The 57,671-nt window shown below is 36.8% G+C and carries 56 protein-coding genes, 1 pseudogene and 2 riboswitches (1 of these 59 running past the window's edge); of the genes and pseudogenes, 43 read left to right on the top strand and 14 right to left on the bottom strand.

Translation table 11 applies throughout. The features are described from left to right. Window positions 1–576: 576 nt before the first annotated feature. Window positions 577–1,458, bottom strand: coding sequence for a LysR family transcriptional regulator (locus ACE199_RS08905; RefSeq protein WP_375349659.1), 882 nt, complete (start codon window positions 1,456–1,458; stop codon window positions 577–579). Window positions 1,459–1,589: 131 nt separating this feature from the next. On the opposite strand from ACE199_RS08905, the gene ACE199_RS08910 reads away from it, so the two are divergent. From ACE199_RS08910 to ACE199_RS08920, 3 genes are read left to right on the top strand one after another with little or no spacing between them, the layout of a single operon-like run. Continuing rightward, window positions 1,590–2,291, top strand: coding sequence for a CoA transferase subunit A (locus tag ACE199_RS08910; RefSeq protein WP_375349434.1), 702 nt, complete (start codon window positions 1,590–1,592; stop codon window positions 2,289–2,291). A 29-nt stretch (window positions 2,292–2,320) separates the two neighbouring features. Further along, entirely contained in the window at window positions 2,321–2,974 is a 654-nt protein-coding gene (locus tag ACE199_RS08915) for a 3-oxoacid CoA-transferase subunit B (RefSeq protein ID WP_375349435.1), read from the top strand. Between the two features lie 17 nt (window positions 2,975–2,991). Continuing rightward, a complete protein-coding gene (locus ACE199_RS08920) occupies window positions 2,992–4,179 on the top strand; it encodes an acetyl-CoA C-acetyltransferase (RefSeq protein ID WP_375349436.1) in 1,188 nt (395 codons plus the stop codon). A 226-nt stretch (window positions 4,180–4,405) separates the two neighbouring features. On the opposite strand, the gene ACE199_RS08925 is transcribed toward ACE199_RS08920, so the two are convergent. The 3 genes from ACE199_RS08925 to ACE199_RS08935 form a co-directional block, all read right to left on the bottom strand. Continuing rightward, entirely contained in the window at window positions 4,406–4,825 is a 420-nt protein-coding gene (locus tag ACE199_RS08925; RefSeq protein ID WP_375349437.1) for a hypothetical protein, read from the bottom strand. Between the two features lie 129 nt (window positions 4,826–4,954). Beyond that, the gene (locus tag ACE199_RS08930) at window positions 4,955–5,425 is read right to left on the bottom strand and encodes a low molecular weight protein-tyrosine-phosphatase (protein ID WP_375349438.1); all 471 of its coding nucleotides are present in this window, start codon (window positions 5,423–5,425) and stop codon (window positions 4,955–4,957) included. Further along, window positions 5,422–6,252, bottom strand: a complete 831-nt coding sequence (locus ACE199_RS08935; protein ID WP_375349439.1) for an EcsC family protein — start codon at window positions 6,250–6,252, stop codon at window positions 5,422–5,424. Before ACE199_RS08935 ends, ACE199_RS08930 begins: the two co-directional genes overlap by 4 nt. 137 nt (window positions 6,253–6,389) lie before the next feature. On the opposite strand from ACE199_RS08935, the gene ACE199_RS08940 reads away from it, so the two are divergent. The 4 genes from ACE199_RS08940 (at window position 6,390) to ACE199_RS08955 (ending at window position 12,307) form a co-directional block, all read left to right on the top strand. Next, window positions 6,390–8,702, top strand: coding sequence for a bifunctional metallophosphatase/5'-nucleotidase (locus ACE199_RS08940; RefSeq protein ID WP_375349440.1), 2,313 nt, complete (start codon window positions 6,390–6,392; stop codon window positions 8,700–8,702). Window positions 8,703–8,970: 268 nt separating this feature from the next. Next, entirely contained in the window at window positions 8,971–10,425 is a 1,455-nt protein-coding gene (locus tag ACE199_RS08945) for a circularly permuted type 2 ATP-grasp protein (protein WP_375349441.1), read from the top strand. Further along, window positions 10,418–11,380, top strand: a complete 963-nt coding sequence (locus ACE199_RS08950; protein WP_375349442.1) for an alpha-E domain-containing protein — start codon at window positions 10,418–10,420, stop codon at window positions 11,378–11,380. Before ACE199_RS08945 ends, ACE199_RS08950 begins: the two co-directional genes overlap by 8 nt. A 75-nt stretch (window positions 11,381–11,455) precedes the next feature. Then, the gene (locus ACE199_RS08955) at window positions 11,456–12,307 is read left to right on the top strand and encodes a transglutaminase family protein (RefSeq protein ID WP_375349443.1); all 852 of its coding nucleotides are present in this window, start codon (window positions 11,456–11,458) and stop codon (window positions 12,305–12,307) included. Between the two features lie 146 nt (window positions 12,308–12,453). Further along, window positions 12,454–12,533: riboswitch (cyclic di-GMP riboswitch) on the bottom strand. 289 nt (window positions 12,534–12,822) lie between these two features. Next, window positions 12,823–12,905, bottom strand: a riboswitch (cyclic di-GMP riboswitch). Between the two features lie 163 nt (window positions 12,906–13,068). Here ACE199_RS08955 and ACE199_RS08960 read toward each other — a convergent pair. Both ACE199_RS08960 and ACE199_RS08965 read right to left on the bottom strand, forming a co-directional pair. Continuing rightward, window positions 13,069–13,539 carry an SGNH/GDSL hydrolase family protein gene (locus ACE199_RS08960; protein WP_375349444.1) on the bottom strand — a complete coding sequence of 157 codons (471 nt, stop codon included), beginning with the start codon at window positions 13,537–13,539 and terminating at the stop codon, window positions 13,069–13,071. A 28-nt stretch (window positions 13,540–13,567) separates the two neighbouring features. Beyond that, entirely contained in the window at window positions 13,568–13,747 is a 180-nt protein-coding gene (locus ACE199_RS08965) for a hypothetical protein (protein WP_375349445.1), read from the bottom strand. A gap of 222 nt (window positions 13,748–13,969) precedes the next feature. Here ACE199_RS08965 and ACE199_RS08970 point away from each other — a divergent pair, with 222 nt between their 5' ends. The 23 genes from ACE199_RS08970 to ACE199_RS09080 all read left to right on the top strand — a co-directional run bounded on the left by ACE199_RS08970 (window position 13,970) and on the right by ACE199_RS09080 (window position 37,101). Continuing rightward, window positions 13,970–14,695 carry a YveK family protein gene (locus ACE199_RS08970; RefSeq protein ID WP_375349446.1) on the top strand — a complete coding sequence of 242 codons (726 nt, stop codon included), beginning with the start codon at window positions 13,970–13,972 and terminating at the stop codon, window positions 14,693–14,695. After that, on the top strand, window positions 14,652–15,389 hold the full coding sequence (locus ACE199_RS08975) for a CpsD/CapB family tyrosine-protein kinase (protein WP_375349447.1): 738 nt from the start codon (window positions 14,652–14,654) through the stop codon (window positions 15,387–15,389). Before ACE199_RS08970 ends, ACE199_RS08975 begins: the two co-directional genes overlap by 44 nt. 81 nt (window positions 15,390–15,470) lie before the next feature. Further along, complete coding sequence (locus ACE199_RS08980; protein ID WP_375349448.1) at window positions 15,471–16,238, top strand: tyrosine-protein phosphatase; 768 nt, start codon at window positions 15,471–15,473, stop codon at window positions 16,236–16,238. A gap of 681 nt (window positions 16,239–16,919) precedes the next feature. After that, window positions 16,920–18,746, top strand: a complete 1,827-nt coding sequence (locus ACE199_RS08985) for a polysaccharide biosynthesis protein (protein ID WP_375349449.1) — start codon at window positions 16,920–16,922, stop codon at window positions 18,744–18,746. Between the two features lie 250 nt (window positions 18,747–18,996). Further along, window positions 18,997–20,112 (top strand): DegT/DnrJ/EryC1/StrS family aminotransferase, encoded by a 1,116-nt coding sequence (locus tag ACE199_RS08990; RefSeq protein ID WP_375349450.1) that lies wholly within the window; start codon window positions 18,997–18,999, stop codon window positions 20,110–20,112. After that, window positions 20,112–20,756: a sugar transferase gene (locus ACE199_RS08995; protein ID WP_375349451.1), complete on the top strand. Its 645-nt coding sequence runs from the start codon at window positions 20,112–20,114 to the stop codon at window positions 20,754–20,756. The genes ACE199_RS08990 and ACE199_RS08995 overlap by 1 nt, the downstream gene beginning before the upstream one ends. Beyond that, entirely contained in the window at window positions 20,753–21,370 is a 618-nt protein-coding gene (locus ACE199_RS09000) for an acetyltransferase (protein ID WP_375349452.1), read from the top strand. The genes ACE199_RS08995 and ACE199_RS09000 overlap by 4 nt, the downstream gene beginning before the upstream one ends. A 4-nt stretch (window positions 21,371–21,374) precedes the next feature. Next, window positions 21,375–22,460, top strand: a complete 1,086-nt coding sequence (locus ACE199_RS09005; RefSeq protein ID WP_375349453.1) for a glycosyltransferase family 4 protein — start codon at window positions 21,375–21,377, stop codon at window positions 22,458–22,460. 12 nt (window positions 22,461–22,472) lie between these two features. Further along, window positions 22,473–23,855, top strand: a complete 1,383-nt coding sequence (locus tag ACE199_RS09010; RefSeq protein WP_375349454.1) for a nucleotide sugar dehydrogenase — start codon at window positions 22,473–22,475, stop codon at window positions 23,853–23,855. A gap of 2 nt (window positions 23,856–23,857) precedes the next feature. Then, complete coding sequence (locus ACE199_RS09015) at window positions 23,858–24,847, top strand: SDR family oxidoreductase (RefSeq protein ID WP_375349455.1); 990 nt, start codon at window positions 23,858–23,860, stop codon at window positions 24,845–24,847. Between the two features lie 53 nt (window positions 24,848–24,900). Continuing rightward, entirely contained in the window at window positions 24,901–26,097 is a 1,197-nt protein-coding gene (locus tag ACE199_RS09020) for a glycosyltransferase family 4 protein (protein WP_375349456.1), read from the top strand. Next, the gene (locus tag ACE199_RS09025) at window positions 26,090–27,196 is read left to right on the top strand and encodes a glycosyltransferase (protein WP_375349457.1); all 1,107 of its coding nucleotides are present in this window, start codon (window positions 26,090–26,092) and stop codon (window positions 27,194–27,196) included. The genes ACE199_RS09020 and ACE199_RS09025 overlap by 8 nt, the downstream gene beginning before the upstream one ends. A gap of 19 nt (window positions 27,197–27,215) precedes the next feature. Continuing rightward, window positions 27,216–28,277: an EpsG family protein gene (locus ACE199_RS09030; RefSeq protein WP_375349458.1), complete on the top strand. Its 1,062-nt coding sequence runs from the start codon at window positions 27,216–27,218 to the stop codon at window positions 28,275–28,277. A 10-nt stretch (window positions 28,278–28,287) separates the two neighbouring features. After that, window positions 28,288–29,433 (top strand): glycosyltransferase, encoded by a 1,146-nt coding sequence (locus tag ACE199_RS09035; RefSeq protein ID WP_375349459.1) that lies wholly within the window; start codon window positions 28,288–28,290, stop codon window positions 29,431–29,433. Continuing rightward, a complete protein-coding gene (locus ACE199_RS09040; protein WP_375349460.1) occupies window positions 29,420–30,742 on the top strand; it encodes a flippase in 1,323 nt (440 codons plus the stop codon). Before ACE199_RS09035 ends, ACE199_RS09040 begins: the two co-directional genes overlap by 14 nt. Before the next feature lie 311 nt (window positions 30,743–31,053). Further along, window positions 31,054–32,091 carry a UDP-glucose 4-epimerase GalE gene (gene galE / locus ACE199_RS09045; RefSeq protein ID WP_375349461.1) on the top strand — a complete coding sequence of 346 codons (1,038 nt, stop codon included), beginning with the start codon at window positions 31,054–31,056 and terminating at the stop codon, window positions 32,089–32,091. A 312-nt stretch (window positions 32,092–32,403) separates the two neighbouring features. Further along, window positions 32,404–32,568, top strand: a complete 165-nt coding sequence (locus tag ACE199_RS09050; RefSeq protein ID WP_375349462.1) for a YwzD family small protein — start codon at window positions 32,404–32,406, stop codon at window positions 32,566–32,568. Between the two features lie 193 nt (window positions 32,569–32,761). Then, entirely contained in the window at window positions 32,762–33,370 is a 609-nt protein-coding gene (locus ACE199_RS09055; RefSeq protein ID WP_375349463.1) for a YdcF family protein, read from the top strand. A gap of 253 nt (window positions 33,371–33,623) precedes the next feature. Further along, window positions 33,624–33,773, top strand: coding sequence for a LytR family transcriptional regulator (locus ACE199_RS09060; protein WP_375349464.1), 150 nt, complete (start codon window positions 33,624–33,626; stop codon window positions 33,771–33,773). 264 nt (window positions 33,774–34,037) lie between these two features. After that, the gene (locus ACE199_RS09065; protein WP_375349465.1) at window positions 34,038–35,636 is read left to right on the top strand and encodes a glycoside hydrolase family protein; all 1,599 of its coding nucleotides are present in this window, start codon (window positions 34,038–34,040) and stop codon (window positions 35,634–35,636) included. A gap of 300 nt (window positions 35,637–35,936) precedes the next feature. Further along, complete coding sequence (locus tag ACE199_RS09070; protein ID WP_375349466.1) at window positions 35,937–36,083, top strand: hypothetical protein; 147 nt, start codon at window positions 35,937–35,939, stop codon at window positions 36,081–36,083. Between the two features lie 262 nt (window positions 36,084–36,345). After that, the gene (locus ACE199_RS09075) at window positions 36,346–36,753 is read left to right on the top strand and encodes a transposase (RefSeq protein ID WP_375349467.1); all 408 of its coding nucleotides are present in this window, start codon (window positions 36,346–36,348) and stop codon (window positions 36,751–36,753) included. Between the two features lie 150 nt (window positions 36,754–36,903). Next, window positions 36,904–37,101: a magnesium chelatase domain-containing protein gene (locus ACE199_RS09080; protein WP_375349468.1), complete on the top strand. Its 198-nt coding sequence runs from the start codon at window positions 36,904–36,906 to the stop codon at window positions 37,099–37,101. A 586-nt stretch (window positions 37,102–37,687) separates the two neighbouring features. Here the strand turns inward: ACE199_RS09080 and ACE199_RS09085 are convergent. Both ACE199_RS09085 and ACE199_RS09090 read right to left on the bottom strand, forming a co-directional pair. Beyond that, window positions 37,688–38,230, bottom strand: coding sequence for a hypothetical protein (locus ACE199_RS09085; protein ID WP_375349469.1), 543 nt, complete (start codon window positions 38,228–38,230; stop codon window positions 37,688–37,690). 49 nt (window positions 38,231–38,279) lie between these two features. Then, window positions 38,280–38,459, bottom strand: a complete 180-nt coding sequence (locus ACE199_RS09090; RefSeq protein ID WP_375349470.1) for a hypothetical protein — start codon at window positions 38,457–38,459, stop codon at window positions 38,280–38,282. A 618-nt stretch (window positions 38,460–39,077) separates the two neighbouring features. On the opposite strand from ACE199_RS09090, the pseudogene ACE199_RS09095 reads away from it, so the two are divergent. From ACE199_RS09095 to ACE199_RS09105, 3 genes and pseudogenes are all read left to right on the top strand, one after another. Then, a pseudogene (locus tag ACE199_RS09095) lies at window positions 39,078–39,176 on the top strand (hypothetical protein); the annotation flags it as partial. A gap of 371 nt (window positions 39,177–39,547) precedes the next feature. Then, window positions 39,548–39,691, top strand: a complete 144-nt coding sequence (locus ACE199_RS09100) for a YwzD family small protein (RefSeq protein WP_375349471.1) — start codon at window positions 39,548–39,550, stop codon at window positions 39,689–39,691. Window positions 39,692–39,925: 234 nt separating this feature from the next. Next, on the top strand, window positions 39,926–41,323 hold the full coding sequence (locus ACE199_RS09105; RefSeq protein ID WP_375349472.1) for a M28 family metallopeptidase: 1,398 nt from the start codon (window positions 39,926–39,928) through the stop codon (window positions 41,321–41,323). 42 nt (window positions 41,324–41,365) lie between these two features. Here ACE199_RS09105 and ACE199_RS09110 read toward each other — a convergent pair whose 3' ends face one another. The 3 genes from ACE199_RS09110 to tagU all read right to left on the bottom strand — a co-directional run bounded on the left by ACE199_RS09110 (window position 41,366) and on the right by tagU (window position 43,666). Beyond that, window positions 41,366–41,644: a hypothetical protein gene (locus ACE199_RS09110; protein ID WP_375349473.1), complete on the bottom strand. Its 279-nt coding sequence runs from the start codon at window positions 41,642–41,644 to the stop codon at window positions 41,366–41,368. Window positions 41,645–41,647: 3 nt separating this feature from the next. Then, window positions 41,648–42,358 carry a pirin family protein gene (locus tag ACE199_RS09115; protein WP_375349474.1) on the bottom strand — a complete coding sequence of 237 codons (711 nt, stop codon included), beginning with the start codon at window positions 42,356–42,358 and terminating at the stop codon, window positions 41,648–41,650. Window positions 42,359–42,736: 378 nt separating this feature from the next. Next, the gene (gene tagU, locus ACE199_RS09120; protein ID WP_375349475.1) at window positions 42,737–43,666 is read right to left on the bottom strand and encodes a polyisoprenyl-teichoic acid--peptidoglycan teichoic acid transferase TagU; all 930 of its coding nucleotides are present in this window, start codon (window positions 43,664–43,666) and stop codon (window positions 42,737–42,739) included. Between the two features lie 296 nt (window positions 43,667–43,962). Between tagU and ACE199_RS09125 the strand changes: the two genes are divergently transcribed. From ACE199_RS09125 to ACE199_RS09150, 6 genes are all read left to right on the top strand, one after another. After that, on the top strand, window positions 43,963–44,205 hold the full coding sequence (locus ACE199_RS09125) for a hypothetical protein (protein WP_375349476.1): 243 nt from the start codon (window positions 43,963–43,965) through the stop codon (window positions 44,203–44,205). A 402-nt stretch (window positions 44,206–44,607) separates the two neighbouring features. After that, a complete protein-coding gene (gene galU / locus ACE199_RS09130; RefSeq protein ID WP_375349477.1) occupies window positions 44,608–45,498 on the top strand; it encodes a UTP--glucose-1-phosphate uridylyltransferase GalU in 891 nt (296 codons plus the stop codon). Between the two features lie 423 nt (window positions 45,499–45,921). Continuing rightward, window positions 45,922–46,557: a phosphatase PAP2 family protein gene (locus tag ACE199_RS09135; protein ID WP_375349478.1), complete on the top strand. Its 636-nt coding sequence runs from the start codon at window positions 45,922–45,924 to the stop codon at window positions 46,555–46,557. Window positions 46,558–46,677: 120 nt separating this feature from the next. Beyond that, complete coding sequence (locus ACE199_RS09140) at window positions 46,678–47,217, top strand: transposase (protein WP_375349479.1); 540 nt, start codon at window positions 46,678–46,680, stop codon at window positions 47,215–47,217. A gap of 225 nt (window positions 47,218–47,442) precedes the next feature. Continuing rightward, window positions 47,443–48,672 (top strand): right-handed parallel beta-helix repeat-containing protein, encoded by a 1,230-nt coding sequence (locus ACE199_RS09145; RefSeq protein WP_375349480.1) that lies wholly within the window; start codon window positions 47,443–47,445, stop codon window positions 48,670–48,672. Between the two features lie 221 nt (window positions 48,673–48,893). Further along, window positions 48,894–50,600 carry an NPCBM/NEW2 domain-containing protein gene (locus ACE199_RS09150; RefSeq protein ID WP_375349481.1) on the top strand — a complete coding sequence of 569 codons (1,707 nt, stop codon included), beginning with the start codon at window positions 48,894–48,896 and terminating at the stop codon, window positions 50,598–50,600. A gap of 39 nt (window positions 50,601–50,639) precedes the next feature. On the opposite strand, the gene ACE199_RS09155 is transcribed toward ACE199_RS09150, so the two are convergent. Then, on the bottom strand, window positions 50,640–52,091 hold the full coding sequence (locus tag ACE199_RS09155; RefSeq protein ID WP_375349482.1) for an alkaline phosphatase: 1,452 nt from the start codon (window positions 52,089–52,091) through the stop codon (window positions 50,640–50,642). A gap of 497 nt (window positions 52,092–52,588) precedes the next feature. Between ACE199_RS09155 and secA2 the strand changes: the two genes are divergently transcribed. Further along, window positions 52,589–54,976: an accessory Sec system translocase SecA2 gene (gene secA2, locus ACE199_RS09160; RefSeq protein ID WP_375349483.1), complete on the top strand. Its 2,388-nt coding sequence runs from the start codon at window positions 52,589–52,591 to the stop codon at window positions 54,974–54,976. Then, window positions 54,976–55,866, top strand: coding sequence for an accessory Sec system S-layer assembly protein (locus ACE199_RS09165; RefSeq protein ID WP_375349484.1), 891 nt, complete (start codon window positions 54,976–54,978; stop codon window positions 55,864–55,866). The genes secA2 and ACE199_RS09165 overlap by 1 nt, the downstream gene beginning before the upstream one ends. Window positions 55,867–55,936: 70 nt before the next feature. Here ACE199_RS09165 and ACE199_RS09170 read toward each other — a convergent pair whose 3' ends face one another. Continuing rightward, complete coding sequence (locus ACE199_RS09170; RefSeq protein WP_375349485.1) at window positions 55,937–56,344, bottom strand: hypothetical protein; 408 nt, start codon at window positions 56,342–56,344, stop codon at window positions 55,937–55,939. A gap of 274 nt (window positions 56,345–56,618) precedes the next feature. Here ACE199_RS09170 and ACE199_RS09175 point away from each other — a divergent pair, with 274 nt between their 5' ends. Continuing rightward, the gene (locus tag ACE199_RS09175) at window positions 56,619–56,780 is read left to right on the top strand and encodes a helix-turn-helix domain-containing protein (protein WP_375349486.1); all 162 of its coding nucleotides are present in this window, start codon (window positions 56,619–56,621) and stop codon (window positions 56,778–56,780) included. Continuing rightward, on the top strand, window positions 56,759–57,238 hold the full coding sequence (locus ACE199_RS09180; protein ID WP_375349487.1) for an IS3 family transposase: 480 nt from the start codon (window positions 56,759–56,761) through the stop codon (window positions 57,236–57,238). The genes ACE199_RS09175 and ACE199_RS09180 overlap by 22 nt, the downstream gene beginning before the upstream one ends. Before the next feature lie 38 nt (window positions 57,239–57,276). Here ACE199_RS09180 and ACE199_RS09185 read toward each other — a convergent pair whose 3' ends face one another. Further along, window positions 57,277–57,671, bottom strand: the 3' portion of a protein-coding gene (locus ACE199_RS09185; RefSeq protein ID WP_375349488.1) for an LCP family glycopolymer transferase. Its footprint extends 532 nt past the window's final position; 395 of the gene's 927 nt are visible here — the last part of the coding sequence; its start codon lies beyond the right edge, outside the window — the gene reads right to left on this strand; it ends in the stop codon at window positions 57,277–57,279.

The following is a 57,671-nucleotide window of genomic DNA, read 5'->3' on the forward strand; positions in this document are numbered from 1 at the left end:
AAATGTCCTTCATCGGGGTCATGAGGGACAAAATCGAGAAAACGAGCCAGCGAAATGTCCTTCATCGGGGTCATGAGGGACAAAATCGAGAAAATGAGCCAGCGAAATGTCCTTCATCGGGGTCATGAGGGACAAAATCGAGAAAATGAGCCAGGGAAATGTCCTTCATCGGGGTTATGAGGGACAAAATCAAGGAAATGAGCCAGGGAAATGTCCTTCATCGGGGTCATGAAGGCCAAAATCAAGAAAACGAGCCAGTGAAATGTCCTTCATCAGAGTCATGAAGGTCAAAACCGAGAAATTGAGCCAGCGAAATGTCCTTCATCAGAGTCATGAAGGCCAAAATCAAGAAAATGAGCCAGGAAAATGTCCTTCATCCGGGTCATGAAGGACAAAATCCGGAAATTAGACAAGGAAAGTGTCCTTCATCCGGGGCATGAAGGACAAAACTGAGAAATCCAGCAAGAGAAATGTCCTTCACCAGAGCAATGAAGAACAAACTCCAGCAATCAGACAAGGAAAATATCCCTCATTTTTTAGACAGCCCTTTCCTCCGCGCATCATTATCCTTAAAAATCACTCTTCCTCACCTAACATCTTCAATAACTCTTTTAATGCAAAAGAATGATAGGCACCTTTTTTAGTAATAATCCCGAGCTTCCAAAGGAGAGTGGAGTTTTCTTCAATCGGTATGATTTTGACATTGCTGTTAGTTTGTTTGTCATAAATTAATCTTGGCAGTAACGTGATACCAAGTTTTGATGAGACGAGTCCGACGATTAAATCCCACTGTGAGCTTTGATAAGAGATCGTTGGGGTGAATCCATGGTTTTCACATGCTTGGATAACGTGGTCGTGTAAAGTAAAGTCTTTTGAAAATAAGATGAACCTTTCGTCTCTTAGTTCACTCAAAGAAATAGACTGTTTATGGGCGAGTGGATGATCTTCGTGAAGATATAAAACGAATTCATCTTCAATAAACGGGTGAATATTGAATTTTTTCTCATTAGCTGGCATGACAACGATACCGAGATCCACCTGTCCATCTTCGACAAGCTGGCGAATCAATTTGGCCCCGAGCTCAGTCAGCTCAAGGGATACTTTTGGATATTTTTGATTGAAGAGGCGAGCAATATCAGGGAAAAAAAGCGTGCCAATCAGAGGAGGAATTCCGATTTTAATTGTACCTGCTGTAATATCCATGAGCTCCTCTAAAAGTACATCCAATTCGGACACTGCTGCTAGTACTTTTTGCCCCTGCTGGTATACAATCTGCCCTGCATCTGTCAGTCGTAAATGTCTCGTTGAGCGATCAAACAGTTCAACATGAAGTTCCTCCTCTAATTTCTTTATAGCTTTACTTAAAGAAGGTTGCGTTAAGTAGGAATGGGCAGCAGCTTTTGTAAAACTTTTATGATTAGCGACTTCGATAAATGAGTTTATGTCTCGTAATTCCATCATGTTCTCCTATTTATTCCTTATTTTCATAATCTGTATTCCTTTTATGTATTTTACTTATAGAGAATAGAAATGTAAACTGTAAATAAATAAATTATTCCAAATATTCAAAGTGTTGGAGGGGGAGCCAGATGAAAAACAGCAAAGTAATGAATTCCTTCTTGGAAGCGGTTTCAGATATTAAGGATGGTTCAACGATTATTGTGGGCGGTTTTGGTCTTTCAGGTATTCCGGAGTATTCCATTCAGGCTCTTAAAGAGCAAGGAACAAAGGATTTGACGGTTGTTAGTAATAATTGCGGGGTCGATGACTGGGGACTTGGACTGTTGCTTGCGAATAAGCAAATCAAGAAAATGGTCGCTTCTTATGTTGGAGAAAATAAAATTTTTGAACAGCAGTATTTGAGCGGAGAATTGGAAGTCGAATTGACTCCTCAAGGTACACTTGCAGAGCGAATGCGAGCTGGCGGTGCAGGCATCCCTGGTTTCTATACAGCAACAGGAGTCGGTACACCAATTGAAGAAGGAAAAGAAACGAAGATTTTTGACGGGAAGAAATATCTTTTAGAACGAGGAATTGTAGGGGACTTCGCACTTGTAAAAGCATGGAAAGCAGATAAATTTGGTAACCTCGTGTACCGAAAGACCGCTCGCAACTTTAATCCACTTGCAGCGATGGCGGGAAAAATAACGATTGCAGAAGTAGAGGAAATTGTAGAACCTGGTGAACTAGATCCAGATGAAATCCATACACCAGGCGTTTATGTACAACGTTTATTGATTGGGTCGAATTATGAAAAACGCATTGAACGACGGACGGTTGCAAAAGCTTAAAATTTTTTAAAGGAATGGAGTGTCTGAATATGAGCGATAAACGTTTTGATATTGTAAAAAGAGCAGTTCAGGAAATTAAAGATGGCATGAATGTTAACTTAGGTATTGGCCTGCCGACACTTATTGCAAATGAAATTCCAGATGATTGCGATGTGTTGCTTCAATCGGAAAATGGTCTGCTCGGTATTGGGCCATATCCAGTAGCAGGTGAGGAAGATGCGGATTTAATCAATGCTGGAAAAGAAACAGTGACTGTCGTTCCGGGTTCCTCATTTTTTGACAGCGCAGAGTCATTTGCTATGATTCGCGGAGGCCATATTGACCTTGCTATTCTTGGGGGAATGGAAGTGTCAGAACAAGGGGATTTAGCGAACTGGATGATTCCTGGGAAAATGGTAAAAGGTATGGGCGGCGCGATGGACCTTGTCAACGGAGCAAAACGTGTGGTAGTGATTATGGAGCATGTGAATAAACATGGAGAATCCAAAGTGAAAAAGGCATGTACACTTCCATTGACTGGTCAGCAAGTGGTGAACCGATTAATTACTGATTTGGCTGTTTTTGATTTTACTCCTGAAGGGATGGTTCTAGTCGAAACGCAAGGGAATGTTTCTGTTGAAGAAGTAAGAGCAAATACAGAATCAGAGTTTTCTGTAGCTCCTGAGCTTGTAGCAGTAAACTAAAAAAAGGAGATGATTCTATGTCAAGAACGGTAATTGTAGATGGGGCACGAACACCTTTTGGAAAATTTGGCGGTGCACTTTCATCATTGAGTGCATCAGAGCTTGGCGGAATTGCAATGAAAGAAGCACTTAATCGTGCGGACGTGAAACCGGAAGAAATCGGTGAGGTTATTTTCGGTAATGTCCTGCAGGCTGGGCAGGGGCAAATTCCTTCCCGCCAAGCCGCACGTGCAGCTGGTATTCCATGGGATGTTAAAACGGAAACAATTAATAAAGTATGTGCCTCAGGTCTTCGCAGTGTGACACTTGCTGATCAGATTATTCGTTCAGGTGATGAAGAAGTCATTCTCGCCGGTGGCATGGAATCGATGTCGAACACCCCTTATGCTGTGCCTAAATCCCGCTGGGGGATCCGCATGGGTGACACGCCAATGGTGGATTTGATGATTCATGATGGTCTATCGTGCAGTTTCACCGGTGTACACATGGGGAATTACGGGGACAGCACAGCAACAGAATTCGGGTTGTCACGTGACTTGCAGGATGAGTGGGCTGTCCGAAGTCACAGGCTGGCACTTGAAGCAATAGAAGCTGGGAAGCTTGCAGAAGAAATCGTAGCAGTGGAAGTGCCTCAGAAGAAGGGCAATCCGATTATTGTAGAAAAAGATGAAGCCCCGCGTAAGGAAACTACGAAAGATGTACTAGCAAAATTGCGTCCGGCCTTTAGTAAAGAGGGCACGATTACAGCAGGTAACGCACCTGGTATTAACGATGGTGCTGCTGCGCTTGTACTCATGAGTGATGAACGTGCCAGAAAAGAAAACAAAGATGTTCTCGCTACAGTAATAGCTCATGCAGAGGTTGCGGTAGAGGCTGGAAACTTCCCGCAAACACCGGGTCTTGTTATAAATAAGCTTTTAAATAAAACAGGAAAAACGGTTGCGGATATTGACTTATTTGAAATTAATGAAGCTTTTGCTGCTGTTGCACTTGTAAGCAATCAAATAGCTGGACTTGATCCGGAAAAAGTAAATGTCAACGGCGGTGCAGTCGCTCTTGGCCATCCAATCGGTGCCAGTGGCGCACGTGTTATTTTAACTCTTGCTTATGAATTGAAACGCCGAGGCGGCGGTATAGGGATCGCAGCAATTTGTTCTGGCGGCGGTCAAGGGGACGCGATTATGATTGAGGTGCCCGGTAAATAAGCTTGGTCAAACCTCCTTGTCGGGGAAGCGTGAGGAAATCGGAATTCCTCACGCTTCCCTATTTTGAATTGTAAATCTATCTAAGTTGTTCCAAATCACTCTGTTTAGGTTGAGTAAAGAAAAAGATAAATAGAATGATGGGGAGTGCGATAAGGAAGATTCCGACTGTTGATGGACTGATGGTTGGAATATCGGTTAGAGACATATTCACCATTCCTTTTTTGAATTATGGATTAAAATGAAACTGATTAGTGATGACTTTTTTATATAAAGTATAATCGTCTTTTAGGTCTGGAAGAGACGGTTCAGGGATGGGCATTCCAAATATAGGGCCGCTTACAACAAGTGTAAATTCTCTTGCTCCGATAAAGGTTCCTTCTACTACAATAGAACCTTTTAATAGTAAAATAGCGATTGAAATATCAAGGATATCAAGAAAGGCGGTTGCCACCTTATTTCCGTTTTTCCCTTCTAATCTTTCTGTACCTGTGAGCGGGCCGGCTAAAGATAAACGAAAAGACCCTGGTGTAACAAACACTCCTCTTAATGTAATTTGGCCTGTTAGTAATAAGGAAGCTGTGGCGACGCTAATATCACGCTGAATGGCACGAATAAGTTGTTTTTCTTGTTCAAGTTCACTGTTCAATGCTGTTACACCTTCTTTTCTACACGTTTATTTCGCCTAAATTAATTGTATGAATCAATCTCAAAAGTGGGTACAGATTTAGAAAAAAAGGAAATCCCGCTCATATTCGCGGGATTTCCTTTTTTTTTATTATTCCGTTACGTTATGCTCAATCCGAATCTTCTCAAGTAAAGCTTGGCAGCCGTCTGTGACAAGGTCAAAGGTTTCCTGGAAATCCCCTGTATAGTAAGGGTCCGGGACATCTTTTTTATGGTCCGTTAAGTCGAGTAGACGGATAATTTTGGGATGATTAGGTTGGCCTGTCATTTCGTAAATGTTCGCAACGTTACTTTCATCCATCCCTACAATATACTCGAATTTCTCAAAGTCTTCTTTTTGCAGCTGGCGTCCGGCAAGGCCTGCTGATGAGATGTTATATTTTTTTAAAATCGTCACCGTGCCTTTATGCGGAGGACTTCCAGTATGCCATGAACTTGTGGCCGCTGAATCGACCGTTATTTTGTCGCTTAACTGTTCTTTTTCAAGTAAGTCACGAAAGATTGCTTCGGCCATCGGTGAACGGCAAATGTTTCCGAGGCAAACAAATAAAACGTTAATCATGTAGTAGGCTCCTTTTTATCTGTGATTAGTAGATCTAGATTGTCCAATCGTTCTAGCCGCTCCAACACTCGTCTTTTTTTATACAGCATATTCGCGGCTTCGCCAACATCTTGAATTGCTGTTTTGTTCATATACGCTCCGAAAATCATCCCGGCAATTGGAATCATTTGAAAAAGCTTCTTCCAGCCAAAATTATCTCGGTACGTCATAAATACTTCTCGCCATCCTTGTAGTTGGGAGAAGCCTTGCTCTCTTTTTGGAGCTGTCAATTCTTCTAATATAGCTTTTTTTCCTACGACATCGGATGACGTGAATTGCATGCATTTGACCATAAAGATTCGTTCTTCTTTATCTGTTGGGTCATACCCATAGGCGACAGCTACTTCTTGAATTGTTTTTAATGTTAATCCTAGAATAAGCGGAATATCGATAGCTAACGTAAATATCCCGCCAATTCCGGTAGTCGCTCCTTGAATTTGGGCATTTTTCGCTCTTGTCGCGATAAAAGCATTTGCGACTTTATCCATATTCTCAAGAGGGAATGTTTGAACATCTTCTAATGTAAGTTTTCCATCGGAGGCTAATAGTTTAGACGCTTTATCTAGTGTAGCATCATTATTCACTAAATATTGACCGCCAGTGTCGATATAATTCGCAACTTCATCTAGTAAATCGTTTATTTTGTTATGAAGAAACTTAGGCGTCACTTTGTCCAGCATCATAAAAGGGATGCGCCCTAGCTTCTCCCAAAAAAACAATCCTTTTTGATCTTTCTCCCATTTTTCAATCGTTTTCAATTCTTCTCGCAATTGGTCTTTATTTTCCATTGGAAACACCTCGGCCACTTGTGGATATATTTTTCATGTAAATTAATGTAAAATTTTGTATTGAAAGGCTTTTATTTGCCTATTTCATCGTATCATAAGAGATAGGGAAATTCTATTTATAAGGGGGATGTACCAGTATGGGGAACAAGAAGATGTTTAAAGTGGCAATGGCTGCGGCAGTCGCCGGAAGTGTGATTACGACGGTTGCTCCGGCGCAGTCAGAAGCGGCAGATAGCCTCAAAAGCAAGATTCAATCAGCGAAATCTACTATGAAGAAACCTTATAACACATATTTTAACACGACGACATTAGCCTCCGTAGCAACGGTTGAAAAAGAAATTAAAGCCGCGAAAAAAGCAAAAAAAGACATCAACGCGGCCATTAAAAAATCCGATTTATCCAAAAAACAAAAAGAAGCTCGGTACAAAGAAATTGAAGCATACAACAAGTACATCACGCGTGCAGAAGGATATGTCAAAGGCTACAAAGCAGCTGAGAAGGCAAAAGCTGCGAATGATAAAGCAGTAAAAGCACTCGAGCAGGCAGTGGTGAATCAGAAGCCGAATCAAGTAATCAAACGATATGAAGCACTGCAGGAAGCTGTAAAAAAAGCCGATAAAGCGATTAAAAATACCGTATATGGTGCCAAAATTGAAGCACTTCTCTCCAATCAATTCACAAAAGCGACGAAACAAGCGTTAGCAGGCGATATAAAAGTATATTATTACTACGCACAAGCAGAGGATTTAATTGAAAAAGGAAAATTACAAACGGCAGAAAAACGGATGACAGCCGTTGCTACTCAGCTTGAAAAAGTCGATAAAACCTCGGTGCTTGGTCAAGCGATTCATCAATATGTACAAGCTGTAAAGGCGAAGTATGATGCAAAGGAAAAGTTCACCTTATCTTTAATGCACACGAACGATACGCATGCTCATCTTGATAATGTCGCGAAACGGGTAACGGCAGTGAAGGAAGTACGTGCGAGTAAACCAGCTGCTCTTTTAGTCGATGCAGGTGATGTGCTAACAGGTACGTTATATTTTAATGAATTTAAAGGACAAGCTGATCTGCGGTTTATGAACTTAATGAAATACGATGTAATGACATTCGGCAATCATGAATTCGATTTAGGTTCAACGGCTGAGGGACATGAAGCATTAGCCCAGTTTGTGAAGGGAGCTGAGTTTTCATTTGTCAGCTCCAATGTGAATTTTAGAAAAGACGACAAGCTGAAAGGGTTGTTTAAGGATTCCGTTACGTCCAAGCCGAGGGATGGTCAGATTTATAATGGAATCATTAAAGAAGTAAACGGTGAAAAGGTTGGAATCTTCGGCTTAACGACAGAGGAAACGAAGGCTATTTCGAGTCCTGGAAACGTTGAGTTTGAGAATTATAAAGAAGAAGCGGAAAAAGCCGTTGCAGCTTTTGAAAAACGAGGCGTAAATAAGATTGTCGCTGTGACTCATATTGGGTATGATGACAATCCAGCGTACGACAATGACCTCACATTAGCGACCGGAGTGGACGGCATTGATGTCATTGTTGGCGGGCATAGCCATACACAATTAGATCAACCTGTCGTCGTCAATAAAGATGAAAAAGGGAAAACGAAAGCGCCGACTGTTATTGTTCAGGCCTATCAATATAGTGATTACTTAGGAACGGTCGATGTTGAATTTGATAAGAAGGGGCAAGTTGTCGGCCAAGCCGGTCAACTGATTAAACTAGCGGATAAGCAAGAAGACCCCGAAGCGGCCGCATTGTTAAGAACGTATTCAGCGAAAATAGAAGAAGTGAAAAACACGCCAGTTGGAGCAACTGCCGTTCGAGCCCTAGATAATCCTCGTGATTCCGGGGATGAGAAGAAGCCGAGTGTACGCAAAAATGAAACAGAGCTCGGCAATTTAATTACGGATGCTATGTTGAGTAAAGCAAAACAGTTCAATAAAGATACAGTGATTGCGTTCCAAAATGGCGGCGGAATCCGCGCTCCGATTGACCAAGGAGAGATTACGTTAGGCGATGTGTTAACGGTATTACCATTCGGAAACACATTAGCAACAGTGAAACTCACAGGATCAGAGATTATCCAAGCGTTAGAACATAGCGTTAGTCAAGTGCCGAAAGAAAGCGGCGGCTTTTTACATGTATCAGGTTTGGAGTTCACGTTTGACAGCAGTAAGCCTGCGGGCAGCCGTGTTCAGAAAGTAGAAGTGCTACAAGGCGGTTCGTACTCAGAGTTGCAGTTATCCAGTGAATACGTTGTTGCTACAAATGCCTTTACCGCAAAAGGCGGAGATGGCTTCACCGTTTTCCAAAAAGCCTATGAACAAGGACGCGTCACCGACATCGGCCTAGCTGACTGGGAGAACTTCAGTGAGTATGTGAGTGGGTTGAAGACGGTGGATCCGGAAATAGAGGGTAGAATCAAAAACGTGTCAAAATAAGTCACAGTGACTTTTCGAAATGTGCATAACATGTGGATAACTCTGTTGATATCTACTCCTAAAAGGAAGGTGCATCCGTTTGGGTGCATCTTTTGGTGTGTGAAAGTCACAGTGACTTTTTGAGTTGTGAATAAATTGTGGGAAAGTTATTAATTATTTGAATAGTTAGTTCTTTTTTAGTTGGAAAAAGAAGGTATTCTGTATCTTTTGTCGTATTACTAACCTGTATGTTATAACACCTAACATTTAACATCGGAGGCGAGTATTCATGTTTGAACCGTACAAGACAGGTCATTATTATGATGAAATGTTGCAGGAAAATGGTGAGCCAAAAGAGCATTATCGGCAATTTCATTCTGTACTGCAAAGGTTGTCAGAAGAAGAGTTTAAAGAAAAGCACGAAACAGCACAATCTAGCTTTCTGAGACAGGGTATTACCTTTACCGTGTATGGAGAAGAGGGCGGAACGGAGCGGACAATGCCTTTTGATTGCGTTCCGATTATTATTCCAGCTGATGCTTGGGAGACGATTGAAAAAGGAATGAAACAACGCGTCGAGGCGCTTAATTTATTTTTAGAAGATATTTATCATGATCAACACATACTCAATGATGGCATTATTCCGAGAGAACTTGTAGAACAAAATCCATACTATTATAAGCAGGTAAGCGGCACTCAATTCCCCTTGAAAAACCACATTTTCCTAGCAGGGATTGATTTAATAAGAGATGAACAAGGGACATATCGTGTACTTGAAGATAATTTACGCAATCCTTCGGGCATTTCTTACGTCTTTCAAAATCGATTTGTTATGCGGCAAGTGTATCCAGAGTTTTTCTCAAGACACTCTCTTTGTTCGCTGGAAGATCAAATTACCCATCTTCAATCTGCCCTGCTTTCACATATCCCATCTAATATGAAGAAACATACCGAACCTCGCGCTGTATTGCTAACAGCAGGTATGTACAATTCCGCTTATTATGATCATGTTTTTCTCGCGCAGCAAATGAATATTGCGCTTGTGGAAGGGCGGGATTTGATTGTAAAAGATAACGTTGTCTATATGAAGACGATTCAAGGTTTAAAACGGGTCGACATTATTTATCGTCGAATTGATGATGATTTCTTGGACCCAAAAGCATTTCGTGAGGACTCTCTGCTAGGTGTTCCAGGTTTAATAGACGCTTATAAACAAGGAAATGTCGCCATTTTAAATGCCGTCGGTAATGGAGTGGCTGATGATAAAGCAATGTATACATATGTTCCTGATATGATTCGTTATTATTTAAAAGAAGAACCGATTATTCAAAACGTCGAAACATATATTTTGAGCGATCCGAAGCAGCGGGAGTGGGTGCTTGAGCATTTACATGAGCTTGTTGTGAAAAATGTCGGTGCTTCAGGTGGATACGATATGTTAATTGGACCGCATGCATCAGAAGAAGAAATTGAAACATTCCGCTCTAAAATTTTAGAAAATCCGAAGCAGTACATTGCCCAACCGACGATTAAGCTGTCCAGAGCTCCAGTCTATCAGCAAGGCAATTTTTATCCATGCCATGTGGATTTGCGTGTTTTTGTCATGAAAGGGGAAGAAACGCATGTATTACCTGGGGGACTTTCACGAGTAGCTCTGAAAAAAGGGTCACTCGTCGTTAACTCGTCTCAGGGCGGCGGCGGTAAGGACACATGGGTGTTAAAGGAGGTTATGCAGCATGCTTAGTCGCGTAGCGGATGCGTTATATTGGATGGCTAGAAACGGTGAACGAACAGAAAATAATGCTCATATTCTTCAAGTTCAATTGGTGAAAATGCTAGAAGAGTCTGGGAGAGAAAGTGTGAATTATCAAGATTGGCAGACGGTAATCGATATATGCGGTTCGAAATCAGCGTATGAAGAGGATTACGGAGAACTTCGTGTGCACAAGGCCGTTGATTATATTGCGTTTTCTAATGGGAATTCGAATGCCTTAACGAATACACTCTCTTATGTTCGAGAAAATGCACGCATGACACGAGATGTGATTCCAAATGAATTATGGGAAGTATGGAATGACCTATATTTACATTCACAAAATAAAGGGCCGCATACAGAGTTCTCATTTCAAGACATTCATAGTTTTTTGCGGCATATTAAAACAACGTCCATGACATCGACAGGAATCATTGATTCGATGATGTCCCGAGATTTACCTTATCATTTCATGAAGATTGGGCAGTGGTTGGAGCGAGCTGAAAAGACAGCCCTTATTATGAAAGTAATGCTCCAAAAGGCGAAGTTTTCCGATTGTCAGAGTTTTAGTGAATATGATGGACAATTTGCTCTTCGACTAGTGAATGGATATCAGGATTATTCAAAGAAATTTCGTCTCAAAGATCCGGCGCTTATCCTGGAATTTCTTATTTCTGACCGGACGTTCCCGCGCTCCATTTACTATTGTATCGAACATGTTAAAGAAGTAATTTGGAAGATTGAAAGTGAGAAGGTGGCGCATTATTCTTGGAGAATGTATGCCGCGTTAGATGAATTGATCGCTTCAGTCGAGGCCGTTTGTGTTCAACAGCTAAGTTTTGAAGAACTAGAGATGTTTATCGCGGATATACTGAATCAATGTATCGAGTTTGGCAAAATCTTCTCAACGACGTATTATTTAATAGAAGCTGATGCAAGTAGATGAAAGAGTAGAAATGTTAAAAGGTCCTTCTCTCTTAATAATCAGCAATAATTTTTGCATCTAGGGAGTGGATGGACAATGAAATATGAAATTGTACATAAGAATACCTTTTATTATGAAGATGATGTACAGCAAAGTTTAAATACGATTCGCTTAAAGCCAAGAAGTGATGCATGTCAGCGTCTGCTGTCTTATCGTAAAAAAGTAACGCCGACCTCCATGGCGAAGGAACATATCGATATATGGGGGAACTATGTAGAAAGTTTTTTTATCCCAGAAAAACATCGTATTTTAGAAGTAGAGGCAACATCCGTTGTCAGCATTCAAAAAACACCATTTATTCATCAACTAGACTACTCACCAGAAATGAAATCAATCTTTCATTCAGAATTATTCCACGAACATTATTTACCCTTTTTAAATCGGACGGCTTACACGTATTTGGAACAGCACCAAATCGATGAAGTCGTTCGCAAAGTAGGAGATATAGACAATCCGATTCGATTTGCCCTACAGTTAATGAGCTATTTGTTTGAGGTGTTCACATATGATACCGAAGCAACAACGGTGGAGACGAAGGCAGTTGAATCATTGCAGTTAAAACGAGGAGTTTGCCAAGATTATACCCATGTCATGCTAGGGATTCTGCGAGCACGCGGCATTCCTGCGCGATACATGAGCGGCTATTTATATGTTGGCGAGAATTCTAATCTCGTTGGCAGTGCTGCCTCACATGCGTGGGTAGAAATCATGGTCCCAGGCATCGGCTGGGTTGGCTTAGATCCAACGAACAATGTAGAAGCCATCGACAATCACATTTGCCTATCCGTCGGCCGCGATTACTCAGACGTCAGCCCGCTTCAAGGCGTCTATCATGGCGGGAATCATACGCTTGAGGTGGAGGTAGAAGTATCGAAGTCAGACACCTAAAGTCGCTTTCTTAAAGTCACAGTGACTTTTCAGATTGTGGATATTCTGTTGATAAAATTGTGGATAAACAAGACCAAAAAGAGAGCCTATCATTTGGAAAAACGATAGGCTCTTTTACACCGCTAGTCTTAATTAATCACTTTATGTTTGTTATTCCATCCTTCTCTTAGCTTGTTAGACCTGTAATTTGCATCCTTACTTTACAATAAGTTTGCTTTTCACTAAAATCAACAATATAGATATAAAAATTATATATTTTTAATCCGAGACTTTAAATTCCAATTCATCGCTTTATAGTGTAATAATGGATATATGAGATAAAATACAATTTAAAACTACAAAAAAGGCTAATTTCAGCCATTTGGAAAAAGTTATTTAATCATTCTACGTCTATTGTTCCATATTTTAATATAAATATGATGATTCTCTGACCTGAAAAACTTTATCCCAATAAGCTTAAGCGGTGTCCAAATTTCTTTCATTTGATATAGTGGCATCTTATCTATCATCCTTTTTGCGGCAACCCAGCCATCATAGCGTATGCCTTAGACCTGTGGCTTTGCGTCCTTATTTTTCAATAAGTTTGCCTTTCACTATACTTAACACTATTTATAGTATAATTATACCTATTTAGTAAATAAGTGATAATTCCTATTTATCCTGAAATATCAATGAATTCAGACAAGACTACCTATGAAAATTCTCACGCTGAAGAATAAAAAAACAGGACACTTTCAATGAAAAGTGTCCTGTTTTTGTGATTACGGATGTGTAATGAAGAAGTCTTCAAGATATGTACGCCATAGTTTATATCCATCTTTATTTGGTAATTCATTATCTTCTGTTAATAGTGCTTTCGTCTCATCAGAAGTTTGGTCAGACCAACTATTCCAATGGTCAAGATAGAGGATATTGTTGTCTGTAGCGTATTGTTTCAATGCCTCTACTTGAAGTGGATAATAGGTTGCATTATACAAAGGGTGTGGTGGCTGAATGACGAAGGTAGTCTGTTCATTAGCATCCGTTACGTCTTGGATGATGGTACTTATATGGGCATGAGAATCATCAATGGCTACCTGTCCGTTATCTTTCAAAGTAAGAGGTTCAAATAGAATTAAATCGGCCTTTGCTTCAATCAGCTCTTTCTGTTTCTCTTGATTGACAAATTCAGTAGAAGTTAGGTCATAGGTTTGCTCACTCATTTGAACCGTGTCACCGTAAGTATCTTCCATCGATTTTATCAGTTGATTAGCTAGACCGTTAATAGCCGGTGAACCAACGCCAATTTGCAGCGTAGGCTAATAATTCTTTGGTGTCAGGCGTGTTTTGTTCAGGAGTTTTTTCACTCGGTTGCGCTGCTTTATCAACGTTAGCGTGAATCGTTTTATTATTCCAATACATATTTACTGGGACTAAAGTAACAATTGTAGCGATAATCATAAAAAATTCTTCAATAAAATGTTCTCCTCTCCTAAATATATGTAATTCCTCCCATATTTTGAAACACTCTAGTATTTTATCAAAAAATGCTATTTAATAATATTATACAAAGAAACATGACAAAATCATTTAAATTATGACAAATCCCTGCAAAAACGGCAATATACTATGCTATATATGCTATGATATTAGGTGTTTTGAATCTGATAGATGGAGGAAGCAATGGAAGAGACAATTAGCTTAAAAGAACTGTTTTTAACGTTAAGAAAAAGATTAAACCTTATTATTAGTATCACAGTGTTGGCTGTTATGGTGAGCGGAATCATTAGTTATTTTTTACTAACCCCAATTTACCAGGCATCTACTCAGTTGCTAGTGAATCAGTCGAAAAATGAGGAAGCGCTATATAGTAACAATGAAGTCCAAACAAACTTGCAATTAATTAATACATATAACGTCATTATTAAAAGCAGCGCTATTTTGGACTTAGTGAAAGAAGATCTTAAGCTTGATATTACAACAGAAGAACTAAATGGGAAAATTTCTGTCGCAAGCGAACAAAATTCGCAAGTTTTAAACATTATCGTTCAAGATGAAAGCCCAAAGATGGCAGCGAATATTGCCAATAAAACAGCAGAAGTCTTTCAAAAAGAAATCGTGAAAATCATGAAAGTCGATAATATTACGATTCTAGCAAAAGCGACAGTAGCTGACAATCAGGCTCCAGTTAAGCCGCAACCGCTCTTAAACATTGCGATTGCCCTTGTTGTCGGATTGATGGCAGGTGTCGGACTCGCGTTCCTATTGGAATATTTAGATAACACAATCAAAAACGAACAAGATATTGAAAAACTACTAGAACTTCCTGTACTTGGAGTCATTACAAAAATTGACGTAGAAGCAGATGCAGGAAGCAAAAAAAGTGCAAGAGGTGAGAAGGTTGGCTAAAAGTAAAAAACAGAAGATCATCGAGAACAGTCGGAAGCTGATTACTAAATATAATCCGAAATCGCCAATCTCCGAACAATACCGAACGATTCGAACGAATATCCAATTTTCATCCGTTGACCAAGACATACGTTCCATCGTCGTCACTTCCCCTGGTCCGGGAGAAGGAAAATCGACAACAGCGGGCAATATGGCTGTCGTGTATGCACAACAAGGAAAAAATGTGCTGCTTATAGACTCGGATTTAAGAAAGCCGACTGTTCATTATACGTTTAATTTACTCAACAATTCTGGCCTAACGACAGTCTTAACGAAACGGACAAAATTAATGGAGGCTGTTGTTAAAACAGATGAGCCGAATTTATTGGTCTTACCAAGTGGACCGATTCCACCAAATCCAGCTGAATTATTAGCGTCTAAATCGATGGACGAGTTAGTCAATCAATGCCTAGAACAGTTTGATATAATCATCATGGATACACCACCAATACTCGCAGTAGCCGATGCACAAATTTTGGCGAATAAATGTGACGGAACCATCTTAGTCGTTTCAAGTAGCAAAACGGAAAATGACCAAGCGATTAAAGCAAAAGAATTACTAAATTCAGCCAATGCCAATGTACTAGGTGTTGTTTTAAATAATAAAAAAACAGAGAAAAATGATCAATATTATTATTACTACGGTAATAAATAATAAGGGGTAAATTTGTCATTTTCGTGTCAAAATTACGCTGTGATATTTAGGTAAATAGTAATGATTTGAGGAGACGTTGTCATGATCGATATTCATTGTCACATATTGTCAGGTGTTGATGACGGGGCACAGACTATGGAAGATAGTCTAGCAATGGCCGAACAAGCTGTCCAACAAGGCATCACCAAGATCATTGCAACGCCTCATCATAAGAATGGAAAATATGAAAATCGTAAACAAGATATTTTACATAGAGTCGCTGAATTAAATAAAGTATTAAAAGAAAAGGGAATCCCGTTAGACATTCTTCCCGGCCAAGAGCCAAGAATCTACGGAGAGCTAGTAGAAGATTATCAAAAAGGGGAAATTGTCACACTAAATGACGGCGGTCAATATCTATTTGTGGAGCTTCCATCCGCACATGTTCCTCGCTATACAGCAAAATTGCTATATGACATCCAATCTGAAGGACTCACACCGATTATCGTCCATCCAGAAAGAAATCAGGAACTCATTCAAAATCCCGACTTATTATACGAATTTGTGAAGAACGGAACATTAACTCAAGTAACAGCAGCAAGTATAGCAGGAGGCTTTGGTAAGAATATCGCTAAATTTTCGATGCAACTAATCGAAGCCAATTTAACACATTTCGTGTCGACGGATGCTCACAACATCACAAATCGTAGCTTTAAAATGAACGAAGCGTTCGATGCGATCGAACGTAAATACGGTGTTGATTTCATCTATTACTTCACTGAAAATGCTGAACTGCTTGTGCAAGAAAAAGCAGTCTATCGTGACGAGCCAGAGAAAATCAAAAAGAAAAAATTCTTAGGAATCTTTTAATTTGAGAAAACTTCATATTTACGTTAGCTTTATATGCTAACCGGTGATGCTTTCTGTCCGTTATCAATGGAAGCACTCGGCCATGCTGTGGGATGAACATAGTACATATTACATAGTACATAGTACATATTACATCCTTAGACGCTTGTCGTCAAGAGTATGGTGTGAGGACGGGTTAGATGCCTGATTTATTATTTGTATGGTTGAATTCATTACGAATATTTAAATTAAACTATGCTATTTATATTATCGTCCAGCATATATAACTTTTTAATAGATTTATCGAAAAAAATCCGGTTTTTTTTAGATGGTTAATGAGAGAAGATGTGTTTAACGTGTTTTCTCATTAACTATTTAATTTTATAAGGATTAATATCCGAGAAATAGGGGGGGAGTAAGAAGTAATTGTATGTTGTAATTGGGGTCTGAGCTGTATCAAAAGAGGAAACGTATCGTTAAGGAATTATTAATCCCAATGCTGCGCTATCAAGCGAGTAATTTCGTCGAAAGCTTCACCTAATCTCATAATCATAGGGAAGATACATATTAACACCTGGAATTTTCATGTTCTTAGAACAATGAGAAATAGATGCAGGCGAAGTACTTCAATTGATAAATGAAATTCGAAAATTAAGTTTAGTCAAATCATGAAACATATTTTATGTCAAGGAGGGATCGCAATTGGTTTATAAAAGGCGGGTTCCATTATTAGTTCTGTTGGACTCCATCATTGTTTTATTTGCAATATTTATTGGATATTTTATTTTAAACCCCTATATGAATGTGTATACGATTCCTATGTTATGGATTAGTTCAATATCCTTACTTATAAGCCATCATGTATTTGCGATTATTTATCGTCTTTATCAAAAAGCATGGGCGTATGCAAGTGTCGGGGAATTAACAGCGATTGTAAAGGCCATTACGTTTTCGATTACGGTGACAGCTGTTGTTCAACTTATTGTGACTCAGGATATTTATTTTCGGGTGTTAGGCATTACGTGGATGTTGCATGTCATTTTAATTGGTGGTTCTCGGTTTTCATGGCGGGTTTTCCGAGATCGGTTTATTGCACCAAACCCTGATAAGAAACGGACATTAATTGTTGGCGCAGGTTCAGCGGGAACAATGGTTGCGAAGCAATTATTGAAAAATACAGATGTCGATTTATATCCTGTTGCCTTTGTTGATGATGATCCTACAAAGTATAAACTCGACATCTATGGGATTGAAGTAAAAGGGAATAGTCAGGATATCCCACAAATTGTAGGAGAATTAAACATTGAAAACATTGTCATTGCGATTCCTTCATTACAAAAACAAGAGATGAAAAGCATCTATGAAGAGTGTGCAAAAACAAAAGCGAAGACGAAGATTATGCCATTAATAGAAGACCTTGTGACAGGGAAAATTTCTGTTAATCAAATGAGAGATGTTCAAGTGGAAGACTTACTTGGTCGAGAGCCAGTAGAATTAGATATGAGCACGATTTCGGAAAAACTAACAGGAAAAACGGTACTCGTTACAGGTGCTGGCGGGTCTATTGGTTCGGAAATATGCAGACAAATATCCAAATTCCAGCCGCAAACATTACTTCTTTTAGGTCATGGTGAAAATAGTATTTATACGATTGATATGGAATTAAGAAAAAAATATGCGGGTGATATGGAGATTATCCCGATTATTGCGGATGTTCAGGATCGCAATCGAATCTTTGATATCATAAATCAATATCGGCCAGATGTTGTGTATCATGCTGCTGCTCATAAGCATGTTCCGTTAATGGAATATAACCCGATGGAAGCTGTTAAAAACAACATTTTTGGTACGAGGAACGTAGCTGAGGCTGCCGATTCGTTTGGTGTAAAAAGCTTTGTTCTTGTTTCAACCGATAAAGCAGTTAATCCACCGAATGTGATGGGTGCCACAAAACGTTTTGCGGAAATGATTATTCAAAACCTAGCAAAAGAAAGTAAAACAACGTTTGTGGCTGTACGTTTTGGAAATGTGCTTGGAAGCCGCGGAAGTGTTATTCCATTATTTAAAAAGCAAATCCAAGCAGGTGGCCCAGTCACGGTTACTCATCCAGAAATGACAAGATATTTTATGACAATCCCTGAAGCTTCACGACTCGTTATTCAAGCTGGTGCTCTGGCTCGAGGCGGGGAAGTATTTGTCCTTGATATGGGAGAGCCGGTGAAGATTGTGGATTTAGCCCAAAACCTCATCACTCTTTCAGGATATACAGAAGAGGAGATTGGCATTCAATTCTCTGGAATAAGACCTGGAGAAAAGTTGTTTGAAGAACTATTGAATGAGAACGAGGTTCAGGCGGAGCAAGTGTTTCCTAAGATTCATATTGGGAAGGCGGAACCGATGGAGAAGGAAGAGTTATATTCTATGATTGAGACGCTGCCTCATAAGGATGCAGTAGAGTTGAAAGAAATATTAGTAGGTATTGCTAATACTAAGTTTGGTGAGAAAGTGTCTTTAGTGGGTAGTATATGATAATTCTTTGAAGGATGTGGATGAAGCCTGATTGAGGTTTTTCAGGATATTCATTTTGCATCCTTTGAATTTTTTGGTTATGTGGAGGCATATTTTTGCCTGGAAATGTTCACGTTTTTAAACCAGCACCAGAAATAGTTAGGATGGTTAGTAGTTAGTTGGAAGAGTTGGGGTTCCAATTAAGTACTAAGCGACTAAAAAATAATCTACATAAATAGATTGAATTGATAGGGGAAGGAAGTTTTTAAAAATGGGAGATCGAATATTCCTATCATCGCCACATATGAGTGATGAAGGTTATGAAATGCAATATGTAAAGGAAGCTTTTGATACAAATTGGATTGCACCTTTAGGAGAAAATGTGAATGGATTTGAAAAAGAACTAGCAGAAAAGGTTGGATCTAAAGCAGCTGCAGCATTATCATCAGGTACTGGAGCACTTCATTTAGCCTTGAGAGCAGCAGGAGTTGGTGAAGGGGATATCGTCTTCTGTCAATCACTTACGTTCTCAGCTACAGCCAATCCAATAATCTATCAAAATGCAATTCCTGTTTTTATAGATAGTGATTATGAAACATGGAATATGTGTCCTAAAGCGTTAGAAGAGGCTTTTGAAAAGTATCCAGAGGTAAAGGCTGTAATCGTAGTTCATCTTTATGGTCTATCTGCAGACATGGATAAAATAGTAGAACTTTGTAAGAAGCATAATGTTGCCTTAATAGAAGATGCTGCGGAGTCTTTAGGTACTTACTATAAAGGTAAGCATACGGGGACTTTTGGTGATTATGGCATCTTCTCTTTTAATGGGAACAAAATCATCACCACATCAGGTGGCGGGATGCTCGTTTCAGATAATGAAGAGAGAATTTCAAAAGTTAGATTTTGGGCGACTCAAAGTAGAGACCAAGCAAGACATTATCAACATAGTGAATTAGGATTTAATTATCGCATGAGTAATGTAGTTGCTGGGATTGGTAGAGGCCAGCTTAAGGTATTAGATCAGAGAGTTGAAAAGAAGAATTATATCTTCCAGTTTTATAAGAGAGAACTTGGTGAACTTGATGGTATTGAGTTCATGCCTAGCAATGAATGGAATGAACCGAACTATTGGTTAAGCTCATTGACCTTATATGGCAAGGTTAGACCAATTGATATTATGGAAGCTCTTGAAAAAGAGAATATCGAATCAAGACCAGTTTGGAAGCCGATGCATATGCAGCCATTCTTTGAGAAGTATGATTTTGTTGGAACGGGTGTATCGGAGAAACTGTTTGAGAATGGTGTTTGTTTGCCATCTGATACGAAGATGATGGATGGGGATTTGGAGAGAATTGTAGAGATTATTAAGGGGTTGTGGTTAAGATAATGAAACCTTCTAGAGGTGGTATTTATAGAAGATTTGTAAAAAGGCCGATGGATTTTTTATTATCTTTGATAGCTATTATTTTCCTCAGTCCTGTTCTCTTGGTAGTGGCTTTACTTGTAAGAACTAAATTAGGAAGTCCAGTGTTGTTTAAACAAAAGAGACCCGGACTGAATGAGAAGATTTTTATGATGTATAAGTTTAGGACGATGACGGACGAGAGAGATGAGAATGGAGAGTTACTACCAGACAGTGTACGCCTTACGAAGTTTGGTAAGTTCCTACGTTCTACGTCACTGGACGAGCTACCTGAACTTTTTAATATTTTGAAAGGTGATATGTCTATCATAGGGCCAAGACCATTACTGGTACAGTATCTGCCTCTTTATAATAAACATCAAAAAAGACGACATGAAGTAAGACCTGGCCTATCTGGTTTGGCACAGGTTAGTGGTAGAAATGCTATTAGTTGGGAAGAAAAATTTAATCTCGATGTAGAGTATGTAGACAATGTAAGTTTCATTGAGGATTGGAAGATTATTTTTCTAACTATTAAGAAGGTATTTATCAGGGAAGGTATTAATTCAGAAACGGCTGCTACAATGGAACCTTTCAAGGGGACTAAAAAGGAAAGAATAGAGATATGAAAGATAAACTTCTTATTATTGGTGCCAGTGGCCATGGGAAAGTTGTTGCAGATATCGCATTAAAAATGAATAAATGGAAAAGTATTGCTTTCCTAGATGATGACGAAAGCATCAAATCATCAATGGGAATAAAAGTGGTCGGTAAATCATCTGATGCTTTCAAAGATAGAGACGATTGCGATATCTTTGTAGGCGTTGGTAACAATGCTACAAGAGAAAAGATTCAGGCAGAACTTGAAGCTAAAGGGGCAAGTATACCTACATTGATTCATCCTACTGCTGTTATCGGGCAACAAGTTGAGTTAGCATATGGAACAGTAGTTATGGCTGGAGTAGTTATTAACTGTTGCACAAGAATAGGTAAAGGTTGCATTATTAATACCGGTTCTACAATAGACCATGATAATTTCATTGAGGATTATGTTCACATTTCACCAGGTGTGCATTTAGCTGGTACGGTGAAAGTTGGACAAGGATCATGGTTAGGGGTTGGTAGTGTAGTGAGTAATAACGTAAACATTACTAGTAGTTGCAAAGTTGGTGCAGGTGCTGTGGTGGTTAAGGAAATAACTGAACCTGGAACCTATGTAGGGGTTCCGGCTAGGAGAGTTTAGAGTTATGAAGATTCTTGTATTAACTAATTTCGGTATGGGTCTATATAAATTTAGAAAAGAATTATTAGAAGAATTAATTAATCAAAAGAATGAAGTCTATATTTCGCTACCTAATGATGAATATGTACCGAAGTTAGAAAGTTTGGGATGTAAATTCGTAGATACTCATCTAGATAGACGAGGAACTAATCCATTTACAGATTTAAAGCTTTTAGTTGATTATATAAAAATAATGAAACGTATTAAACCAGATGTTGTTTTAACATATACAATTAAACCAAATGTCTATGGTGGTATCGCATGTGGAATAACCAAAACACCATACATTGCAAACATAACAGGGATGGGTACAGCAGTCGAAAATAAGGGGTTAATTCAGAAAATCACGCTAATGCTTTATAGACTAGGATTGAAAAAAGCATCGTGTGTATTTTTTCAAAATGAAACTAATCGAAAGTTTTTCATTGATAATAGAATCGTTAAGACTAAGACAAGGTTAATCCCTGGTTCGGGTGTGAATTTAGAACAACATAATTTTGAAGAGTATCTCGAGGAGGATAAAAAAATTAATTTCCTTTTTATCGGACGTATAATGAAAGCAAAAGGAATAGAAGAATTGATACAAGCAGCTAAAGTGGTGAAAGAAGACTATCCAAATGTACAATTTGATTTAATAGGTGTTAGTGAAGAAGATTATAATCAACAATTAGGGGAATTAAATAAATTAGGTGTTATTAAATACCATGGTCAACAGGAGGATGTACATTCTTTCATTAAGAAATCTTACGCTACGATACTACCATCATATCATGAAGGGACAGCTAATGTACTCCTTGAATCTGCATCATCAGGTCGCCCTGTATTGGCGTCAAGAGTACCAGGTTGTATTGAAACTTTTGATGAAGATGTTAGTGGTATTGGTTTTGATGCTAAAAGTGTTAAGAGTTTAGTTGAAGCAATAATTAAATTTATTAACCTACCTTACAATCAAAAGAAAGCGATGGGACTAGCTGGGCGCAAAAAAATGGAAAAAGAATATGACCGGAAAATTGTAATCAATGCTTATATTGATGAAATCAACAATTTATAGGGAGAAATGATGATGAACTTATATGAAATGATTGTTAACAGACAGGAAAAAATTTCATTAATTGGACTAGGATATGTTGGTATGCCTATAGCTGTTGCATTTGCAAAAAAGGTTGATGTAATTGGCTTTGATGTAAATAAACAAAAGATTGAACTATATAAAAATGGAATTGATCCTACAAAAGAAGTTGGAAATGAAGTAATCAAAAATACAACTGTTGACTTTACTTCAGATGAAACCAAACTTAGAGAAGCTAAATTCCATATTGTAGCAGTTCCTACACCAGTAAAAGAAGATCGCACACCAGATTTAACACCAGTGGAATCAGCAAGTCGAACTCTTGGCAGAAACTTAACCAAAGGTTCAATTGTGGTCTTTGAATCTACTGTTTATCCAGGTGTTACAGAAGATATTTGTGTTCCAATTTTGGAAAAAGAGTCTGGGCTAAAGTGCGGAGAAGATTTTAAAGTTGGATATTCTCCAGAAAGAATTAATCCTGGAGATCAAGAACATAGATTAGAAACGATTATAAAAGTAGTTTCAGGTATGGATACAGAGACTTTAGATATCGTTGCAAGGGTATATGAGTTAGTAGTAGATGTTGGAGTATATAAAGCAGAAAGTATAAAAGTAGCTGAAGCTGCAAAGGTTATTGAGAATTCTCAGCGTGATATTAATATTGCCTTTATGAATGAGTTAGCCATCATTTTTAATAAAATGGGAATTGATACAAAAGCAGTACTCGAAGCTGCAGGAACGAAGTGGAACTTCCTTAAATTCTCTCCTGGGCTTGTAGGTGGCCACTGTATAGGTGTTGATCCATACTACCTAACATACAAAGCAGAGCAGATGGGTTATTATTCTCAAATCATTCTTTCAGGCAGAAAAATAAATGACGATATGGGTAAGTATGTAGCTGAAAGTACAGTAAAGAAAATGATAAAGGCAAATAAACAAATAAATGGCTCAAAAGTAGCTATCTTTGGTGTTACATTCAAAGAGAACTGTCCTGATGTTAGAAATACGAAAGTAGTAGATGTAATTAAAGAATTAGAAGAGTACGGAGTAGAAGTTAAAGTTGTTGATCCTGTAGCAGATAGAGAAGATCTCTGGCGTGAATATAGAATTAATCCTTCTGAAGTAGAAGAAATAAAAGAAATGGACGCAGTTATCTTTGCAGTTCCACATGAAGAGTTTAAGGCTATTCAGTTAGAAGATGTAAAAATGATGTTTGGAACAATTGGAGATGTTAATTCAGAAGTTATGAATGAAGTAGCTGTAACATCTGAGTTTGATATAGATATTAATAGAAATGCTTGTGTATTAATGGACATTAAAGGAATGTTTAATAGAAAAGAAGCTGAAAATGCGGGCTTTTTATATGGGAGGTTGTAAAAATGGGATATGAAAATATAAAGTTTCCAGAGGGAACTAAATTCTTAGTGACTGGATCAGCTGGTTTTATTGGTTCAAATTTAGTAGAAGCAATACTTAAATTAGGATATCAAGTTAAAGGGCTTGATAATTTTTCAACTGGTACAAAAGAAAATGTGGAAGAGTTTATAGACAACCCTAACTATGAATTTATTGAGGGAGATATTCGTGATCTTGAAACATGTATGAAAGCTTGTGAAGGTATCGATTATGTTTTGAATCAAGCTGCATGGGGGAGCGTTCCAAGAAGTATTGAGATGCCTTTGTTTTATGAAGAGGTAAATATAAAAGGTACATTAAATATGATGGAGGCAGCTAGGCAAAATGGAATAAAAAAATTTGTCTATGCATCAAGTTCATCCGTATACGGTGATGAGCCAAATCTTCCTAAACAAGAAGGTAGAGAAGGTAATCTTTTGTCACCTTACGCTCTTACCAAAATGGTAAATGAGGAATATGGAAAATTATATACGAAACTATATGGTCTTGATACCTATGGCTTACGTTATTTTAATGTATTTGGTAGAAGGCAAGACCCTAATGGTGCATATGCAGCAGTTATTCCGAAATTTATTAAACAATTGCTTAATGATGAACCCCCAACTATCAATGGAGATGGAAAACAGAGTCGAGATTTTACTTACATTGAAAATGTAATCGAAGCTAATTTGAAGGCATGTAAGGCGTCTCATAAAGCTGCTGGACAAGCTTATAATATAGCATATGGCGGTAGAGAATATTTAATTGATATATATGATGTATTATGTAAAGCACTTGGAAAAGACATTAAGCCGAATTTTGGGCCTGAGCGGAAAGGGGATATTAAGCACAGTAATGCTGACATAAGTAATGCAAAAGAATTGTTGAGCTATGATCCGGAATGGAGTTTTGATCGAGGGATAGTAGCAGCAATAAATTGGTATAAGGAAAGCTTATCAACTATTAAAATATAGAGGAATACTATACTAGGAGATGATTACATTACTAAGTTTGAGGTGGAATTGAAATGAAACTACTATTTGTACACGAAACAAAAATGAAAGAAGATAAAAATGGTAATTTTTATACTGGAGGTAGCTATAATCAAGAGGTGTGGGATAGATATCTATCCATTTCTGATGAATTAACGGTTATTTCTAGAAAGGATTCATTTTTGTACGATAAAGAATATGCTAGGAAGAATTTCAATTTTTTTAATAAAGAACAAATTGGCTTTTTTGAAATACCTGATTTACAGTCATCAATTAAAATGTTCGTTGATATTAATGAACGTATGAAAAGAAATGAAACTATAAAAAATGAGGTTTTAAAAAGTGATTATATAATAGCAAGATTACCGAGTAGTGCAGGTAATCAAGCGATCCAGTATGCAAAAAAATACAAGAAACCTTATTTAGTAGAGGTAGTGGGATGTCCACGGGACTCTTTATGGAATCATGGGTTAAAAGGGAAAATTATTTCTCCATTTGTATGGTTTAATATGAAAAAAAAAGTTGAAAACGCACCATACACTTTATATGTTACTAATGATTTCTTACAACGAAGATATCCATGTAAGGGAAATACAATAGGTTGTTCTGACGTCGTACTGCCCAAAGTAGATGAAACTGTACTGGAAAAGCGTTTAAATAAAATAAAGGGTTTATGTGAGGAAAAACCAATTGTTCTGGGGACAACTGCAGCCGTAAATGTAAAATATAAAGGACAAGAGTATGTTTTTAAGGCCATTTCTATGTTAAATAAAGAAGGTTACAATTTTGAGTATTATTTAGCAGGGGGAGGCGATAATAGTTATTTGAAGTCCCTAGCAGAAGACTATGGTATAAAGAATAAAGTTAAATTTTTAGGAGCTTTACCACATGAGAAAGTCTTTGAATATTTAGATAAGATCGATATATATATTCAACCAAGTAAAACAGAAGGTCTACCTCGAGCTTTGGTAGAGGCTATGAGTAGGGGCTGTCCTTCTTTAGGCTCCGAAATTGGTGGAATACCAGAATTGTTAAATAGAAAATTTATTTTTAGGAATGGGTCAGTTAACGAAATTTGTACTTTACTTAAAATGATGAATAAGAAGACAATGTTAGAAGAGGCTAAACGGAGCTTTGGAAAAGCAAAAGAGTATGATAAAGAATTATTAGATAAGAAAAGAAGTTCATTTTATAAAATGTATGCAGAAGGAGCAATGAAAGACAATGATTAAAGTTCTGCACGTTGTTTCATCACTTGATGGTGGTGGTGTGGAAAGTATGTTATATAATTACTATTCACATATTGATAGGAGTGGGGTACGTTTCGATTTTATTGTTCATGGTAATAATATCGGGATGTTAGAAGAAAAATTCCATTGTTTAGGGTCAAAAGTTTTTCATGTTACTCCTAAAAGAAATTCGTTTAGGAAAAATATGTTGGAAATTAATAAGATTCTTCGAAACGAGAAATATGATATTGTTCATTGTCATCAGAATTTTTCTAATTTCTCAACTTTATTTCTAGCAAGGATGAATCAAGTTCCAGTATGTATCTCACATGCACATGGTTGTAAGGAAATAAAAAGTATTAAAGAAAAAACCAAAAATTATACTCTTCGTTTATTAAATAAGTCTTGTGCTAATTATTTTTTTTCCTGTGGTATTGAAGCTGGAAAGTGGTTGCACGGACAAAATTGGTCACCAAGTGAAAAAAATATACTTATGAATAATGCTATCGATGTAAATAAATTTTCTTATGATTTAGGGGTTCGTAAAAATTATCGAAAAAAATTTAATATTGAAGATAAAATAGTTTTATTACATGTAGGACGTTTTTCAGATGAAAAGAATCATTTATTTATGGTTGACATTATTGAGCAGTTGTCTAAACAGAATGAGAAATGTATTTTGTTGTTTGCTGGAAACGGTGCAACAGAAGGTGCTGTCAAAAAGTGTGTACATGAAAAGGGTTTAACTGATAAAATTATGTTTTTAGGAGTAAGAAGTGATATAGCTGAACTTGTGAATGCGGCCGATATTTTCTTATTACCTTCCAAGAATGAAGGTTTTCCAGTAACATTGATTGAAGCTCAATCTACCGGAATCAATATTTTTGCTTCTAATAAAGTGACAAAGGAGACTGCTATCACTAATTTAATTGAATATTTACCAATTGAAAACGTAGATATTTGGGTAGAGAAAATAATAGAGAGTAAAATAGTGCTACGTAAATCAAGAAAAGCTGATGTAGAAAAAGAAGGCTATTCAATAAATATACAGGCAGATAAATATAAAAAATGGTTGGAAAAATGTTTAATTTCTAGAAAATAAACGGGAGAATATATCTATAATGTTAATTTATGTATCTACTTTGGTGATGATAGGACTGTATTCTATTGGATTTAACATATTAAGATCATTGACTAGAGATACGAAAAAATTAAAAATTTTTTTTGTTTCACTTGCTACGATTCAGTTAATATTATTATTATCACTTCGCCATTATACAATAGGTTCGGATGCTCCTGTCTATGTAACATATTTTTTATCTATGCCACAATATTCTTCTTTTGAAGCATTACTATTAGGACATAGATTTGAGATAGGTTATAAATTATTAAATAAATTAATTAGTATTTTTACAACAAATGAACAAATATTCTTAACAGTTATTGCATGTATTAGCATAATTCCTGTAGGAATATTAATATATAAACACTCTAAAATGCCTTTTTTGAGTTTTGCAATTTATATAACTTTTAACTATTATTCATTTGTATTTTCTGGCTTAAGACAGGCAATAGGATATGCAATTATATTTATTAGTTATAATTTTATAAAAGATAGAAAGTTAGTTAAATTTATTTTATGTGTTTTGATAGCAGCATCATTTCATAAATCAGCATTAATGTTTTTACCTGCATATTTTCTTGCTAACTTGAAATTAAACAAATTCACAATAAGTGGTATCCTATTATTTAATATTATAATGTTTGTATTTCGCGAACAGATTTTTGGAACTATCATAAGTACATTTTATAATAATTATGAAATTGTAAGTTCACTATCGTTTACTTGGATGTTAGTGTGTTCTTTAATCGTAATTTGTGGCTTATTTTTTTATAAGAGTGTATTATTAATCTCTCAAAAAAACAACATTTTATATATGTTAGTTATTATTGGAGCATCCTTGATGATTTTTTCATCAGTTGGGACAAATGTTATGCGTGTTGCTGATTATTATTATATGTTTGTAATGTTATTTATTCCTGAGGTAATGAATGCAGTAAAAGATAAACGTATTATATTAATAGGTGGATATATATTAATTATTCTTATACTTATTCTATATATATGGTTTCTAAAAGGTGATGGATATAGTATAGTTCCATATAGATTTTTTTGGGAATAGAGGATAGTAAATGAAAAAAAAGATATTGTTTTTAATTACATCACTCGGTGGCGGTGGTGCCGAGAAAGTATTGATTGATTTAGTAAAAAATCTTGATCCTTTAAAATATGAAATTACAGTACAAACGGTTTTAGACGAGGGAATATATATAAAACAACTTCCTAAGCATGTTAAATATAAAACAATAATTAAACAAAAAAATAAATATAAGCGTTCGATATTAATAAGGCTGTTTTATTATATTCTATCCCCTAAATTTATATATGAGAAATATATAAAATCAAATTATGACATTGAGATAGCTTTTTTAGAAGGTATATGTACAAAATTTATAAGTGCTTCTACAAATAAAAATGCAAAAAAATATGCATGGATACATACTGACCTTTCTAATCAGTTTGCAATAAAAAAAGTTTATAATAGTTTTAAAAGTATTGTCTCATCATATCGTCAATTTGATGAAATTATGTTTGTCTCTGAGTCAGCAAAGGAAGGGTTTAAAAAAAGATTTGGTTATTTTGAAAATACTCGTATTTTATATAATATTGTAGATCCTAAGCAAATTGTAGAAAAAGGAAAATTAGATATTCCAGAAAAATCAACAAAAGATAAGTTTAGGATAGTTACAGTTGGAAGATTAGTTAAGGAAAAGGGCTATGATCGACTTTTAGAAGTGCACAAGAGTTTAATAAATGAAGGATTCAAATACGAACTTTGGATTATTGGTGATGGTATTGAAAAAAATAGTCTTATTAATTTTATAGAAACAAACAATTTAAATGAAAATGTGAAACTATTTGGTTTTCAAAAAAATCCATATAGGTATATGTCTAAATGTGATTTATTTGTTTGTTCTTCTAGAGTTGAAGGATTTAGTACAGTTGTAACAGAGGCATTAATTTTAAAACTTCCCATTGTTACTACAAATTGTTCGGGTATGAATGAATTATTAGGAAATGGTGAGTATGGAGTAATAACAGAAAATAGTACTGATGGATTATACAAAGGTTTAAAGAATATTTTATCGGATACTTTATTTTTTAAGTTATACCAGGATAAGGCAATACAACGTAGTAATTTCTTTAGTTTGAAAGGTCAAATAAAACAATATGAAAATTTGTTTGATATGAGTGAAGAAAAAAATGAAAGTGTTTAAAAATAGATTTTTATCTAATACGTCTTGGATGGTTGGCGGTAAGTTATTCCAAATGGCTCTTTCTCTTCTAATTGGGGTGCTTACTGCACGATATTTAGGAGTATCAAATTTTGGATTACTAAATTATTCCGCTTCTATTGTTGCGTTCTTTGCTCCAATTTGTACACTGGGATTAAACGTGATAATTGTAAATGAACTAATTAAAAACAAAGATAAACAAGGAACTATATTAGGAAGCGCAATGTTTATGAGGCTAATATTGGGATTTATTTCAATGGGTATGATATTAATCATTATCTATACATTAAATCCAAATGATAATTTATTATTAAATATTGCATTCTTACAATCAATTTCATTACTTTTTAATGCTTGTGATTTCATTAATTATTGGTATCAGTCAAAATTGCAATCTAAATTTTCTGTTATTATACAAAGCATTGGATATATCATAATGTCAGTATATCGAATCGTTATATTAGTTCTTGGAAAAGGTATTGTGTGGTTTGCGTTTGCAACTACATTAGACGTAATTGTAATTTCAATCCTACTATTAATAGTTTACCATATTAACAATGGACCAAAGTTACGTTTTTCACTTAAAACATCTACAGATCTGTTGAAGAAAAGCTATCATTTTATTGTTTCTGGAATTATGGTTACAGCATACGGACAAATGGATAAAGTTATGATTGGAATGTTCATGGATTCTACAGCTGTAGGGTTATATTCTGTTGCTATTATAATTAGTGGACTTTGGGGCTTCATACCAACTGCAGTTATAGAATCGGCTCGGCCAATTATTATTGAACATAAAAAAAATAATCAAAATTTATATATTCTTAGATTAAAACAATTGTATGCTGTAGTATTTTGGTTAGGTGTTGTGTTTTCACTATTTATAACTATTTTTTCGGAATGGATTATCCTACTTTTATATGGATCACAATATGTTGGTGCTAAATCAGCCCTTGTCATATCAGCCTGGTATACAAGTTTTGGCTTTATAGGTTCTTGTAAAAATATTTGGTTAATTTGTGAGGATAAAAGTAAATATGAGCAAATTTTCACATTTTGTGGAGCTGTAAGTAACTTGATTTTGAACTTGTTATTTATACCTCTATGGGGGATAAGTGGTGCGGCAATTGCAACATTATTCACGCAAATTTTTACAAATTTTATAATGCCATTATTTTTTAAAGAAACAAAGATTAATAGTAAATACATGTTAAAGGCTTTTTTATTGAAGGATATTTTTGATAAAAATTCTTTAATAGCTTTTTGTCAAAAAATATTATCCCGAAAATAAAATCACAAAAATTCAGTTTTCTTCACAATGTAAAGTTTACCACTGATATAAATAAAGAGAAGCAAGGGGACAGTTCTTTTGCTTCTTTTCAGTCTTGATATCTAAGATAGGTTTCTGTCACTGCGACCACTCGAGTTATTTCGAGATTTGTAGAATATAAGAGAGTTAGTTTTTTATATATTTTAACGTTTAAAAGCTCTGCATGGCATAGCCATCAGAGCCTTTTGTTTGTGAGGAGAAAAATTAACAAATTATGGATTATTAAAGGAACGAGAAATTGTGAGACAATAATATTGGGGAGGGATATGGTAATGGCAATATTAGTAACAGGAGGAGCAGGTTATATTGGTAGTCATACATGCGTTGAGTTATTAAACGCAGGGTATGAGGTGGTAGTAGTAGATAACCTATCTAATAGTAAGATAGAATCTTTGTCTCGAGTTAAAGAAATAACTGGGAAAGATATTACTTTTTATAAAGTAGATATATTGGACAGAGATTATTTAGAAACTGTATTTGTTGAAAATACCATTGATGCAGTGATTCATTTTGCTGGACTTAAGGCAGTAGGAGAATCAGTTCAAATTCCGCTCCATTATTATCATAATAATATAACCGGTACGCTTATTCTTTGTGAGACCATGAACAAGTATGGTGTAAATAAAATGGTATTTAGTTCATCTGCTACTGTCTATGGTGTGCCAGAAAGTGTTCCTATTTCTGAAAATTTTCCTCTAGAATCAACGAATCCATATGGCCGAACAAAACTAATGATTGAAGAAATTCTTCGCGATCTTCATTACTCAGATTATAACTGGAGTATTTCCCTTTTACGTTATTTTAACCCGATTGGAGCCCATTATAGTGGAAGAATTGGAGAGGATCCCAATGGTATTCCTAACAATCTAATGCCATATATCACACAAGTAGCAGCTGGAAAATTAAAGGAATTGAATGTATTTGGAAATGACTATCCAACCATTGATGGAACTGGAGTAAGAGATTATATTCATGTAGTAGATTTAGCTAAGGGACATTTAAAGGCACTAGGAAAGATTTTGACTACCACAGGTGTGGATGCCTATAACCTTGGAACTGGAAAAGGCTATAGTGTACTCGAAATGGTTGCTGCGTTTGAAAAAGCTTCTGGAAAGAAGATTCCTTATAAGATTGTTGAACCTAGACCGGGTGATGTAGCAAGTTGTTATGCTGATCCAATAAAAGCAAGAGATGAACTAGGCTGGATTGCTGAAAAGGGAATTGAGGAAATGTGTAAGGATGCTTGGCGATGGCAGGAGAAGAATCCGAATGGGTATGAAAAAGAAAGAGAAGTTATTTTGAAAGGTTAGCATAGGAGGGAGCAAGGGGACGGTTCTCCTGTTTCTTTTCAGTCCTCATGCTAGGCACGCCCCGAATATGTTTGCCCTCTAGCTCAAATATGACTGAAGAACAGCAACAGCGTGTAATCGATGTGGTAAAGAGTAAAGTAAAAAGTAAGTATTTAGTAGGGAAACAGCTGGTGAATTATAGTGTCAGTATCGTAGAATGACCACGAAATAAGTCGTGATCTCATTAGCTTTAAAGAAATATCGTTAATCTTATGAAGTGAGAAGAAGGCTATCCATGGATAGTCTTCTATTTTTATATAGGAAGAACTGATCATGATATCAAATGTAACGAAGGAAGCTTTTTATCATCTACTTAAAGAAGCAGTAGAGAAGGGAGAAACGGCTCAGAATCTAACAGTAAGCGAATTAGTAAAAGAGTTGTCAATAAAATTAAAGGAAATGAAATCTTTAAAGAGAGGTAATGAACATTTCAATTGAAAAAATTTCAAACAATTCCTCTACAGATTACTCTCCAGAAGAAAAAATTCAATTAATGGATACTTCGAAAAATAAACCATTAAAAATCAGGAAAATGAATACAGGAATTTATGACGTAAGATCAGTAACATCGTTAGGAATGTTATTAAAATGAAATTAGATTGGTAGTTAAGAAAGGAAATAAGTGGGCGATATGCTGAAGAGAAAGACACTAAAGAAAGTTATGATGATTTTGTTTGGAGTAATCCTACTATTTATGGTAACTGTAAACTCGGCTGGTAACTTCCTAGTCATTGATGAAAAAACAGTAAAATCCGATGTAATCATCGTTTTAAGTGGTGGAGAAGGGCGTTTAGAAAAAGGAGTTAAGTTGTATAAAGAAGGATTTGCATCTTATCTACTACTATCCAATGGAAGTGTGGAACAATTGTATGAACGGGCACAGAAGTTAGGTGTGCCAAAGGATTCTATTATAATGGAAGTAAAATCAATGAGTACGCTTGAAAATGCTCGTTTTTCTAAAGAGGTAATGCTAAAACACAAATTTCAGTCTGCTATCGTGGTTTCGTCTAATTTTCATATGAGAAGGGTTAAAGTACTTTTTGATCAAGCCTTCAGAAACAGCGATATTAAATTAACCTATGTGTCCGGAGAAAACGAAGCCTACACCCCAAAAAAATGGTGGTCTGAAAAGTGGAATCGAGATACTACATTTACGGAGTATATAAAGCTAGTGGGAAATTTATTTGGATTTCACGGAGAAGATTCAAAAGAATATTTAAAGAAACTTAATCTACAGTAATTAAATGAACCGTGTTCTTATTTGCGTGCTGTCACTACTGTTTGTGGCACTATAAAAGACATCAAGTAGCCACCTACTTGTAAACATTTGAATGTATGAGTGTAAATCAATGGGGATATTGTAACATCTACACATAAAATCACTTTACGGTTTCCAATCTCACATAAAAATATATAAATGACCTTATCAATAAAAAAGTAAAGATTTATTGAATGTTCATTTTATAATAAATTTTAGTAGGAGGAGCAATGAGTTGAACATCTTTGATAAATTACCTAAATCCGTTAAGAAAACGTTGAGATATATTAAGCAAGATATACATTCTATTGATAAATTAGAAGAAATACAGAAAGTGCTTAATAATCAGATAGATAAGCGTAAACAACAGATACAGAAACAATAGATTTAGTCGTAGGAAATAGATGTAGTATCATAAAAGCAACAGCCTTAAAGAATGATTGTTCACCTAATTTTTATATTGGACTCGTTATTGGTTTAAACAATGTTACCAACGGTTTATTTGAAATAAACTGTACAGCCAATCTAAGGAACCAGGCTATAATTTAATTAAGGCAGTTAGAGCCATTTATAGATCATTTACGAAGTTTAAATTAAGTAACTATGCTATAAAGGGAAAGGGTTCACCTGGGATGTAAGGGGGAATAATGTGAATCGAAGAAACTTCTTATTAAACTTTTTACTTTGGATATTATTGTTCATTTTTGGCTATAGAGTTGGCAATTCCGATATAAAAAGTGATGTTTTAAGTGAAGAGTTGGCAGAAATTGCGTATCAGTTAAATCCGAATATGACTACAAAAGAAATTCAGTCAGCTTTAGATACGTACAATAATTTCATATGGAATTCAGGAGTTTATAACGTAAACCCTATTTTTCTGAAAAGTAATTCATATCATAAATTTGCGCCTAATGTAACAATTATGGCTAATAGTGGTTTTCTTGAAAGAGATTGTCTAATTAATGTAATCGGACAGGAAAATGTCTTTATTGATTTTAATAATGCTGTTTTACAAATGAGATACGATGATTATACAATTGGAGAATGGAGACATTGTTTAAATATACAAGGTAGCAAGAATATTAAAATCAATGACGTTTTAATGAAAGACAGTGGAGGTGATGGTCTTTATATAGGTGCAAACGGTGATGGAAATTATTCTGAAAATGTAATAACAGACAATATCGAAATAGACCACTGTAGAAGACAAGGAATATCCATCGCAAGCGGAAAAAACATAAATATAGTAAATACAAAAATCTCAAATATTATTGGTGCGAATCCGCAATTCGGTGTTGATATAGAGCCAAATAATCCCCTTGATGTTATCGAGAAAATATTTATTAGCAATATTGAAACGAATAATTGTGCAGGAGGCGGGATTAGCATTGCCTTACAAGGTTTAGCGTACTCCCAATATCACACTACCAACGAAAATAATTATGTAGATATCCATATAGATAATTTTAAATCTAATGGTGATAAATACGGTATTTCGCTAAATCCAACACAATATAGAGTGAATGGTACATGCAATTTTAAAAACGTTAGCATAATTAACAGCAAAGCGAATGGAATATTAGGAGTATCTTGGTACACATCTAAAACTCCAAAAGTAACCATAGAAAAATGTGACGTTATTAACCCGAATTCAAATAACGCAACTGGCGATGTATTAGGAAGCGGTATAGTTTTCTACAACCCTTCTGGACTTTCTGAGCAAATCGGAAATATAGTCTTTAAAGATGTGTTTATAAAAGACGACAGAGGGGTATCTCAATTAAAAAATGGTTTATATTCATTAAATTTATTAAGCACCTATAGTGTTGATATAGTAATAGATAATTTTAATGTAACTGGCGAGACTGGAAAAGCGATAACTGTTTACGGTAGTATTCGTGATATCGGAAAATTTAAGCCATTAATACGAAATTTGACTGCTAGTAATTTATACAATGGAAATATTGATTATAAAAATGTAATTACTAATAGCGGTGCGACAACAGATATAACAGCAAGCCTTGATTTCTTAACAGTTGGAGAAATAGGAGAATTTAAAGTAGAAACAAGTTTTTATTTTAAAATAAAACCATATAAGACAACAGACCTCTTATATCCTGATATTACTGGCGGAAATAAATATTTAAGAAGTAATAAAGTTGGTAGTAGTGTAAAAATTAAAAAAGTAGCAACTGATAAGTATATGGTTATTGAACAAATTGGAGTGTGGGAAACCTTAACTCTCTAGTACTGTTTAATGCGCAGTAGGATGATACTGTGACATACCATTCGAAATTCGAGGCCTGACCCCCGCTCATCTAAAGTTTAAAACGATAAAGTAAGAAAGTAGAGGGGACAAGGAGTCAGGTTCTTTGTCCCAACAGATAAATAAGTTAAAGAAAGGATCTGTGGAGAGAAATCTCTACAGGGCATATCTTTTTTCAGGTGAATAATTTTAGAGAAATATGATAGAATGGAAGAGCAACTGCATTCGTGAGGGTGGCTGGTTTTCATTCTTCTTTCCATTTTAGGAAAGGAGGTGATAATCATGGAAATATTTCTTGAATTTCTTCGTGAAGTTCTGAAAGGAATTGTGCGTGAGTTGAGCGCATATTTCTTTCGGAAAAACGTTCTAGAAAACAAGAAAACCACCCCGCGCCGTAGGAAGCAAAAGGGTGGTTTTCATAAAAAATAAACCTTTTTAGACAACCACCACCCTGACGGTAGAAGTTGCATGGAGAAGTGTTACCCGCACTTCTCTTTTTTATTATATTCTCATTATACATGAAATAAACCTTGAAATAAAGGGTAGTGCTGAATTAGAGGAAGTGTCAGGAGGCAAGGGGGGAGTGGTTTTCCGGAAATCTGCTTTATAGATAAAAACAGGTTGACAGTATTTTAATATTTGCTAGATTTTAAGTGTTCGTAACCATTTTATTCAAGATTGGAGGAGTTAAATGTCAAGAAAACATAGAGTTTGGTTTCCTGGTGCCACGTATCATATAACCGCTAGAGGGAACCGAAGAGCTGCTCTTTTTATGAACCAAGACGATTATGTCACCTATCTAGCTATCCTCGAAGATGTCCGCCTTATGTACCCATTCACCCTCCATGCCTACTGCCTTATGACCAATCACATACACCTTCAACTCGACACGACCAATTTCCATATTAAATTAATTATGAAAGAACTTCATTCCAGATATGCCGTCTATTTTAATAAAAAGTACAACTATGATGGACATGTTTTTCAAGGAAGATACGGTTCGGAATTAATTGAAACCGATCAATACTTTTTAGAAGTGAGTCGATATATTCACCGAAATCCCTTAGAAGCTAAAATGGTCAAACAGTTGTCTACTTAATAAATGGAGCAGCTACCCCGCCTATATAAACCTTACCGAAAATCCTCATGTATCACTTCGTAAGACCCTTTCCTATTTTCGAGAACCCATTTTTCAAAACTATCAGTACTTTGTAGAGAAATCTATGGACAAAGAAAAGGAGCTTAAAGAATGGTTGCCAAAATAATGAGCATTGGCCTAAAAGGAGTAGAGGGCTATCGTGTACAGGTCGAAGTACAAACCCTTGACGGGGTGGATGCCTTTCTTATCGTCGGATTACCGGATGCATCTGTGAAGGAATCGAAGGAGCGAGTGACGTCTGCTTTGCATTCATTAGGTCATCAGATAGTTGACAAAAAACGATTGTGAACCTATTGCCAAATACGGTGCCTGCCCTCCATTCATCTAAAGTTTAAAGCGGGAAGAATCAAGGGGACGGTTCTTTTGCTTCTTTTCAGTCCTCGAGCGGATAAGTGGTTACGTACTACTTATCCGCTTTTTGTTGTAGTAGTTCATTTTATTCTGATTGCTTGTGGGATTGTAATGTCCCATCAGTTCCTAAATAGTAAATAACTACAATTTTTCACTTACCACTAATCCTTCTTCACTGATTAATTGTTCTAACTCCTGTTTCGATAATGGCTCACAGTCGGGTTCTGCCTTATCAATTTTCTCCCAGTCTTTAGGTGTCTTTTTTGAACGTTCAATTAGAAATTGTAAGAAGTCAAAGTCCTCCTTTTCATTTTGTTAATCAAGACGATCCACCAACCGATATAAATCTTCTTTACTGACAGCCATGTATGACACCTTCCTTCAATCATGTTTTAAGTGAAAGCAAGGGGGGGTTCTCCTGCTTCTTTTTCATTCCTCATACTAGACATGCCCCGAAAGCCCTTCCCATGCTTTTCAAAAAAGAAATGAAGTGTTGCAAAAAGTAAAAGGAATCGATGGGTTATCACAATCCCAGGCTGTAAGAATCTTGGGCGTTTCTCTTAACCTTATATTTAAGACATAGGAAAGGGCGGATGAGAGAACCGTCCCTTGCTTCATTAAGCAACTCTGTATTTCCTTTGTGATGATGGATAATAAAGTGAATCACAGTCTTTAGTATTTTTTTCTCTAATGCGGATACCTCTATACATCGTTCCAACCGCTTATCGAGCGGCAAATTAGAAGAAGCAAACCACTCGAAAAACAATCCGATGTGATGAATTTCATCCGCATTGCATCTCTCAACAGGAAAATCTATCATCCAATCCTCAATAACAAAAGGTAGATTTGTAACGGTATGCCAATCGCTTATTGTTTTTAGCAAGGAATATGTAGGAAGGTCTTTTACGGTATAAACTGAATGTTTGCTCACTAACATTGCCCCAATGATATTCGTTACATGAATAAAGGTTACGTCTTCCGATACGAATACTCCATATCCAACATAACCGTAAGCTGCATCATGATAATGTACAAAGGGTAGTAACTGTTTTTCGTTTGTTGTCATTTTCTAATTTCCTTTCTTTTACTAAAACTAAATAGCGTTGGATGCCGCATTATAAAAATAAACGAAGTCGATTTTCGTTCGTGACATATTTTTCAGAAAGAACATCTACGACACGCGATAGATTATAGGTGGAAAGAATGGTTTCGTATTTAGGTACAAGTAATCGAAATCGTTCTTCAACCGTTGAGTTAAGATAGCCCCCTTCAAATTCAGAAATAAATTTATACATATTTCGTGCATCATCTGTATCGTTTTCGGTGAGAGAAATGGAAGACAATAAAGTAGGCACAATGCTTTGCTATCAAAAGACAGTTCTTTCTTTAAATAGGTTAAATGAATGGGAAATGCATTCATGACTTATGATCCGTATCGCCAGAGACTTTTTTGTATAAAATATCATAATCATCCGGATGAATATTTTCGAAAGGGACAGTTGGATTCTTAAAGGCTCTTTTAGTTACTCCCTTGCCTAAACTTTTTCGATAGAAGGACTAATATATCTAAATTTCCGTTCAGGCTTCACTTCGTAATGATAAATAATACTTTCTATCAATCTTATCAATCTTTTTTCATCCTCCGTATGATTCAGAAAATGTTCATTCGATTTTTCTTTAACATACCGATTATACAAATACAATATCCATATAACGCTCACGTTTCCTGATAAAAAGCCTATCCATATCACATGTACCATCTCTCTTAAGTAGAATATAGGTAATGAGTCATAGTGATATTATACCACATGGATATCGCATCATACAAAAGACATTATTCAACAATTCATTCAAGATAAGCGATGGAGGGATCTTTATAAAACGCTAGAAATAAAGCCGCAGATGAATTAAATAATCAGCCCGGGGTTGAAGCCTATAAAGCTAATATGTTTGTGCTCCTTGGTAAGCCGGGTTATGAAGAGAAGAAAGTAGTATTAGCACGAAAAGTATAAGTATAGATTAAGGATGTCTTTTATAAAGACATTCTTTTTCTATTGAACGAGATTATAGCTTGAATTGGCTGGATTTTTTGCGAAATTCGCTGTATTTTTGAAAGAAATGGCATGATTTTCGATAAAATTGGCACGATTCCTAATTTTGGGCGCAATTAACTGAAACTACCGAAATTTGTCAATAATATTAGAATAGAAGTATATGAGAGTGTGGTAAGATAGAAGAGAAACGGTATAAGATTTGTGTTGATTTTTTTTTGTTATGTCCTCTATATGGATCTAATATGTGAGGAAATGAACAAAACTATTTCATACATAGGAATAAGAAGAATATCCATGGTAGTCTTCTTGGTTAATAGGAGAGAGTGGTTATGAAAGCAAAAATAGAAAAGGAAGAATTTTATTACATTCTCAAAACTGCTTTTGAAAAAGGAGAAGCGGAGCCGAATGTAACGGTTAAGGAATTAGTAGAAGATTTGTCCGTAAAATTAAGCGGAATTGTTAAAAAGGATTAAAGGATGAATGATTTCTTTGTTTTGTCGAGAGATTAAGAGGGACTTATCTTCGGTATGTAACAGCAAACGTTATGAGAAACTATCAGTTGGTTCATAAGCGATAAACGGGGATTTGAGGACAAAGCCCCGTATTTTTTTATTTATAATTGTCTAAATGTTATAAATATTTTGACTAAATATCCTTTTTTTGTTAATTTATGTTTGAAGTGTATTAGGATGAAATGGGGGAAGAGGATGGCAGTCAAATATCGTGGTAAAGGATCAAAGGTGTTTGCTTCAATATTAGCTGTTTCTATTGTTTTAGGGTCAGGCGGATTGGTGTCAGCGGATGAGGGGAATGGAAAGTCCTCCTATTCGCAGGATCAAAAGATTGTGGCGAGAGTGAGTGCTGAAAGAGCACTTGAACATGTGAAGTATTTGTCTCAGGAAATTGGTCCACGAGTGAGCGGGCTTGAGGGAGAGCAACGTTCCGCTGCCTATATAGCGAATACACTTAAAAGTTACGGTTACGATGTAGAATTTCAATATTTCCCTGTTGCGGATCAATTCATTGCGAATGTAGCTCTTAATGATGAGACTGTTTGGGAAATGGGAGCCGCACCGAATGGGAAAATCAGTGATGAAGCTGTCAAAGGCCAAGTTGTTTTCGTAGAGGATGGGACCAGCTTAAGCGATTTTTCAGCTGATACAGCAGGGAAGATTGTCGTGATGGCTAGAGCATCTACTGTAGCAGGTTATCAAGCACAGGTTGATAATGCAGTGAAAGCAGGAGCGAAAGGTGTGATTTTACAAAGCCTTGTCGGCAGTCGCGGTAATTATGGACAAGCCTTTAATCCAAGTTTAGCTAAAAAATATGATGTGCCGGTTTTCGGAGCCTCCTATATACACGGAGAATGGATGAAGGAAGAGATGGCAAAAGGGTCTGTTGAAGTAAGTCTGACAGCCAAACATTATTCCAATTTAAAGTCTGTGAATGTGATTGCAACGAAAGCGCCAAAAGGAAAAGCAAAAGATACGAAAGAAGTTATTCTTGGGGCGCATCATGATAGTGTAGTCGGTGCTCCGGGTGCGAATGATAATGCTTCAGGTGTCGGGTTAATGCTGGAGCTTGCGAGAGTTTATAAAGGATATAATACAGATAAAGAATTAAAGTTCATTGCTTTTGGCTCAGAGGAGCGCGGTCTTCTTGGTTCGCGATATTATGTAGATCAGTTATCGCAAGAGCAGCGAGACAGAATTGAAGCTGTCTTTGTTCCAGATATGGTCGCAACAAATTATGATAAAGCGAAGAACCTTTACGCGATGACAGTAGATGGTACAACCAATGCTGTTACTAATGCTTCAACGGCTGCAGGTGCCCGCCTTGGAAATTCTGATATTTTACCAGGAACTTTTGGTTCAAGCGATCATGTTCCATTTCATAACGCCGGCATCCCTGCTGCATTATTTATTTGGATGGGCATTGATAGTTGGAATCCGCTCGTCTATCATATTGAGAAAGTGTACCACACTCCACAGGATACAATGGAGGATAATATCTCAGCTGAAAGAATGCAGTCGGCACTCGATATTATCGGTTCAGGACTGTTTGATACGGTAAGAAAAGACGTTCCTGCCCTTCATAAAAAATAACAATGAAGAAATAACGCCACTGATTGATCAGTGGCGTTATTTTTAGAATGAAACAGGATACACCGTTTTGTGGTCCGCTTCAATAATGAGCTTTCTTTGTTGAGGATGAAATTCAACTTTGCCGTCCGATGAATAGTACCAGGTTTTTTCATATTGACCGACTGCGAAGATATTCAATTCGTTCCGAAAAGCTAACACTTCTTGTACGGTTTCTTCGGTTGCAGGAGCGGAGATGACAAAACGGTCTTCTTTTTCCTCGATTGTGAAATCTTTTGATTGAAAGAATAAACGGCTTCCGATGGAATGGCGAATCATGAGCATTTGTTATTCCTCCCCTGGTAAATCAATTAATAAAAGGAAACTGTCTTCTTTTGCCCCTAGGCTCATGCTTGATTCTTCACTAATTCTTACGGCATCTCTTTTTTTCAACATGGTCGAGTCATGCATGTTCACTTCTCCTTCGATGACAAAAAGAAACATTCTCCGTCCTAAGGTTTGTTCATAATGGAGTGTCGTCCCTTTTTCTGGCTTGGACAAATAAAGCGTTACATCTTGATGAATCTTTGCCACATTTTTGTCGGGTGTATGGGAAACGACTGGAATCCATTGATTCTTGAGTGACGTTATATCATAGGTCATATCTTCATAGGAAGGCGTCAGCTGTTTTTCATTTGGGAAAAACCAGAGCTGTAAAAACTTCGCTTCTTGTTCATTCGATCCATTTAATTCAGAGTGAAGAATACCTGTTCCTGCTGTCATTCGTTGAATGTCTCCGAATTGTAGTATTCCGGCATTGCCCATACTATCTTCATGTTTCAATTTCCCCTGTAGCACGATGGAGACAATTTCTGCCTCACGATGCGGATGAATGCCAAATCCCCGATTAGGCTGAATCGTGTCATCATTTAAGACTCTTAGTGGACCGAATTGGATATTGTCAGGGTCATAATATTCACCAAAAGAGAAACTTAGATTACTTTCAAGCCAGTCCGTGTTCACTTTATAACGTGAGTCTGCTCGTTGTACGATTATCATTTTTGCCACCTCACTATAGATTGATGTAATTTATTTCGAAATAAAATCTCTTGAATTAAGTATATTTTATGATGCCGTACTTTATATGTCAATATAACGGCGATTTGGCTTTCCTTGAATAGGGGACTTACTTTCCATACATATATAGAAGGACATCTTATAGGGTGATGGGGATGAGAAGATATCAAATCTAAAAGGCCGCATGATTATGAGGTGAATTGGCACGATTTTTCATGAAATTCGCATGATTATTGCACGAAATGACATGTTTCTCAACAAATTTGGCATGATTCCTACTCCACCAGTATATTTTTGCGCGTGAGCAGTATATTTTTTCTCAGATTATTAAAAAACAGCAAGGCCAGAAGCCTTGCTGTTTTATTTCATCGATAAATGATCTTTCAATTGTGTTTGAACTTTTTGTTGTTCTTCTTCGGAGACGATATAGTAGTAGATACCATTCATCTTGGTGCCTTGTCCTTTGATTGTCATTTGTTCAACGTTTGCGCTTGCGTCACGGTAGTTTTTTTGGATATCAATCATATTGTCAAAGGCAAGGTTTGTTTTGATGTTTTTGCTGAGTGCATCAAGAATATCCCCATAGTTGGCAAGGGAGGAGATATTGGCTCCTTCTTTGATGACTGCTTGGATGATTTGACGTTGACGTTCTTGACGGCCGAAGTCCCCGTTTGGATCTTCATATCTCATTCGTGAGTATTTTAATGCTTCTTCTCCGTTTAATTTGATCGTCCCTTTTGCGAAGTGGACATTGTCGTATGTGAAGTCTAGGTTGTTTTGTACGTTGACGCCACCTACTGCATCGACAATGTCTTTGAAGCCATCCATATTAATTTCTAAGAAGTAATCAATCGGTATGTCTAGGAAATGTTCAACTGTATCCATGGACATGTTGATGCCACCAAAGGCATAGGCGTGATTAATCTTGTCTGTTGTCCCATGCCCTACAATTTCAGTTCTTGTATCACGTGGAATGCTTAGCATTTTAACTGATTTTAGTTCGGGATTGACGGTTAGAACAATCATGGAATCAGATCGACCTGAATCTCCATCACGTTCATCGACTCCTAATAAAAGCACGGAAAATGGGTCTTGTTTCGTCAGTTCCAGTTCATTTGTTCGTTTCTCTGAGTTACGATCAAGATCTGTATACATAGAAGTAACGGATTTATTTAATGAATGCCATACATTATAAGCGAATGCTCCCCCAGCTAAAATGAAAAGAAGTATGGCGATTCCGACAATTTTAGGCCACTTGTTCTTCTTTTTCTTTCTTTTTTCTGAACTCATCTCTTAATTCCTTCCTTATTCATACTTGTGATATTTAATCTATTATATTAGTTTTTTTGTCGAAAAGGTAGAATTTTTGTTAAGTTCTGTCTGAAGCTTCCAGTGTGTATTTGTCACAGTGACTTTTCGGTTTGTGGATATTATGTGGATAATTTTGTAGGTAAAAAGAGCTCCCACACTAGATCTAAAGCATTTAGTTATATATCATCATAAGTCTATTTACCCGAGTAAGCATTTTGTGTATTCTTATCTATAGCTATAGGGAAGAGATGAATAACATAGAAGGAGATTTGTGGATGGAGAAAGGTTTACATAAGGGTAGCGGGAAGATGTTGATTGGAGGCATTGTTTCTCTACTGATATTTTTTGTGATGATGTTAGGTGTTCAGAAGGAGTTTATCTTATCTTTTGATGACTCTGTTCAGGATATGTTTAGCGGGATTGGGGAAGGTGCACTTCATTTCTTTGAAGGGATTTCTGTTATGGGTTCGACGGCCGTCATTGCTGGGGGAAGTTTACTGTTCTTTTTATGGTTATAGAAGGAAAGCAAGTCTATAAGGAAATGCCACAGAAAATAAAAACGAAGAAATTTTTAGGACTATTCTAAAAAATTTTATATATTGTCAGAAGCATTGACTGGTGAGGCTTCCTAACCATTATCAACGGAAGCACTCGATCATGGCTGTGGGTGGCCTATATTTGCACACTTTAGACGCCTTTCGTCAGGAGTATGATGTGAGGGTAGAGTAGATGCTCGAATTATTATATTAATTAAACTATGCTATTGATATTATCGTCCAATATATAACTTTTTAATAGATTTATCTAAAAAATCCGATTTTTTTAGATGGTTAATGAGAGAAGGTGTATTTAACGTGTTTTCTCATTAACTATCTATTTATAAAAGATTAGTATCTTAAAAATAGGGGGGCAATAAATAATTGAAGAAAGTAAGAAAAGCGATTATTCCAGCGGCGGGGTTAGGTACGCGTTTTTTACCGGCTACAAAAGCGATGCCGAAAGAAATGCTGCCGATTGTCGATAAACCGACGATTCAATATATTATTGAAGAAGCGGTCGCTTCGGGTATTGAGGACATCATCATCATAACTGGAAAAGGGAAACGAGCGATTGAAGATCACTTTGATAATGCCTTTGAGTTAGAAGCCAATTTGATGGAGAAAAACAAATTTGAATTGTTAGAGAAAGTCCAAGCTCCTTCTAAAGTGGATATTCATTACATCAGACAAAAAGAACCAAAAGGATTAGGACATGCAGTATGGTGTGCGCGTAAATTTATTGGTAACGAGCCGTTCGCTGTATTACTTGGTGATGATATTGTTCAAGCGGAGACCCCGTGTTTACGTCAGTTAATGGATGAGTACGACAAGACATTATCCTCTGTAATTGGAGTACAAACGGTACCAGGAGCGGAAACATACCGTTACGGAATTATTGATCCAGGCGAACAAAACGGTCGACGTTATCAAGTGAATAATTTTGTGGAAAAGCCGAAAAAAGGAACAGCACCTTCTAACCTAGCTATCATGGGAAGATACATATTAACCCCTGAAATCTTCATGTTTTTAGAAAAACAAGAAATAGGTGCAGGTGGAGAAATTCAGCTGACGGATGCGATTCAAAAACTAAATCAAATTCAACGAGTGTTTGCTTATGACTTTGAAGGTAAGCGATATGATGTGGGGGAGAAGCTAGGCTTTATTCAAACGACAATTGAGTTTGCGTTGCAACATGAGGAGATAAAAGGTGATTTATTGAGGTTCCTAGAACAAGTTATTAAGAATAGTTCTTCAGACAGGACTGAATCTTAAATTGAGATAAGTATTCAATCTATGGAACATATTTTAAGTGAAGGAGGGACGCAATTGGTTTATAAAAGGCGGGTTCCATTATTTGTTCTGTTGGACTCCATCATTGTTTTATTTGCAATCTTTATTGGAAAATCCCTATATGAATGTGTATAAGATTCCTATGCTATGGATAAGCTCAATATCCTTACTTATAAGCCATCATTTATTTGCAAACTATTTATCGTCTTTATCAAAAAATATGGGCGTATGCAAGTGTTGGAGAATTAACAGTGATTGTGAAGTGTAACTGCCAAGCAAAAATAATAGTTTTTGCCCGTTTGAAATGAACACTTTTGCTTAAAATATATGCTGTCTATCATTTTTATATGAGAAAAATATAATTAAAGACGAGTTTATACTACTAATATAGAAGGAGATTTGTGGATGGAGAAAGGTGTACATAAGGGTAGTGGGAAGATGTTGATTGTGGGCATTGTTTCTCTACTGGTCTTTTTTGTGATGATGTTAGGTGTTCAGAAGGAATTTATTTTATCTTTTGATGACTCTGTTCAGAATATGTTTAGCGGGACTGGGAAAGGTGCACTTCATTTTTTTGAAGGTGTCTCTGCTCTGGGTTCGACGGGCGTCATTGCTGGGGGAAGTTTAATGTTCCTTTTGTGGTTATGGTTTGTGAAAAAGCATTATGTAGCGATGGCGATTTTTGCGATTGGAGTAGGTGGCGGGAACCTGCTTAATAAGTTTGTAAAAAACAGTATGGAGAGAGAACGACCTGTCGGTAGTGCGGAAGCTGAGGCGATGAGCTACAGTTTTCCAAGCGGACATGCGATGGTTGGGCTAGTTTTCTATGTATTGCTTGCTTATTTTATTACGAAAGAAATTAAATCAAGAGCAGCAAAATGGTGGATTAGCGCGGTCGTTGTTGTGCTTATGTTAGTGATGGGCGTAAGCCGGATCGCTGTGAATGCCCACTTTATGTCCGATGTCATCGCCGGCTATGCCCTAGGAGCGGTGTGGAGTTTGCTTTGTATATATGTGTTTAAAAAAGTTGTGTCACAGTGACTTTTTGATTTGTGGATAATATGTGTATAAGTTTGTGGGTAAATTGATTATTTATCTTTCTTTTCTCCTTTTTGCTTATGGAGATTCTAGCAAGTATACTAAAGCAAAAAGGAGAAAAATATGGGTCATAGAATTAGAGAATGGTCTCCGGACCAATATTATCACGTTAGTAGTCGTGGAAATCGGAAAGAGCCGCTGTTTTTGAGCGGGGAAGATTATTCTGTTTTCTTGCATTTACTCTCGAAAATCCATGAGAAGTATCCGATTGAACTTACCTCGTATTGTTTGATGACGAATCATTATCACCTCCAAATTCGCTCCTCTGAAGTCTCCCTCTCTAAAGTGATGGCGCTTTTAAATAAGCGTTATGCTCATTATTTCAATAAGAAATACGATAAAACAGGTCATCTGTTTGAAAAGAGATTTTTTTCTAAACGAGTTGAAGGCCTAATAGGGATGGCTGAAGTGAGCCGCTATATCCACTATAATCCCGTGAAGGCATGTATGGTTTCAGAACCACAGCTCTATCAATGGAGCAGCTATCGCTCATATTATTCGTCATATACCTCCTACCCCTTCCTCAATAAACAACCACTATTAGCCCTCTTTAATCATTGCCCTCAAGCTTATCATGAATGGTGTATCATGAAGTCACAGTGACATTTCCAGTTGTTTATAATATGTGGATAATTTTGTGAATAAATCGTCGCCAGTCTGCCAATAGGCGGCGGTTTTATTCTGAATTTTGTCTATTTTAGCTCTCTTTACAGGGATAGATGGTAATATAGGGATGAGTCACAGTGACATTTTCACCTGTGGGTATTATGTGGATAAGTCTGTGTACAACCGACTTTTTCCGTTATTTGGGGAGGAGATTTTGAGAGCATGATTAAGAGGTTGAAGAGAACAGGAGCATTATTAGCTGCTTTTGTGCTCATGTTGAGTTTATGGGCGGGAGTAGCGCCTCATTCAACAGAAGCTGCGGCAAAGAAAGTGTATACGGTTTCGCCTACAACAAAGCCGGTGAATCCAACGATGCTCAAGTATACTACATATAATAGTCATACGAAGTATTATTACTTATTACGCTCTTACTTAGAGAAGTTAGAAAAAGAAGGTGGCGGCACACTCGTATTAAAAAAAGGAACGTACATCATCAGCAATGTGCTATACGTTCCGTCGAATGTAACAATTAAAATGAAAAGCGGCGTTAATATTGTGAAAGGAACAAAAACAGGCACAAACAAGTTTAGCCCGTCAAAATCCATTTTTCAGTTAATTAAGCCGTCGAAAGCCAATAAATCAGGCGTATATGGAAAGTATAATGGTGAGAAAAATATTTCTTTTATTGGTGAAGGTACAGTCACGATTGATATGAAGTATGACAAAGAAGCCATTGCGATGATTATGGGACATAACCAAAATGTAAAAGTGGAGAATATCCAGTTTGAAAATATGTATTCAGGCCACTTCATTGAGATGGATGCTTCTAGTCATGTTGTGATTCGAAACAATAAATTTATAGGTTCAAAGGCATCAGATAAGAAGAATAAAGAAGCGATTAACCTCGATACACCTGATAAAACGACAGCAGGGTGGAGTCAAAGTTGGAGCAAGTATGACAAAACTCCAAATCGCAATGTAACGATTGAAAATAATACCTTTAAGAATGTTGATCGTGCCGTAGGTACGCATAAATATTCGGGTGGCAAGTATCATGATCGAGTTGTAATCCGCAATAACAACATTGATGGAACGCGTTCAGATGCGATTCGTGTGATGAACTGGTCAAATGCGATTATTGAAAACAATGTAATTAAAAACGTAGAGAACGGTAAAGCAGGTACACGAGGCATTTTAGCGAGCGGCGCGATTAATCCAACATTTCAAAACAACGAGTTCAATAATGTAGGAAGAATCATGCAATTCATCGCTTGGAAAAACAGCGGCCCAGGCTCACAATATGCGATTACGTATAACAAACTAAGCAAAGCCAACAAACAAGCACTCCTAACAAACAAAGCCATCAACACATCGGAAACCATCATCCGAATCAGCAACACGTACAACGAATTTGTGAAAGATATAGAGAAGATTCAACTTGAGTCACAGTGACTTTTCGGGTTGTGTATAAAATGTGGATAACTCTGTTGGTAAGTGAAGAGGTTGTTCTAAAATAAAGGACGGGAGGAAAGGCGTGTTGCTTTTCTTTCCGTCCTTTGTTGGTTTTTTTTGTTTAAATTCGTTTATAGGACCTGAGGAGTAAGCAAAATAGACTCTAATTCGGGACTAATATGCTATTATTTAAATGGATATTTTAAAAAGGAGAGGAAAATATGGGGAATCAAATTAAACAGATTTTACTAGGTTTAGTCGCTTTTTTGAGTGTGCTAGGGTTATATGTCTTTCCAAGCACAGCATTTGCAAGTTCAGAAATATCGCTAAATGATTTAGAACCATCGGATACGACTTACTATTTTCATGAAAATCGCTGGTCTAGTAATTCTAATTTTACAGATGTTCATGGGAATCTATTAGCGAATGGAATTGGGTTATATGACTATGATGGTGGTGGTTCACACGCTACCTACAATATTGATAATATGGGCTATAGAAACTTCCAAGGACGTATAACTCTTGATTCTCAATGGCTTGTGGGTGATTATGGGAAATCAGCTATTGGTATTTATGCGGATGATTTATTATTGTATACAAAACAGATACCGAAGGATAAAGTATTAGAGGTTAATTTAAAGTTACCAAAGACGACAAAGAATCTACATATTGTAGTGAAACAGCTTCAAGGAGCAAAAGGTGAACAAAGGGTTGTAATCACAGATGGAAAATTTACTTCATCAGGTAGTTATTTGAATGTTTCGGATACAACAACTTCTTTAGCTACAATTGGAGCGCAAGACCATAGTTATTACTATAACTATGGACAGTGGGATAGTAACTCGGTTTTTCAAGATGTAAAAGGCAATATTACTATCAGTGATTTAGGTTTATATACCTATAATGGTGGAAGAGCTTACGCGACTTTTAATATTGATCAGATGGGCTATAACGTGTTTGAAACAAAAATCACATTAGATTCGAAGTGGATAACAGGTGACTATGGAAAAACAGCTGTTGGAATATATGCCGATGATGTGCTGTTATATGAAAAACAACTCACGGCTAAAACGGCTGTTCAGAAAGTCAAACTACACATTCCTAAAGGAACAAAGAATATTATACTGGTTACTCAGCAGAATGCAGGCGCAAGAGGAACACAAAAAGTGGTTTTCATTGATCCTGTCGTGAAAAAAACGAAAGACAAAGTGAAAACTGTTAATAAGACCGTTTCACTCAATACGGTTGGTGCTACCAACAATTCTTATTATTTCTCTAAAAATTCCTATAGTGATAGTTCATTTCAAGATATTAAAGGAAACCTTTTAACGTCTGGCATTAGTCTATCTACCTATAATGGTGGTGACGCTTATGCAGAATACGATATTCAAAATATGGATTTCAACGGGTTTCTAGCAAAACTTTCGCTTGATTCCAAATGGGTAACCGGTGACTATGGAAAATCTACTATTTATATTTATGCCGATAACAAGATTCTTTATTCTAAGAAACTAACAAAAAATAGTGCTGTGTCCAATTTGAAATTACGAATTCCGAGCAATGCAAAAACTTTTAAAGTAGTTGTAAAACAAGTAGGCGGGGCTAAAGGAACGCATAAAGTCATATTAAACAATGCTGTTCTTACAAAAATGAAAGTTTCGTCAACATTAAAGACAAGTCAAATTAAAGTTGTGAATAATAAGAAGAAAAGTGATGTCGTTACGGTTTCATCTCTGAAAGCGGGAGACTATATCAAGGTTTATAATTCAAAAGGAACATTACTTGCTACATCAAAAAAGGCAACAAAAACATCTGTTTCTGTAAGCATTAAACAATTAGGTAAATCTAAAGGCACGGTATATGTAACGAAAATAAGTAGTTCATCCCTTGAGAGTTATAAACAAAAAAAGAGTTACAGAGCAGAATGATTCTGTGGAAACTCTATGTCTAAGTGGAGCAGGAGAGAATTAATTCTCTCCTGCTTTGTTATGTTGTCCTGGCGTAAACGGAATATCAGCAGCGTTTGTAATGATAGTTGAAACATCGGTATTGTCGATGACTCGGTTAAAGGCTGAGCTGCCAGGTCCGGTTGCGAATATCGGGATCATGTTGGCTGTATGTCCGCCGGTGGAGCTGGCGGCACGAATGCTGGAATCGACGACGCCTACGTTGTAATGTTTAGCGATGGTGCTGCCGACTTCCCAATTTACGCGATTTTGTGGATAGACCATCGTCCGATTGCTTTCTATATTCTTAATGAATTGCTGTGCTTCTTTTAGTGTAAGCTGGATATTGGCATGTTGACTAAACACCTCCATCACACGTTCAGGTGCAAGTCGAGCACCTTTAGCTGCCTGGAGCTGTTTCCCCATATATTCAGCGCTCACGTTTACTTTTTTCAAGCCCTCGATGTCCATCTTTTCTGTTGCCGAGATCCCCATCGTTTCGTGATCGGCTAAGACAACGACGAGTGTGTCATTTCGTTTCTTTGCCCAATCCACAACTGCTTTCACCGTTTGATCAAACGCAATGGTTTCCTTCCAAATACCAGTGACATCAGCAGCATGAGCCATATGATCGATTCTCGCTCCTTCAGCCATTAGAAAAAATCCTTCTTCTCCCCGGGACAAAACGTCAATTGCCTTCATTGTCATCTCTTGTAAGGCAGGCTCTTCAGATTTATATTCCTCTTTATCAATCTGAAAATTCATATAGGCAGGGTGGAATAGACCTACTAGTTTATTGCTCCTCGGTGACGTAGCGGCCAATTCATGGCGATTTGTCGCAATCGTATAACCGGCTTTACGGAATTTTTCTATTAAATCGACGCCATTTTGCTTCTTGGGCGTAAAATAACTAGCCCCACCTCCAAGGATGACATCAATTTTATGGTTAAACAGTTGCCGCGCAATATCAGCTGCATCTGTCCAGCGGTTGGGAACGCTCGCTCCAAAAGCGGCAGGTGTCGCATCTACAACGGTGTTTGTAGAAATGATGCCTACTTTTTTGCCATGTGTTTGAAAGGCATCGAGTATACTATCTACTTCTTGTCCTTTCTCATCAATGGCAATCGATTCATTATTCGTCTTGATGCCTGTTGCAATTGCTGAACCACCGGCAGCTGAATCGGTGACAAAGTTATTGGCTGAGTACGTGCGCATCAGACCGACATGATCGAGTGTCTCCATATGTAAAACGCCTGTCTTGCCATATTCCAGCTGACGGGCAACTTCCAGTTGACCAAGCCCCATCCCGTCTCCAATCAGCAAAATCACATTCTTCGCAGGAGTATGTAGCTGCGCCTCACCATGAACCTGCATCGGAGCAGCTAGGAGGAGGAGTGCAACCAGCAAAATGTCACAGCGACTTTTCAAGTTGTGGATAATATGTGTATAAATCTGTGTATAACTTCTATTCAATTTGTTCCGCTCCTTTATCTTAGGGTGTTGGTTGTAGTATGTGCAGAATTGGGAGTAGAGAGTCATAGAAGTGGCTTAATGTAAAGGAATTGTTGCATTTCACTCTGTAATTTTTCGGAAGGTTATTACCGTATAATGGGAGGCTGTCCTAAAAGTCATGAAAAATGGCTTCCGGGGCAGCCTCCCTATTTAGTTGAACGATTATTCTCCTCAGATACTTCCTTTTTGTCGTTCTCAAGGTGTGTTGAAGGACAAAACCGAGAAAACCATCCGGGAAAATGTCCATCATCGGAGTCATGTCACAGCGACTTTTCAAGCTGTGGATAAAATGTGTACAACTCTGTTGATAACCCACATCCCACTCTTTTGTACCTAAGGCTGGGTATCTCGCCCTATAGGTAACAATTAGTTATTTTTTACATCTGACCAGGATATAGCTAATTATGATATAATTTGACTAGTGTCAACTAATAGAAGTAATTAGGAGAGAAAACTCTATGTTATCTAGTGTGAAAAAACTATTTAATGATAGTTCAAAAGATTTAAAACGCATTTATAAGCTTGTCGATACAGTTAATAGTTTAGAAAGTAAATATGAAGCATACTCTAACGAAGAGTTGCGCGGTATGAAAGATCAGTTTAAAGCGATGTTAGCTGAAGGCAAGACGTTAAAAGATATTCAATGTGATGCGTTTGCTGTCGTTCGTGAAGCAGCGAAACGTGTATTAGGCTTACGTCATTATGATGTGCAATTAATTGGTGGGTTTGTATTAAATGAAGGCTCGATTGCCCAAATGAATACAGGGGAAGGGAAAACGCTCGTTTCTACTTTACCTAGTTATTTGCATGCTTTAGAGGGAAAAGGCGTTCATATTATTACCGCTAATGAATATTTAGCAAGTCGTGATAAAGAGATTGTGGGGCAAGTTCATGAAATGCTTGGAATGACCGTTGGGTTAAATGTGTCTCAAATGGACCCGTCTTCCAAAAGAGAAGCCTATGCAGCGGATATTACATACGGTACCGGAACGGAATTTGGTTTCGACTATTTGCGTGATAATATGGTGTTTTATAAAGAAGCTAAGGTGCAGCGTGGTCATAACTTCGCGATTGTCGATGAAATTGATAGTATTTTAATTGATGAAGCGAGAACACCGTTAATTATTGCCGGCAAATCAAGTGAAGGGCAAGAATTGTTTGCGATTACGGCACAAATTATGAAAACGTTCCAGAAAGACGTAGACTATGAAGTGTTTCTAGAAACGAAGCATACGTTTTTAACAGACGAAGGTGCAAATAAGATTGAAAAAGCGTTTGGGATTGATAATTTATACGATCCAGAACATCAAGAGCTACTTCATAATGTGCTGCAATCATTGAAAGCATACGTGATTATGAAGCGTGATGTTGATTATATTATCAAGGATGGGAAAATCGAATTAATCGATAAATTCACAGGCCGAGTGATGGAAGGCCGCTCATTTAGTGAGGGCTTACATCAAGCGATTGAGGCGAAGGAAGGCGTAGAAATTACCGAAGAAAATGAAACGCAAGCGACGATTACCGTGCAAAACTATTTCCGTTTATACAGCACGTTGTCAGGAATGACAGGAAGTGCAACGCCATCGAAAAAGGAATTTTGGGAAACATATCAGCTTCCAGTCGTTACCATTCCGACGAATAAACCAATTTTACGAATCGATGCACCTGATTTAATTTATAAAGATCAAGCAAGTAAAATGAAGAAAATTGTCTCTGAAGTAAAGCGAGTGAACAGTATAGGGCGCCCGGTTTTAATTGGAACAACGTCTATTGAACAATCGGAAGAGCTGTCCATTCACTTGAAGAAAGAAAACATTAAACATCTTGTCTTGAATGCTAAAACAGAAGCAGATGAAGCGGAAATTATCGTGAAGGCAGGGCAAAAAGGCCAAGTGATGATTGCGACTAATATGGCAGGTCGTGGTACAGATATTTTACTAGATGATGAAGTAAAAGAATTAGGCGGTTTATATATTCTAGGGACAGAGCGTCATGAAAGTGAACGAATTGACATGCAGCTTCGCGGTCGAGCTGGACGTCAAGGAGATCCGGGGAATTCACAATTTATTATTTCATTAGAAGATGATTTGTTTACGTATTATGATGAAGAACAACATGAACGTTATGTAAGTAAAGTAAAAACAGACGCAGAAGGGCTTGTATTATCACCAGCACCTGATAAGTATATGAAGAAAGTGCAAGAAACGATTGAATACATGCATCAGTCTGCTCGTAACCACTTATTAAAGCTAGAAAACCCGTTAAATGAACAAAGTAAAATTATCTATTCTATGCGCGATCGCATCTTAGATCTTGAGACAGAAGAAATGTTTTCTATTTTACTAGAATATATGGAAAAATATATTCGCCGACTTGTTGCGGTTTATTATCCTGAAGAAGAAGTGCTTGAGGATGGTGTAGAACGCAGCTCAGAAGCGTTTATTAGAGAACTTTCTTTAGTATTTCTATCATTAGATTGGCAGGAAGATGAGTTAATTGATGTGGAGCGGGCGCAAGTGGAAGAACGAGCAATGGCAGCGTTTGAAGAGTTGAAATCCTTTATTTTAACGCTTCAAGAAAATGAGGAGCTTGGTCAACAGCTGAGAAGCTTCATGCTTGAGCAAATTGATACGCACTGGATGAGCCATTTAGATCGCTTGAGCAACATTAAAGAAGGGATTAGCTTGAGCGGATATGGGCAGCAAGATCCGTATCAAATATTCGATAAAGAAGCACTAAATGAATTTAACATGTTAATGAATGAAATTGAATCTGGCATTAGCATTCATTTTATGGACCATGTGAAAGAAGAGCTGGAAGAACAGATGGAGGACGAAGAGTAATGGGTTTATTCGGAAAGAAACAGAAAAAAGCAGAAAACGTAGCTGTTGAAGAAAAGATTGAAACAGCTACAGCGGAAGAAGCCGTTTCAACAGATACAGATGCGGTTCAAACAAAGCTTGTGTTTCATGAAGAGTGGCAGCCTTCTACACAAGAAAAATATGTGTTAATGTTCCGGCATCAACAGTTGCCAACTCTAAAACCGAATCAACTTTCCATTTCAGGAATTCGTTTGACACGCTTTGAGGAAGATATTCTTGTAGAAGCATTTATTCGTAATACGCTATCTCGAGCTGTACAATTTGACATGGTTGATTTAGTTTTATTAGATGAAGCCGGTCAACCGATTGTAAAAGGTTCGTTTGATTTATCAGAGATGGGAGAACTTCCAGCATTATCATGTGTGCCTTGGAAATTTTTCTTTGAGGAAGAATCGCTGTTAACCGATACGATTCCAGAAGAAGGCTGGACAATTGCGTTTGAATTAAAATCTCAAGCAACAGAACATCAGCTGGATTTAGCACCTAACTGGAAAGAGCAATTATCTCAAGCGCAAATTGAACATTTGCAGCAGATTGTCGCAGATCTTCCGGAGTTGAAGGAAGACGAGGTTAATTTTATGGGATTAGAAGCTGTGTTGAAGGAAGATGCTAGCTTCGCTGTCACTGTGTTCATTCGTAATGGAAGTTCGAAGGCTATTAGCATTGAACAGCTGCCATTAATTGTGGAAGACGCAGATGGCGATCAAGTTTGTCAAGGTGGCTTTGCGCTTCGTGATTTTGAAGTACAGCCGAATACGACAAAGCCATGGACGTTTATTTTCCCTGAGCCGCTGGTTCAAAAGAAAAATCCGAATTTATCAAGCTGGAAAGTCTACGTGCCAAATGCTTGATAAGCTCGAATCTAAAGACTCCTCATCGATTGATGAGGAGTCTTTTTATCATTAATTTTAAATGGAGGAATTAAGAAAATTCTGGCCAATTTGTTTGAACTTGATCTCCAGTAATCTTTTCGAGCGTACGATATGTAAAGGGAATAAGTTCAGTTTCTGATTTATTTGTAAATGATTGAGCTAGCTCATAAGGAATTAACTCAAACTGTTCCTCTTCTTCAGAGATAAGATAAACACCAACAACTTGGCCGTTATTTGTCATATCTAAAGTTACAAAGGCTGGATAATACGTTTCGTCCTTAGCTTTAAGAACAGCCTTTGCTGTAATAAGATTGTTTTCTTCTTCTTCAACAGCAGGATTGCTGATTTTCTCTAGTGCCTTTACAGCCCATCCTTGCTTTTTATAATCCCCGATAATTTTAGGAGGGTTCTCCTTTAATTTCTCTAAAAGGTCATTTATTTGTTCCTGAGTATTCATGTATTCCGTATTCCCTCCAATAAAATTAAGTGTTAGAACGACGTGAACGGATTAAATCATTACTTAATTATACACGCTCTATTTTATATAATACACTTTCTTTGGCTCTATTTCTTTTGCTCTATTTATATAATACACTTTCTTTCATTCATAGGTAAAACAGCACATGAATTTTTGCCGGAACTTAATAATTGTAACATAGTTGTTATTAATCAAACGATTGATTAAGAGAAAAAAGCGCATTAATCTGTCTATTATAAGGGGGTATTTTTTTATGAAGAAAAAAGCAGTGGATTTATTTCATCAAAATAAGAATTATGCAGCTGTTTCCAGAGAATTAAACACTCATCGAAAAAACATACAACGATGGGTTAAACAGTTTAGTGAAGATGGGATGGTTGGTCTTAGAGAAAAATGTGGCAGAAAAAGTGGGTAACTGATAGTACGTACCTCATTTCCAATGGACAGAAACTATACTTGTCTGCCATCAAAGACCTATATAATAACGAAGTTGTTGCGTACCAAATTAGTAGACGTAATGATTATAAACTAGTCTTGGATACTCTTAAAAAAGCCATAAAAGGAAGGAATGTAAAGGGAATCCTTCTCCATAGTGATCAAGGATACCAATACACTTCCCATAACTATAATCAGCTACTCACAAGAAATAAAATGAAAGCTAGTATGCCTAGAAAGGGCAACCGTTGGGATAACGCTAGTATTGAAAATTTCTTTAGTCATTTAAAAACAGAATGTTTTAACCTGCATACTTTTAAAACTTCACAAGAGGTTAGAAGGGCTATTAAAGACTACATTCACTTTTATAACCACGAAAGGTTTCAAACCAAGCTAAACAACCTGACTCCTATCGAATATAGAAGTCAGGCTTCTTAACTGCGCTTATTTTTTATGTCTACTTGACAGGGGTCAGATCAAATATCAAGATGCGCTTTTAATTGATTTTGTACCCTTAATCGTTCTTCTTCTGGAACAATTAAGTACCAGATTCCATTGATTCGTTGTCCATTTCCTTCAATAGTCGACTGGTTAATGGACCCTAGAGCCTTTTTGTAATGAGTTTGGATGCTCATCATTTCATCGAAGGTTAAATTCGTTTCTACATTTTTACCGAGAGCTTTGAAAATGCCGCGATAGTTTGTTAATGATGATAAGCTGGCCCCTTTTTCAACAATCGCTTCAATCACTTGGCGTTGGCGCATTTGGCGGCCAAAGTCACCTCGTGGGTCTTCTTTACGAATTCTTGAATAAACGAGTGCTTCTTTTCCATTTAACGTAATCGTACCTTTTGGAAAACTGTAGCCGCCAT

This window comes from Peribacillus sp. Hz7, from assembly GCF_042136355.1.
Taxonomy (GTDB): Bacteria; Bacillota; Bacilli; order Bacillales; family DSM-1321; genus Peribacillus; species Peribacillus asahii_A.

Excerpts from the sequence above, each read along its gene's own strand:
- ACE199_RS08905 (WP_375349659.1), bottom strand. The coding sequence starts at position 1,458 with ATGGAATTACGAGACATAAACTCATTTATCGAAGTCGCTAATCATAAA.
- ACE199_RS08910 (WP_375349434.1), top strand. The coding sequence starts at position 1,590 with ATGAAAAACAGCAAAGTAATGAATTCCTTCTTGGAAGCGGTTTCAGAT.
- ACE199_RS08915 (WP_375349435.1), top strand. The coding sequence starts at position 2,321 with ATGAGCGATAAACGTTTTGATATTGTAAAAAGAGCAGTTCAGGAAATT.
- ACE199_RS08920 (WP_375349436.1), top strand. The coding sequence starts at position 2,992 with ATGTCAAGAACGGTAATTGTAGATGGGGCACGAACACCTTTTGGAAAA.
- ACE199_RS08930 (WP_375349438.1), bottom strand. The coding sequence starts at position 5,425 with ATGATTAACGTTTTATTTGTTTGCCTCGGAAACATTTGCCGTTCACCG.
- ACE199_RS08935 (WP_375349439.1), bottom strand. The coding sequence starts at position 6,252 with ATGGAAAATAAAGACCAATTGCGAGAAGAATTGAAAACGATTGAAAAA.
- ACE199_RS08940 (WP_375349440.1), top strand. The coding sequence starts at position 6,390 with ATGGGGAACAAGAAGATGTTTAAAGTGGCAATGGCTGCGGCAGTCGCC.
- ACE199_RS08945 (WP_375349441.1), top strand. The coding sequence starts at position 8,971 with ATGTTTGAACCGTACAAGACAGGTCATTATTATGATGAAATGTTGCAG.
- ACE199_RS08950 (WP_375349442.1), top strand. The coding sequence starts at position 10,418 with ATGCTTAGTCGCGTAGCGGATGCGTTATATTGGATGGCTAGAAACGGT.
- ACE199_RS08955 (WP_375349443.1), top strand. The coding sequence starts at position 11,456 with ATGAAATATGAAATTGTACATAAGAATACCTTTTATTATGAAGATGAT.
- ACE199_RS08960 (WP_375349444.1), bottom strand. The coding sequence starts at position 13,539 with ATGGAAGATACTTACGGTGACACGGTTCAAATGAGTGAGCAAACCTAT.
- ACE199_RS08965 (WP_375349445.1), bottom strand. The coding sequence starts at position 13,747 with ATGATTATCGCTACAATTGTTACTTTAGTCCCAGTAAATATGTATTGG.
- ACE199_RS08970 (WP_375349446.1), top strand. The coding sequence starts at position 13,970 with ATGGAAGAGACAATTAGCTTAAAAGAACTGTTTTTAACGTTAAGAAAA.
- ACE199_RS08975 (WP_375349447.1), top strand. The coding sequence starts at position 14,652 with ATGCAGGAAGCAAAAAAAGTGCAAGAGGTGAGAAGGTTGGCTAAAAGT.
- ACE199_RS08980 (WP_375349448.1), top strand. The coding sequence starts at position 15,471 with ATGATCGATATTCATTGTCACATATTGTCAGGTGTTGATGACGGGGCA.
- ACE199_RS08990 (WP_375349450.1), top strand. The coding sequence starts at position 18,997 with ATGGGAGATCGAATATTCCTATCATCGCCACATATGAGTGATGAAGGT.
- ACE199_RS08995 (WP_375349451.1), top strand. The coding sequence starts at position 20,112 with ATGAAACCTTCTAGAGGTGGTATTTATAGAAGATTTGTAAAAAGGCCG.
- ACE199_RS09000 (WP_375349452.1), top strand. The coding sequence starts at position 20,753 with ATGAAAGATAAACTTCTTATTATTGGTGCCAGTGGCCATGGGAAAGTT.
- ACE199_RS09005 (WP_375349453.1), top strand. The coding sequence starts at position 21,375 with ATGAAGATTCTTGTATTAACTAATTTCGGTATGGGTCTATATAAATTT.
- ACE199_RS09010 (WP_375349454.1), top strand. The coding sequence starts at position 22,473 with ATGAACTTATATGAAATGATTGTTAACAGACAGGAAAAAATTTCATTA.
- ACE199_RS09015 (WP_375349455.1), top strand. The coding sequence starts at position 23,858 with ATGGGATATGAAAATATAAAGTTTCCAGAGGGAACTAAATTCTTAGTG.
- ACE199_RS09020 (WP_375349456.1), top strand. The coding sequence starts at position 24,901 with ATGAAACTACTATTTGTACACGAAACAAAAATGAAAGAAGATAAAAAT.
- ACE199_RS09025 (WP_375349457.1), top strand. The coding sequence starts at position 26,090 with ATGATTAAAGTTCTGCACGTTGTTTCATCACTTGATGGTGGTGGTGTG.
- ACE199_RS09030 (WP_375349458.1), top strand. The coding sequence starts at position 27,216 with ATGTTAATTTATGTATCTACTTTGGTGATGATAGGACTGTATTCTATT.
- ACE199_RS09035 (WP_375349459.1), top strand. The coding sequence starts at position 28,288 with ATGAAAAAAAAGATATTGTTTTTAATTACATCACTCGGTGGCGGTGGT.
- ACE199_RS09040 (WP_375349460.1), top strand. The coding sequence starts at position 29,420 with ATGAAAGTGTTTAAAAATAGATTTTTATCTAATACGTCTTGGATGGTT.
- galE (WP_375349461.1), top strand. The coding sequence starts at position 31,054 with ATGGCAATATTAGTAACAGGAGGAGCAGGTTATATTGGTAGTCATACA.
- ACE199_RS09050 (WP_375349462.1), top strand. The coding sequence starts at position 32,404 with ATGATATCAAATGTAACGAAGGAAGCTTTTTATCATCTACTTAAAGAA.
- ACE199_RS09055 (WP_375349463.1), top strand. The coding sequence starts at position 32,762 with ATGCTGAAGAGAAAGACACTAAAGAAAGTTATGATGATTTTGTTTGGA.
- ACE199_RS09070 (WP_375349466.1), top strand. The coding sequence starts at position 35,937 with ATGGAAATATTTCTTGAATTTCTTCGTGAAGTTCTGAAAGGAATTGTG.
- ACE199_RS09075 (WP_375349467.1), top strand. The coding sequence starts at position 36,346 with ATGTCAAGAAAACATAGAGTTTGGTTTCCTGGTGCCACGTATCATATA.
- ACE199_RS09080 (WP_375349468.1), top strand. The coding sequence starts at position 36,904 with ATGGTTGCCAAAATAATGAGCATTGGCCTAAAAGGAGTAGAGGGCTAT.
- ACE199_RS09085 (WP_375349469.1), bottom strand. The coding sequence starts at position 38,230 with ATGACAACAAACGAAAAACAGTTACTACCCTTTGTACATTATCATGAT.
- ACE199_RS09090 (WP_375349470.1), bottom strand. The coding sequence starts at position 38,459 with ATGTATAAATTTATTTCTGAATTTGAAGGGGGCTATCTTAACTCAACG.
- ACE199_RS09100 (WP_375349471.1), top strand. The coding sequence starts at position 39,548 with ATGAAAGCAAAAATAGAAAAGGAAGAATTTTATTACATTCTCAAAACT.
- ACE199_RS09105 (WP_375349472.1), top strand. The coding sequence starts at position 39,926 with ATGGCAGTCAAATATCGTGGTAAAGGATCAAAGGTGTTTGCTTCAATA.
- ACE199_RS09110 (WP_375349473.1), bottom strand. The coding sequence starts at position 41,644 with ATGCTCATGATTCGCCATTCCATCGGAAGCCGTTTATTCTTTCAATCA.
- ACE199_RS09115 (WP_375349474.1), bottom strand. The coding sequence starts at position 42,358 with ATGATAATCGTACAACGAGCAGACTCACGTTATAAAGTGAACACGGAC.
- tagU (WP_375349475.1), bottom strand. The coding sequence starts at position 43,666 with ATGAGTTCAGAAAAAAGAAAGAAAAAGAAGAACAAGTGGCCTAAAATT.
- ACE199_RS09125 (WP_375349476.1), top strand. The coding sequence starts at position 43,963 with ATGGAGAAAGGTTTACATAAGGGTAGCGGGAAGATGTTGATTGGAGGC.
- ACE199_RS09135 (WP_375349478.1), top strand. The coding sequence starts at position 45,922 with ATGGAGAAAGGTGTACATAAGGGTAGTGGGAAGATGTTGATTGTGGGC.
- ACE199_RS09140 (WP_375349479.1), top strand. The coding sequence starts at position 46,678 with ATGGGTCATAGAATTAGAGAATGGTCTCCGGACCAATATTATCACGTT.
- ACE199_RS09145 (WP_375349480.1), top strand. The coding sequence starts at position 47,443 with ATGATTAAGAGGTTGAAGAGAACAGGAGCATTATTAGCTGCTTTTGTG.
- ACE199_RS09150 (WP_375349481.1), top strand. The coding sequence starts at position 48,894 with ATGGGGAATCAAATTAAACAGATTTTACTAGGTTTAGTCGCTTTTTTG.
- secA2 (WP_375349483.1), top strand. The coding sequence starts at position 52,589 with ATGTTATCTAGTGTGAAAAAACTATTTAATGATAGTTCAAAAGATTTA.
- ACE199_RS09165 (WP_375349484.1), top strand. The coding sequence starts at position 54,976 with ATGGGTTTATTCGGAAAGAAACAGAAAAAAGCAGAAAACGTAGCTGTT.
- ACE199_RS09170 (WP_375349485.1), bottom strand. The coding sequence starts at position 56,344 with ATGAATACTCAGGAACAAATAAATGACCTTTTAGAGAAATTAAAGGAG.
- ACE199_RS09175 (WP_375349486.1), top strand. The coding sequence starts at position 56,619 with ATGAAGAAAAAAGCAGTGGATTTATTTCATCAAAATAAGAATTATGCA.
- ACE199_RS09180 (WP_375349487.1), top strand. The coding sequence starts at position 56,759 with ATGTGGCAGAAAAAGTGGGTAACTGATAGTACGTACCTCATTTCCAAT.